Origin of the sequence: Maricaulis sp., from assembly GCF_015665295.1 — a bacterium.
Taxonomy (GTDB): domain Bacteria; phylum Pseudomonadota; class Alphaproteobacteria; order Caulobacterales; family Maricaulaceae; genus Maricaulis.
Map to the genome: position 1 here is coordinate 1 of NZ_JADFAJ010000043.1, position 54,111 is coordinate 54,111.

The 54,111-nt window shown below is 65.3% G+C and carries 58 protein-coding genes and 3 tRNA genes (1 of these 61 only partly in view); 31 read left to right on the forward strand and 30 right to left on the reverse strand.

The features are described 5' to 3' along the window. Window positions 1-99 precede the first annotated feature (99 nt). The 6 genes from trxA to tsaE all read right to left on the reverse strand — a co-directional run bounded on the left by trxA (window position 100) and on the right by tsaE (window position 9,369). Window positions 100-420 (reverse strand): thioredoxin TrxA, encoded by a 321-nt coding sequence (gene trxA, locus QZZ02_RS14620; protein ID WP_291845494.1) that lies wholly within the window; start codon window positions 418-420, stop codon window positions 100-102. Window positions 421-500: 80 nt separating this feature from the next. After that, complete coding sequence (gene addA, locus QZZ02_RS14625) at window positions 501-4,052, reverse strand: double-strand break repair helicase AddA (RefSeq protein WP_291845495.1); 3,552 nt, start codon at window positions 4,050-4,052, stop codon at window positions 501-503. Beyond that, window positions 4,049-7,099: a double-strand break repair protein AddB gene (addB, locus tag QZZ02_RS14630; protein WP_291845496.1), complete on the reverse strand. Its 3,051-nt coding sequence runs from the start codon at window positions 7,097-7,099 to the stop codon at window positions 4,049-4,051. The genes addA and addB overlap by 4 nt, the downstream gene beginning before the upstream one ends. After that, on the reverse strand, window positions 7,096-7,809 hold the full coding sequence (locus tag QZZ02_RS14635) for a nucleotidyltransferase family protein (RefSeq protein ID WP_291845497.1): 714 nt from the start codon (window positions 7,807-7,809) through the stop codon (window positions 7,096-7,098). The genes addB and QZZ02_RS14635 overlap by 4 nt, the downstream gene beginning before the upstream one ends. Further along, window positions 7,806-8,906, reverse strand: coding sequence for a phosphotransferase (locus tag QZZ02_RS14640; RefSeq protein WP_291845498.1), 1,101 nt, complete (start codon window positions 8,904-8,906; stop codon window positions 7,806-7,808). Before QZZ02_RS14640 ends, QZZ02_RS14635 begins: the two co-directional genes overlap by 4 nt. Further along, window positions 8,893-9,369: a tRNA (adenosine(37)-N6)-threonylcarbamoyltransferase complex ATPase subunit type 1 TsaE gene (tsaE, locus tag QZZ02_RS14645; protein ID WP_291845499.1), complete on the reverse strand. Its 477-nt coding sequence runs from the start codon at window positions 9,367-9,369 to the stop codon at window positions 8,893-8,895. Before tsaE ends, QZZ02_RS14640 begins: the two co-directional genes overlap by 14 nt. A 103-nt stretch (window positions 9,370-9,472) precedes the next feature. Here tsaE and QZZ02_RS14650 point away from each other — a divergent pair, with 103 nt between their 5' ends. Then, entirely contained in the window at window positions 9,473-9,793 is a 321-nt protein-coding gene (locus tag QZZ02_RS14650; RefSeq protein WP_291845501.1) for a 2Fe-2S iron-sulfur cluster-binding protein, read from the forward strand. A 48-nt stretch (window positions 9,794-9,841) separates the two neighbouring features. On the opposite strand, the gene QZZ02_RS14655 is transcribed toward QZZ02_RS14650, so the two are convergent. Then, entirely contained in the window at window positions 9,842-12,331 is a 2,490-nt protein-coding gene (locus QZZ02_RS14655) for a PAS domain-containing sensor histidine kinase (RefSeq protein WP_291845502.1), read from the reverse strand. A 269-nt stretch (window positions 12,332-12,600) separates the two neighbouring features. Continuing rightward, complete coding sequence (locus tag QZZ02_RS14660) at window positions 12,601-13,047, reverse strand: energy transducer TonB (RefSeq protein ID WP_291845503.1); 447 nt, start codon at window positions 13,045-13,047, stop codon at window positions 12,601-12,603. A 203-nt stretch (window positions 13,048-13,250) separates the two neighbouring features. Here QZZ02_RS14660 and QZZ02_RS14665 point away from each other — a divergent pair, with 203 nt between their 5' ends. Further along, complete coding sequence (locus tag QZZ02_RS14665; RefSeq protein ID WP_291845504.1) at window positions 13,251-15,290, forward strand: hypothetical protein; 2,040 nt, start codon at window positions 13,251-13,253, stop codon at window positions 15,288-15,290. A 105-nt stretch (window positions 15,291-15,395) separates the two neighbouring features. On the opposite strand, the gene QZZ02_RS14670 is transcribed toward QZZ02_RS14665, so the two are convergent. The 4 genes from QZZ02_RS14670 to QZZ02_RS14685 all read right to left on the reverse strand — a co-directional run bounded on the left by QZZ02_RS14670 (window position 15,396) and on the right by QZZ02_RS14685 (window position 18,484). Next, on the reverse strand, window positions 15,396-15,671 hold the full coding sequence (locus QZZ02_RS14670; RefSeq protein ID WP_291845506.1) for an HPr family phosphocarrier protein: 276 nt from the start codon (window positions 15,669-15,671) through the stop codon (window positions 15,396-15,398). After that, a complete protein-coding gene (locus tag QZZ02_RS14675) occupies window positions 15,668-16,075 on the reverse strand; it encodes a PTS sugar transporter subunit IIA (RefSeq protein ID WP_291845507.1) in 408 nt (135 codons plus the stop codon). Before QZZ02_RS14675 ends, QZZ02_RS14670 begins: the two co-directional genes overlap by 4 nt. Window positions 16,076-16,140: 65 nt before the next feature. Next, entirely contained in the window at window positions 16,141-17,760 is a 1,620-nt protein-coding gene (locus QZZ02_RS14680; protein WP_291845508.1) for a stimulus-sensing domain-containing protein, read from the reverse strand. A 13-nt stretch (window positions 17,761-17,773) separates the two neighbouring features. Continuing rightward, on the reverse strand, window positions 17,774-18,484 hold the full coding sequence (locus QZZ02_RS14685; RefSeq protein WP_291845509.1) for a response regulator transcription factor: 711 nt from the start codon (window positions 18,482-18,484) through the stop codon (window positions 17,774-17,776). A 168-nt stretch (window positions 18,485-18,652) separates the two neighbouring features. Between QZZ02_RS14685 and QZZ02_RS14690 the strand changes: the two genes are divergently transcribed. Genes QZZ02_RS14690 through QZZ02_RS14705 form a run of 4 tightly spaced genes read left to right on the forward strand, consistent with a single transcriptional unit; the run spans window position 18,653 to window position 22,069 of the window. After that, window positions 18,653-20,353, forward strand: coding sequence for a hypothetical protein (locus QZZ02_RS14690; protein ID WP_291845511.1), 1,701 nt, complete (start codon window positions 18,653-18,655; stop codon window positions 20,351-20,353). Between the two features lie 46 nt (window positions 20,354-20,399). Continuing rightward, the gene (locus QZZ02_RS14695; RefSeq protein ID WP_291845512.1) at window positions 20,400-20,972 is read left to right on the forward strand and encodes a DUF1214 domain-containing protein; all 573 of its coding nucleotides are present in this window, start codon (window positions 20,400-20,402) and stop codon (window positions 20,970-20,972) included. Then, on the forward strand, window positions 20,969-21,508 hold the full coding sequence (locus QZZ02_RS14700; protein ID WP_291845513.1) for a DUF1254 domain-containing protein: 540 nt from the start codon (window positions 20,969-20,971) through the stop codon (window positions 21,506-21,508). The genes QZZ02_RS14695 and QZZ02_RS14700 overlap by 4 nt, the downstream gene beginning before the upstream one ends. 57 nt (window positions 21,509-21,565) lie before the next feature. Further along, the gene (locus QZZ02_RS14705) at window positions 21,566-22,069 is read left to right on the forward strand and encodes a hypothetical protein (protein WP_291845514.1); all 504 of its coding nucleotides are present in this window, start codon (window positions 21,566-21,568) and stop codon (window positions 22,067-22,069) included. 485 nt (window positions 22,070-22,554) lie between these two features. Here the strand turns inward: QZZ02_RS14705 and QZZ02_RS14710 are convergent, their stop codons facing one another. Both QZZ02_RS14710 and QZZ02_RS14715 read right to left on the reverse strand, forming a co-directional pair. Then, a complete protein-coding gene (locus QZZ02_RS14710) occupies window positions 22,555-24,114 on the reverse strand; it encodes an SLC13 family permease (protein ID WP_291845515.1) in 1,560 nt (519 codons plus the stop codon). Between the two features lie 52 nt (window positions 24,115-24,166). After that, entirely contained in the window at window positions 24,167-24,364 is a 198-nt protein-coding gene (locus QZZ02_RS14715) for a zinc-finger domain-containing protein (protein WP_291845516.1), read from the reverse strand. A gap of 91 nt (window positions 24,365-24,455) precedes the next feature. On the opposite strand from QZZ02_RS14715, the gene QZZ02_RS14720 reads away from it, so the two are divergent. The 5 genes from QZZ02_RS14720 (at window position 24,456) to QZZ02_RS14740 (ending at window position 26,932) form a co-directional block, all read left to right on the forward strand. Beyond that, complete coding sequence (locus tag QZZ02_RS14720; RefSeq protein ID WP_291845518.1) at window positions 24,456-25,415, forward strand: ABC transporter ATP-binding protein; 960 nt, start codon at window positions 24,456-24,458, stop codon at window positions 25,413-25,415. A 138-nt stretch (window positions 25,416-25,553) separates the two neighbouring features. Then, on the forward strand, window positions 25,554-25,928 hold the full coding sequence (locus QZZ02_RS14725; protein ID WP_291845519.1) for a hypothetical protein: 375 nt from the start codon (window positions 25,554-25,556) through the stop codon (window positions 25,926-25,928). 117 nt (window positions 25,929-26,045) lie between these two features. After that, window positions 26,046-26,351: an autorepressor SdpR family transcription factor gene (locus QZZ02_RS14730; protein WP_291845520.1), complete on the forward strand. Its 306-nt coding sequence runs from the start codon at window positions 26,046-26,048 to the stop codon at window positions 26,349-26,351. Next, the gene (locus tag QZZ02_RS14735; RefSeq protein WP_291845521.1) at window positions 26,348-26,758 is read left to right on the forward strand and encodes a hypothetical protein; all 411 of its coding nucleotides are present in this window, start codon (window positions 26,348-26,350) and stop codon (window positions 26,756-26,758) included. The genes QZZ02_RS14730 and QZZ02_RS14735 overlap by 4 nt, the downstream gene beginning before the upstream one ends. Window positions 26,759-26,855: 97 nt before the next feature. Beyond that, window positions 26,856-26,932: transfer RNA gene (locus QZZ02_RS14740), tRNA-Arg, on the forward strand. A 507-nt stretch (window positions 26,933-27,439) separates the two neighbouring features. Here the strand turns inward: QZZ02_RS14740 and QZZ02_RS14745 are convergent. Beyond that, window positions 27,440-27,919, reverse strand: a complete 480-nt coding sequence (locus QZZ02_RS14745) for a nuclear transport factor 2 family protein (RefSeq protein WP_291845522.1) — start codon at window positions 27,917-27,919, stop codon at window positions 27,440-27,442. Between the two features lie 92 nt (window positions 27,920-28,011). Further along, the gene (locus QZZ02_RS14750; RefSeq protein ID WP_291845523.1) at window positions 28,012-28,194 is read right to left on the reverse strand and encodes a hypothetical protein; all 183 of its coding nucleotides are present in this window, start codon (window positions 28,192-28,194) and stop codon (window positions 28,012-28,014) included. A gap of 61 nt (window positions 28,195-28,255) precedes the next feature. Between QZZ02_RS14750 and QZZ02_RS14755 the strand changes: the two genes are divergently transcribed. Together QZZ02_RS14755 and QZZ02_RS14760 are read left to right on the forward strand one after the other, a co-directional pair. Then, window positions 28,256-29,164: a GNAT family N-acetyltransferase gene (locus QZZ02_RS14755; protein ID WP_291845525.1), complete on the forward strand. Its 909-nt coding sequence runs from the start codon at window positions 28,256-28,258 to the stop codon at window positions 29,162-29,164. Between the two features lie 50 nt (window positions 29,165-29,214). Then, window positions 29,215-29,769, forward strand: a complete 555-nt coding sequence (locus QZZ02_RS14760) for a molybdopterin-dependent oxidoreductase (protein ID WP_291845526.1) — start codon at window positions 29,215-29,217, stop codon at window positions 29,767-29,769. On the opposite strand, the gene QZZ02_RS14765 is transcribed toward QZZ02_RS14760, so the two are convergent. Further along, window positions 29,770-31,107 carry a S41 family peptidase gene (locus QZZ02_RS14765; protein ID WP_291845527.1) on the reverse strand — a complete coding sequence of 446 codons (1,338 nt, stop codon included), beginning with the start codon at window positions 31,105-31,107 and terminating at the stop codon, window positions 29,770-29,772. It abuts the gene before it with no gap. Between the two features lie 155 nt (window positions 31,108-31,262). Here QZZ02_RS14765 and QZZ02_RS14770 point away from each other — a divergent pair, with 155 nt between their 5' ends. After that, a complete protein-coding gene (locus QZZ02_RS14770; protein WP_366511548.1) occupies window positions 31,263-32,714 on the forward strand; it encodes a sodium:alanine symporter family protein in 1,452 nt (483 codons plus the stop codon). Window positions 32,715-32,773: 59 nt separating this feature from the next. Here QZZ02_RS14770 and QZZ02_RS14775 read toward each other — a convergent pair whose 3' ends face one another. Continuing rightward, entirely contained in the window at window positions 32,774-33,124 is a 351-nt protein-coding gene (locus QZZ02_RS14775) for a VanZ family protein (RefSeq protein ID WP_291845531.1), read from the reverse strand. 61 nt (window positions 33,125-33,185) lie between these two features. Between QZZ02_RS14775 and bioB the strand changes: the two genes are divergently transcribed. Together bioB and QZZ02_RS14785 are read left to right on the forward strand one after the other, a co-directional pair. Then, window positions 33,186-34,190, forward strand: a complete 1,005-nt coding sequence (gene bioB, locus QZZ02_RS14780) for a biotin synthase BioB (RefSeq protein WP_291845533.1) — start codon at window positions 33,186-33,188, stop codon at window positions 34,188-34,190. Window positions 34,191-34,204: 14 nt separating this feature from the next. Then, window positions 34,205-34,489, forward strand: a complete 285-nt coding sequence (locus QZZ02_RS14785; protein WP_366511549.1) for a 4a-hydroxytetrahydrobiopterin dehydratase — start codon at window positions 34,205-34,207, stop codon at window positions 34,487-34,489. Between the two features lie 13 nt (window positions 34,490-34,502). On the opposite strand, the gene QZZ02_RS14790 is transcribed toward QZZ02_RS14785, so the two are convergent. Together QZZ02_RS14790 and QZZ02_RS14795 are read right to left on the reverse strand one after the other, a co-directional pair. Beyond that, on the reverse strand, window positions 34,503-34,952 hold the full coding sequence (locus tag QZZ02_RS14790; RefSeq protein ID WP_291845537.1) for a hypothetical protein: 450 nt from the start codon (window positions 34,950-34,952) through the stop codon (window positions 34,503-34,505). A gap of 59 nt (window positions 34,953-35,011) precedes the next feature. Further along, on the reverse strand, window positions 35,012-35,623 hold the full coding sequence (locus QZZ02_RS14795) for a helix-turn-helix transcriptional regulator (protein WP_291845539.1): 612 nt from the start codon (window positions 35,621-35,623) through the stop codon (window positions 35,012-35,014). Window positions 35,624-35,850: 227 nt separating this feature from the next. Between QZZ02_RS14795 and QZZ02_RS14800 the strand changes: the two genes are divergently transcribed. After that, complete coding sequence (locus QZZ02_RS14800) at window positions 35,851-36,267, forward strand: response regulator (protein WP_291845540.1); 417 nt, start codon at window positions 35,851-35,853, stop codon at window positions 36,265-36,267. 190 nt (window positions 36,268-36,457) lie between these two features. On the opposite strand, the gene QZZ02_RS14805 is transcribed toward QZZ02_RS14800, so the two are convergent. Further along, window positions 36,458-36,533, reverse strand: a tRNA-Ala gene (locus QZZ02_RS14805). Between the two features lie 113 nt (window positions 36,534-36,646). Between QZZ02_RS14805 and QZZ02_RS14810 the strand changes: the two genes are divergently transcribed. The 6 genes from QZZ02_RS14810 to QZZ02_RS14835 all read left to right on the forward strand — a co-directional run bounded on the left by QZZ02_RS14810 (window position 36,647) and on the right by QZZ02_RS14835 (window position 39,852). Then, complete coding sequence (locus QZZ02_RS14810) at window positions 36,647-36,952, forward strand: YggT family protein (RefSeq protein ID WP_291845542.1); 306 nt, start codon at window positions 36,647-36,649, stop codon at window positions 36,950-36,952. A 3-nt stretch (window positions 36,953-36,955) separates the two neighbouring features. Next, on the forward strand, window positions 36,956-37,282 hold the full coding sequence (locus QZZ02_RS14815; RefSeq protein WP_291845543.1) for a DUF167 family protein: 327 nt from the start codon (window positions 36,956-36,958) through the stop codon (window positions 37,280-37,282). Next, the gene (folD, locus tag QZZ02_RS14820; protein ID WP_291845544.1) at window positions 37,263-38,159 is read left to right on the forward strand and encodes a bifunctional methylenetetrahydrofolate dehydrogenase/methenyltetrahydrofolate cyclohydrolase FolD; all 897 of its coding nucleotides are present in this window, start codon (window positions 37,263-37,265) and stop codon (window positions 38,157-38,159) included. The genes QZZ02_RS14815 and folD overlap by 20 nt, the downstream gene beginning before the upstream one ends. 70 nt (window positions 38,160-38,229) lie before the next feature. Continuing rightward, complete coding sequence (locus tag QZZ02_RS14825) at window positions 38,230-38,646, forward strand: response regulator (RefSeq protein WP_291845545.1); 417 nt, start codon at window positions 38,230-38,232, stop codon at window positions 38,644-38,646. 99 nt (window positions 38,647-38,745) lie between these two features. Further along, entirely contained in the window at window positions 38,746-39,537 is a 792-nt protein-coding gene (locus QZZ02_RS14830) for a TIGR00266 family protein (RefSeq protein ID WP_291845547.1), read from the forward strand. 117 nt (window positions 39,538-39,654) lie between these two features. Beyond that, entirely contained in the window at window positions 39,655-39,852 is a 198-nt protein-coding gene (locus QZZ02_RS14835) for a (2Fe-2S)-binding protein (protein WP_291845549.1), read from the forward strand. Between the two features lie 12 nt (window positions 39,853-39,864). On the opposite strand, the gene QZZ02_RS14840 is transcribed toward QZZ02_RS14835, so the two are convergent. After that, on the reverse strand, window positions 39,865-40,914 hold the full coding sequence (locus tag QZZ02_RS14840) for a hypothetical protein (protein ID WP_291845550.1): 1,050 nt from the start codon (window positions 40,912-40,914) through the stop codon (window positions 39,865-39,867). A gap of 138 nt (window positions 40,915-41,052) precedes the next feature. On the opposite strand from QZZ02_RS14840, the gene bfr reads away from it, so the two are divergent. The 3 genes from bfr (at window position 41,053) to QZZ02_RS14855 (ending at window position 44,263) form a co-directional block, all read left to right on the forward strand. Beyond that, window positions 41,053-41,532: a bacterioferritin gene (bfr, locus tag QZZ02_RS14845; protein ID WP_291845551.1), complete on the forward strand. Its 480-nt coding sequence runs from the start codon at window positions 41,053-41,055 to the stop codon at window positions 41,530-41,532. A 92-nt stretch (window positions 41,533-41,624) separates the two neighbouring features. Beyond that, window positions 41,625-42,347: a DUF305 domain-containing protein gene (locus QZZ02_RS14850; RefSeq protein WP_291845553.1), complete on the forward strand. Its 723-nt coding sequence runs from the start codon at window positions 41,625-41,627 to the stop codon at window positions 42,345-42,347. Further along, window positions 42,344-44,263, forward strand: a complete 1,920-nt coding sequence (locus tag QZZ02_RS14855) for a hypothetical protein (RefSeq protein ID WP_291845555.1) — start codon at window positions 42,344-42,346, stop codon at window positions 44,261-44,263. Before QZZ02_RS14850 ends, QZZ02_RS14855 begins: the two co-directional genes overlap by 4 nt. 65 nt (window positions 44,264-44,328) lie before the next feature. Here QZZ02_RS14855 and yghU read toward each other — a convergent pair whose 3' ends face one another. The 7 genes from yghU to hemC form a co-directional block, all read right to left on the reverse strand. Then, window positions 44,329-45,180 carry a glutathione-dependent disulfide-bond oxidoreductase gene (gene yghU / locus QZZ02_RS14860; protein ID WP_291845557.1) on the reverse strand — a complete coding sequence of 284 codons (852 nt, stop codon included), beginning with the start codon at window positions 45,178-45,180 and terminating at the stop codon, window positions 44,329-44,331. 300 nt (window positions 45,181-45,480) lie between these two features. Beyond that, window positions 45,481-45,556, reverse strand: a tRNA-Thr gene (locus QZZ02_RS14865). A 90-nt stretch (window positions 45,557-45,646) separates the two neighbouring features. Then, window positions 45,647-46,306, reverse strand: coding sequence for a uridine kinase (gene udk / locus QZZ02_RS14870; RefSeq protein ID WP_291845559.1), 660 nt, complete (start codon window positions 46,304-46,306; stop codon window positions 45,647-45,649). After that, window positions 46,303-47,769 (reverse strand): heme biosynthesis HemY N-terminal domain-containing protein, encoded by a 1,467-nt coding sequence (locus QZZ02_RS14875; RefSeq protein WP_291845561.1) that lies wholly within the window; start codon window positions 47,767-47,769, stop codon window positions 46,303-46,305. Before QZZ02_RS14875 ends, udk begins: the two co-directional genes overlap by 4 nt. Further along, window positions 47,766-49,010, reverse strand: a complete 1,245-nt coding sequence (locus QZZ02_RS14880; protein ID WP_291845563.1) for a hypothetical protein — start codon at window positions 49,008-49,010, stop codon at window positions 47,766-47,768. Before QZZ02_RS14880 ends, QZZ02_RS14875 begins: the two co-directional genes overlap by 4 nt. Window positions 49,011-49,043: 33 nt before the next feature. After that, window positions 49,044-49,781, reverse strand: a complete 738-nt coding sequence (locus QZZ02_RS14885; RefSeq protein ID WP_291845566.1) for a uroporphyrinogen-III synthase — start codon at window positions 49,779-49,781, stop codon at window positions 49,044-49,046. After that, the gene (gene hemC / locus QZZ02_RS14890) at window positions 49,778-50,743 is read right to left on the reverse strand and encodes a hydroxymethylbilane synthase (protein WP_291845567.1); all 966 of its coding nucleotides are present in this window, start codon (window positions 50,741-50,743) and stop codon (window positions 49,778-49,780) included. Before hemC ends, QZZ02_RS14885 begins: the two co-directional genes overlap by 4 nt. Window positions 50,744-50,780: 37 nt before the next feature. Between hemC and tsaD the strand changes: the two genes are divergently transcribed. Genes tsaD through QZZ02_RS14915 form a run of 5 tightly spaced genes read left to right on the forward strand, consistent with a single transcriptional unit; the run spans window position 50,781 to window position 53,863 of the window. Then, window positions 50,781-51,914 carry a tRNA (adenosine(37)-N6)-threonylcarbamoyltransferase complex transferase subunit TsaD gene (gene tsaD, locus QZZ02_RS14895; protein ID WP_291845569.1) on the forward strand — a complete coding sequence of 378 codons (1,134 nt, stop codon included), beginning with the start codon at window positions 50,781-50,783 and terminating at the stop codon, window positions 51,912-51,914. Further along, window positions 51,911-52,912 (forward strand): NAD(P)H-dependent glycerol-3-phosphate dehydrogenase, encoded by a 1,002-nt coding sequence (locus tag QZZ02_RS14900; protein WP_291845571.1) that lies wholly within the window; start codon window positions 51,911-51,913, stop codon window positions 52,910-52,912. The genes tsaD and QZZ02_RS14900 overlap by 4 nt, the downstream gene beginning before the upstream one ends. Then, complete coding sequence (locus QZZ02_RS14905) at window positions 52,912-53,205, forward strand: YciI family protein (protein ID WP_291845572.1); 294 nt, start codon at window positions 52,912-52,914, stop codon at window positions 53,203-53,205. Before QZZ02_RS14900 ends, QZZ02_RS14905 begins: the two co-directional genes overlap by 1 nt. Then, window positions 53,205-53,540: a Rieske 2Fe-2S domain-containing protein gene (locus tag QZZ02_RS14910; RefSeq protein WP_291845575.1), complete on the forward strand. Its 336-nt coding sequence runs from the start codon at window positions 53,205-53,207 to the stop codon at window positions 53,538-53,540. Before QZZ02_RS14905 ends, QZZ02_RS14910 begins: the two co-directional genes overlap by 1 nt. Further along, window positions 53,537-53,863, forward strand: coding sequence for a hypothetical protein (locus QZZ02_RS14915; protein WP_291845577.1), 327 nt, complete (start codon window positions 53,537-53,539; stop codon window positions 53,861-53,863). Before QZZ02_RS14910 ends, QZZ02_RS14915 begins: the two co-directional genes overlap by 4 nt. On the opposite strand, the gene QZZ02_RS14920 is transcribed toward QZZ02_RS14915, so the two are convergent. Beyond that, window positions 53,848-54,111: the 3' portion of a hypothetical protein gene (locus QZZ02_RS14920; protein ID WP_291845579.1), read on the reverse strand. The gene runs 192 nt beyond the window's last position; the window shows 264 of its 456 coding nt (coding positions 193-456); the start codon falls outside the window, past its right edge — the gene reads right to left on this strand; its stop codon occupies window positions 53,848-53,850. The two genes, QZZ02_RS14915 and QZZ02_RS14920, sit on opposite strands and share 16 nt — an antisense overlap.

A 54,111-nucleotide genomic window follows, 5' to 3' on the forward strand; every position in this document is an offset into this window, starting at 1 on the left:
TCCCCATCGCTCAAATCAAAACGGGCCATGATCCAACTCCTCCAAGAAGCTTGAATCACGGCCGGAGTGATTTGGGAATCCGGTTTATGGGTACAGTACCTAGAGCGTTTCCTGAACCCATTCGGCGATCTTGCCCTTGGCCATGGCACCGATCTTGGTCGCGACGACCTGGCCGTCCTTGAAGATCATCAGGGTCGGGATGCCGCGCACGCCGTACTTGCCCGGCGTCATCGGATGATCGTCGATATTCACCTTGGCGACCGTCAGCGCACCGGACATTTCTTCGGCAATTTCCTCGAGCGCCGGGGAGATTTGTTTGCACGGACCGCACCACTCTGCCCAGAAGTCCACGAGGACCGGGCCGGAGGCATTGATCACGTCATTCTCGAAGGATTCATCGCTGACCGCTTTGGTCGCCATGGGAAACTCCTTTGCTGGAACGAATCCGCGGGGGCGGACTCAACTGATGGCGCGTGAGGTAAGGAGGGCAGGCCCTCCCGTCAAGCCGCTCCCGCGTCGAACATGTCGTCGAGAACCGCGTCAGGAAGCGCCATCAATCGCGCCGCGTCGGTCCAGAGCAGCGCACAACGCACGGATTTTTCGGGATGAACCGCGCGCAGCAGGGCCCGATAGGTCGCCATCTGGCCGAGATAGACTTTCGCCACTGCAGCAACATCTGCGGGCGGCGGACGATTGGTCTTGTAGTCTATGATCAGGACTTCGTGATCGGTCACCACAAGCCGGTCAACCTGGCCGCGGATAATCGTGTTGGCTGCCAGGCCCGGCGCCTGACCGACCAGCGCAACCTCGGCCCGGCTTCCCGGCCCGAAGAGCGGCGCAAAGTCGGGATGGTCCAGAATTGCGAGGGTTTCGGTGACGATCTGCGCCTTGTCGGCCTCGGGAATATCCGGCTGCGCGGCGACAAACCTCCGCGCGACGGCGTCGCGCCGGTCGGCGGGAAGGTCGGGCAGGGTCTGCAGGAGCTTGTGGATCACATTGCCGCGCCGATAGCGATGGCCACCGGGATCGGCCAGCGGCGACAGGACGGCCGGCTCACTGTCCTCATCACTGACCAGGCTCGATGGTGCGGCGCTGAGTATCTGGCCTGTCTCCGCCCGCGCCGGCACCTCGGCCCAGTCCGGGATCGCGACCCGGGCAGCCCGGGCATCGCTGGCCAGACCCAGCCTCACCGGCGCGGGGCCAAATCGCAAGCCGTCCTCGGCCCCGTCGATGATCGCCGATACCGGCGAAGCGAAGCTTTCCCAGCCCTCGCCCTGCCAGGCCTCGGCGAGCTGGGCATACCAGCTGTCGTCGGAAATCTGCCCGAGGTCGCCTTGCCCCTGCCGCCATCCGCACACGATCAGCCGGTCGCGGGCCCGGGTGAGGGCGACGTAAAGCAGACGGCCATGCTCGGCGAGCAGCTTGTTCTGCGCGGTCGTTCGCAGACGCTCCACCACTGCCGGGTCCTCCGCCTTGCGCGGCGACCACAGAAGACCGCATTCATCATGCGAAAAGATGGGATCCATCTTGCCGGTCAGCGGACTGCGGGTGGTGTCGGGCAGGATGATAACGGGCCGTTCCAGCCCCTTGGAGGCATGCACCGTCATGACCTGGACCTCATTGCGATCCGGGCTCATCTCGCGCTTGATCTGGGTTTCCTCGCCGTCGATGCGGGCAATGAAACTGGCCAGCGCACCGCCGCTCTCGCGCTCATGCTGCAGGGCACGGGCGAGAAATTCCTGCAGCGGATCGCGAGCCTCTTCGCCCAGCCGAGCATACATGCGCGCCCAGCGCGTCTCACCGGTCGGCGTGCGGGCATTGAGGAAGCCGGCGAAGAGATCATAGAGGCGGGCCTTGTCGGCCTGGTTGCGCAGCTCGATCAGGGCCTGCCGGGCATCGGCAAAGCGCGCATCCTCGCTGGTGAAGAGCGCATTCCACAACGTGCCGCGGCGTTTCAGGTCGGTACGGGATCGGGCCAGATCATAGAGCGCCTGCTCATCGACACCGGGCAGGTCCGGATCAACCGGGTCGAACAGGGGCGAGCGCAACAATTCCGCCAGCGCCAGGTCATCGCCCGGCGTCATCGCGAAACGGCCCAGCGCCAGCATGTCCTTCACCGCGGTCTGTTCCCGCAGGACCATGCGGTCGGCCCCGGCGACCGGGACGCCCTTGAGCTTGAGCTGCCGGATCACTTCCTCGAAGAAGCCGCCGGTCCGGCGCCAGACGAGGATGGCGATATCGGACGGCCGGACCGGGCGCGCGACAAATCCTTCGGGCGCCTCCTCCCAGATCGCGTCGCCGCGCGTGATCATGTCGGCAATCTCGGTCGCCACCGTGGCAGCCAGCAAATCCCGGGATGTACCCCGGGCCCGCTGGTCGACCGGGTCAAAGATCGAGCCTTCCTCGACCCTTTCGGGTTTGGGGATCGCCGGCCAGATCTCGACACAACCCGGCATGCCCGACCGGGCCGCCCGGTGGCGCTGATAGCGCGCGAACGGCAGGGCCGTTGCGCCGGCGAGGAATTTGGTTTCCGGCGCCGGTATCCTGGCCGCAAAGGCCTGGTCGACAGCGGCCAGGATTTCCGGGGCAGAGCGGAAGGACACATCAAGCCCCGGTCGCTCGAAGGGCAGCTCCACCGCGGCCGCCGAAGCGGCCAGATGATCGCCTTCGGCCAGGAAACGGGCCGGTTCAGCGCCCTGGAAGGAATAGATCGACTGCTTCTCGTCGCCGACCACGAACAGGGTGCGCCCCAGATCCTGCGCGCCTTCGCCGGCAAAGAACTCCGCTGTCAGGCCGCGGATCATGTCCCATTGGCGCGGCGCCGTGTCCTGGGCCTCGTCGATCAGGGCGTGGGCCAGCATGCCGTCCAGCTTGTAGCCAACCCAGCCGGAGAACGGGTTCTCGGGCGCCAGCAACAGGCCCGCGAGACGCACGAGATCATCAAAGTCCAGGGCGCGAGCCTGCTGCAGCGCCGCGCCATAGGCCCGGATGAAACGATCGGCGACGACAAGCGCCACCGCACTGGCGCGGGCGAGCCTCGCGCGCTGGATCAGGTCACGCACGGTCTCCAGCCGCTCGGCCTCGGCTTCCAGCAGGTCGAGCACATGCGGGCAGGCCTTCTTGATCGCGGCCGTCGCCAGGCGGGCAATGCGCGAGCCCTTGCCCTTGTCCGTGAAGTACGCCGTCAGGAAGGTGTCAAAGGCCAGCGCCGGATCCGCGCTCGCAAGGGCGCGCTTCAGGATCTCGCCGCGCGTCACGTCGGTCTTTGACCCTTCGTCGCACAGGGCGTGCGCAGCGGCCTCGATTTCAGCGCGCGGGACCGCTGCCACAGCGTCCGACTTGAGCTGGTCCGGATGGGCACCCTGCGGCAGTTCGAGCACCGGCCAGAGCCGCTCAACCAGTACCTCAACCCCACCGGCCCTTTCGCAGGTCTCGCTGAAATCATGCCGGTTGCCGCGCGCCCAGCGCAGGATGGCGTCGATGGCCTCGGGACCGCCGGTCTCGATCAGAATGTTGACCTCGCCCGGTGTCAGGGCGGCCAGCACGGCCCGCCGGGCCGTCTCCATCGCCTTGCCGGCGGCTGCATCATCGAGCGTCTCGAAACCCGGCGGAGCACCGGCTTCCAGCGGGAAGCGGCGCAGCAGGTTCTCGCAAAAGGCGTGGATCGTCTGGATCTTCAGCCCGCCCGGCGTCTCCAGCGCCTGGGCGAAGAGCTTGCGGGCCCGGTTTGCATCGCCCGGCTTCAGCGGTCGGCCGAGAAGTTTGCTGAGGTCCTTGTCGAGCATCGCGTCGGGGGTCACCGACCAGTCGCCGAGACGCTTGAACAGACGATCCTTCATCTCGGCCGCGGCAGCCTTTGTATAAGTCACGCAGAGAATGGTCTCGGGCCTGTGGCCGGCGAGGAGCAGGTTGATCACCCGGTCAACGAGAACACGCGTCTTGCCGGAACCGGCATTGGCTTCCACGAAAACGCTGGCCTCGGGCCGGGCCGCGCGCTGCTGCGCCGCCGTCGCGGCCTGCTTGATCGCCGGGTCGAAACAGGCTTCGCTCATCGCTCGCCCTCCGACCCTTCGCCACCGGCGGAGGCCCACTCGCCGCGTCGCGCGAGATGGTCGAAATCCCCGTAATCATTCATGTACTGGACACGAATCTGGCTCTCATATGCGGTCGTTTCGAGATCGAAATGAGCAATCCAGCCGCTTAGGTCCTCGAGCGCCATCTGCGCAAATTCGCCGGCCTCCGGGTTCGCCTTGCCATCGATCCGGACTTCGCGCCCGCCATCAGCATTGCCGGGAAGGGCGATGTAGTAGAGGCCGGCGGGGTCGCCGGGCGCCATATCCTCAAAGGCACCGGCGCTCGCCATGGCGGCGGTCAGCGGCAATTGCGGATCAAAACCGGCCTTGATCGCCTTGGCCGAAGAATTGCCGCCGGTCTTGTAATCGATAATGTCGAGCCGGCCGTCCGGATGCCGGTCAAAGCGGTCGGAACGCCCGGTCAGCGTCCAGCTGCCAGCCGGCCCGTCCAGCGTCATTGCCCCCTTGATCTCCACCTGGTCGAGACGGATGCCGCGGGCGCGTCGTTCCCGCTCCCAAGCGACAAGCCAGCGCGCGGCTCGTTCGAAGCGGGCGCGTTCCAGCACGCGCTCGGCCGATGCGAAGCCGGCGGCAGCCAGGCGCGGCTCGACGGCCGCCAGAAGCTGCGCAACGGCATCGTCCGGCACATCGTCGCCCCATCGCGGGACCACCGCCTCGAGCGCGTCGTGCAGGGCCGAACCGCGCTCGCGGGGACCAGGTGGCATGTCGGCCGGATCGAGGCGGCGCAGGCCGAGCACATGGCGGGCATAGATCGAATAGGGATCGCGCACCCAGGTGCTGATCTCGGTGATCGACATGCGGCGTGGTCGAACCTCGACTGGCGGACAGGGCGATGGACGGGGCGCGGCCTGCGGCGCCTGCCCCGGATCATCGAGCGCGCGGGCGATGCCGACATAATCGGTCGCGGTGGCGAAGATCCGCCCGGCGGCATCGCCCAGTGCACCGCGCGCCAGGGTCTTGAGGCGCCAGAGCCAGCGTGAGGCCACGGTCGGCGCGCCTTCGGATTTCTCCGACCGCGTCATCACGACCTCCCGCGCTGCCGCCAGCTGGACGAAATCATGCGCGGCCAGCCCATAGCGACGCTCCGGCGCGCCCAGACCCACCGCACGCCGCATGCCCGCCGACAACCAGGGATCAGCCCCCGGGCCCGGCGGCCAGACGCCTTCATTGAGACCGGCGAGGATGACCCGGTCAGCGGTGATCAGGCGCGCTTCGAGCGGACCAAGGACCTGTAGTCGCGGGTGCACACCGACACGCGGCGCGACCCGCCGCGACCGGCACATTTCCGCAAAGGCTGCCGCATAATCCGTCAGGGTCATGACGGGAAGGCTGTCGCTTTCCTCGATCAGGGAGCGCAACAATCCGGCCGCCGCCTCGCCGCCTTCGCCGCTCCAGACACTGTCGGACCCGTGCGCACTGCCATCGCTGGCGAGGGCCTCGGCGGCAACGGCATGGGCCCGGGCCCAGTCACGGGCCGGCCGGCGCGCATCGGTCAGGAGACCGTCAAGCGCGCTCTCGAGGACGTCGAGAATGGCCAGGATGCCGGCCCTGTCTTCGGGGAAGAGCTTGACCCGTTCGCCATCGATACGCGCCCGGATCGACGCCAGGTCGTGCCCGGGCCGCGCGCCGCGCAGGGCTTCCGCCTCGAACTTGGCGAGCACGCCGTGGGCCTGGCCGCGACGCCCGCCGGCGCGAAACAGGGGCGAGCCCCATAATGCGGTCAGAGCGACCACGCCACCGCAATCAAGCGCCACATCAAGCAGCCGGGTCAGGAAGGCACCCGGCGGGGTTTCCGCCAGCGCCGCACCGCCTGAATCATCCAGCCGGACACCAAAGCGCGTCATTTCGGCCGAGACGCGTCGCGCCAGCATCCGGTCCGAGGTCACCAGGATCGCGGTCTCGCCCTCGGTCTCGAGGGTCTCGCGCAGCATCAGGGCACAGGCCCGCGCCTCGCTGATCTCGTCCGGTGTTTCCACCAGGCTCAGCCCGGCGAGGCCATCGGAGAAGAAATCCGCACCATACTGGTCTTGCAAGGTCGCGATCCGGGTCAGCCATTCATCCGTGGTATCGGCCGGACGCAGGGCTTCCGCGAGGATGCGTCGACGACGGGCTGCGGCACCGCTTTCGGACGCGCCAGGCCAGGCCGTGACCGAGTCCCGGTCCAGCCCCAACTCTTCCACGAAGGTCTTCATCGCCCATTGCGGGTGATCTTCGCTGACCGCCCCCCAGGCCTTGTCGTCCGCATCCCAGTCGAAGCCTGGCAGAACAACCGCGCCTTCGGGGAGATTGGCAATCACGCCCATCAATTTGCGGGCAGCGGGGATGGAACCGGTGGAACCGACCGCCAGCACCGGATGACCCGGCGCCTCGCGGCTCCAGCGCCCGACCAGCGCGTGCAGGACCCGGGAACGACGTGCGGCGCCATCGGACAGGCCCAGCTCGGCCAGGCGGGCCGGCCAGACACTCTGCACGATGTCGAGAAATTCGACCGCCTCGCGCCGGTCGGCGGGCAGATAGCTCGCGACCGCCTCATGCAGGGCCGACAGGTCGCTGACATCCTCGGTCGCCAGATCATCCAGCAGGGCCGCGAGGGAATCGGCCAGCGACAGGGCGCCGCCGACGCCGATCGGCCGACCGAGAGCGGTTTCCTTGGCGAGGATCAGGCGGGCCAGCTCATAGCGCCGGCGCTCCGGCGAGATGGCCGGCGCGGCAAGACCGGCCAGCTCACCCGGTTCGAACGGCGGATCATCGACATCGACATCGCCGATCGGCCGGATCAGCGGCAGGAGGGCGACACCGTTTCCGGCCAGTTCGGCAAAGACATCGCCCAACGCCTTGGCGGCGCGCCGGGTCGGCGTGAGGATGAGCAGGCGCGTCAGCGCGTCCGGATTGGCGGCCGCGTCAAACTCCTCGCGCAGGGTGGTGGCGATGGCGCGAAGGAAATCCGTTTGGGGCGGTATGGTGAAAAGGCTGGGCCCGGACGTATCGAACAGTCGCGCGCTCACCCGGTCAGCCGCGCTTCGGCCTCGGCGAGCGCCCCGGGATCGCCGACATGCATCCAGAACGACTGCAGGACGACGCCGTGCAGGCGCCCGGCTGCGGCCAGTTCACGCCAGACCTCCATCATCGAGAAGCGGCGGACCGTGCGCCCCTCGAGCGCGCGCGGATGCAGGATCTGGACACCGGCATAGGCATAGGGCGCCCGGTCCGCCTCGCCGCGAAACCGGACCTGTCCGTCGGGATCGAGGAAAGCGTCGCCCGGACCGTCAAAGCCCAGGGTCGCCGCCATCGGGGCAAGCAGGAGGAGCGCGTCCATGCGATCACCATCCCAGGCGGCGCGCAGACTGTCGAGCGAGGCGGCGCCCGCTTCTTCCCAGATCGCATCGATATTGGCGATGAAGACGGGATCCGGGCCGAGCTCGGGCAGGGCCTTGACCACACCGCCACCGGTTTCCAGCACTTCGTCGCGCTCATCGGACACGGTGATCGCCGGGCCCCCGGCCCGCCGCGCCAGATGCACTTCCATCCGGTCCGCGAAATGGTGGACATTGACCACGCAGCGTTCGATCCCGCCAGCGGCATAACGATCCAGCGCCCAGTCGAGCAAGGTCTTGCCACCCACCTCGACCAGCGCCTTGGGGCGGTCATTCGTGACCGGACGCATGCGCGTCCCCAGTCCGGCGGCAAGTGCCATGGCGTGGCGGATTTCAATCATTTGTGCGCTTCCGCGAAAACCTGCGGCGCGTTTGACTTCACCCACATGTGCAGGGGCATCAGGGCAGGATGCTGGAGATCGGCCACGAAATGGCGCGCCACCCGCGGCAAAAGCTCAAGATAACGCTGCTTGCCGTCGCGCACCGCGAGCCGCACGAAAATTCCCAGAATCTTGGCATTGCGCTGGGCGCCGAGCACCGCATAGGCCGCATCAAACCCGGCGGCATCGGTGATCCCGGCCTGTTCCACGAAGCGCGCTTTCAGTGGCACTGCCAGCTTGCGTTCCACATTGCGCCGCGCGTCCTCGATCAAGGAGACGAGATCATAGGCCGGATGACCGATCAGCGCGTCCTGGAAGTCCAGCAGGCCGATCTCGGCCTCGCCCTTCCGGTCCGGCAGATAGATCAGGTTCTCGGCATGGAAATCGCGCAGGACAAGTCCCGGCGCACAATGCTGCAGCCGCTCGAAGGCGCGGCCCCAGATCGCGTGCCAGTCGGCCCGGGCCGTCTCGTCCAGCTCGACACCGGCATGCCGTGTCAGGAACCAGTCCAGGAACAGGTCGGCCTCGGCCATCAGGGCCGTGTCGTCATAGGCCAGGAGCGGCCAGCTTTCGCCCTCGCGCTCGACTTGCGGCGGCAGGCTGGAGCGATAGATCGCGGCCAGCACGTCGACGGCCTTGGCATAGAGCGTGCCTTCGTGCAGATCGCCCGGCAGGAGCCTTGCGAACAGATCATCACCAAGATCTTCCAGGAGGAGGAAGCCCGCCGCTATATCGCTGGCGAGGACGCGCGGTGCCGAGAAGCCGCGCTCGCACAGTGCGTCAGCCAGGCCGGCGAAGGCAACCAGATTGGATCCGGCAAGCCGGGCCACGGCATTGTAGCCCAGGGCGGCCCGCTCGGACGGGCTTGCCTCGGGCGGGCAGACCGGCGCTTCTGATGCAGCCGGCGCATCCATCAGCATGGCCCGGTCGCCGCCCTTTTCAAGCCGGATATAGCGCCGGGTCGAGGCATCGCCGGGCAAGGGGTGCTGGTGCGCATCGCCCCATCCGGCCGATGTCAGGAAAGCGGCCATGGCCGCGTTTCGATCAGATGTCGTCAAGGCGTGTCTCCCACTGCCCGAACCCTGTTAAGCGCGCCTGACGCGGCCTGTCCATGGCCTCGCCAACGCTATCCTCAACCATTTCGAGATGCAGCTCCAGCCGGTCATCCGGAACCAGGCCAAACAGGCGGTCGGGCCATTCAACCAGCATGATGACATCCCCGAAGGCATCGTCGAAGCCCAGTTCGTCGAGCTCGGCCGGATCCTCGATCCGGTAGAGGTCGGCATGCCAGAGTTCACCGCCGCCGGTGTCATAGGTCTGGATCAGGGTGTAGGTCGGGCTGGGCGCGTCCTCGACGCCGCAAAGCGCCTTGATAACCGTCCGGGCGAGCGTGGTCTTGCCGGCGCCGAGATCACCGGTCAGGAAGACGGTGTCTCCCGCACGCAGGACGCCGGCAAGGCGGAGCGCCAAGGCTTGCGTCGCTGCCAGATCAGGCAAGGAAACAGTATTCGAATTCGCCATGGATTGCGCTTAGCGAAGCCCGTCGCGGACGGCAAGCGGTGAGGCTGAATCTTGACTCGACCGTGAACGCTGTTCATGTCCTTGGCATCCAACGGAGACTGGCATGCCGAAGATCACCTATATCGAGCACAATGGAACTGAACACGCCATCGAGGTCGCTACCGGGCTGACCGTGATGGAAGGCGCTGTTCGCAACCTGGTCCCGGGCATCGACGCCGATTGCGGTGGTGCCTGTGCCTGCGCAACCTGTCACGTCTATGTCGACCCGGCATGGGTCGAGAAGACCGGTTCGCGCGAAGCCATGGAAGAGTCGATGCTCGACTTCGCCGAAGCGGTGCAGGAGACCTCGCGCCTGTCGTGCCAGATCAAGGTCACTGACGAGCTCGACGGGCTGGTTGTGCGGATGCCGCAGAACCAGGGCTGATCCGGTCGGCGCCTGCAGGCGCCAACGCGTCCCGGGGTCATGATATCGCTATTCGACGCGCGCCCGGTCACCGGCCAGGCGTGTCGCCGGTCGGCTGGCAAAATCCAGCTCGGGCGGCACGGCTGAACTGCGCGGCTCGATCGGCAGATGGCAGGATACCAGGGTCCCCTGCCGGGGCTCGGACTGCAGCTCGACCCAGCCGCCGTGCAGCTCGGCAATTTCCTTGACCAGAGACAGGCCGAGCCCGGCCCCGCCGCGCTCGCCGCGCGAGAAACGGTCAAACACGCTGGCCTGTTTTTCCGGCGCAATACCCTCGCCATCATCCTTGACCCAAAGCGTCAGGTCCTCGCCATTGCGACGGGCGCCGATCGTGACGGCACCACCGGTCGCGACATGACGAATGGCGTTGGACAACAGATTCATCGAGACCTGTTTCAGACGATTGCGGTCCGCCCGCAGCAAGCCGAGCCCGTCCTCGATCGCGACATCCAGCTTGATGGCGTGATGGTCCGCCCGCGCCGCGACCAGCTCTGCCGCTTCGCGCGCCACCTCGCCGAGATCGACATCGCCAAGTTCCAGCTCAAGCTGGCCGGCATCGATCGCGGCCACGTCGAGAATGTCGTCGATCAGCTTGGCGAGATGAGCGGCGGCTGACTGGATCGCGGACATCGGCTCTTTCTGCCGGTCCGACAGCTCGCCGGCAAAACCCTGGGCCAGCATGTCGGCATAACCGCCGATCGTGGTCAGCGGCGTGCGCAGCTGATAGCTCACATGTTCGACAAATTCGGTCTTGATCCGCTCGGAGGTTTCCAGCGCCTCGGCCCGTTCACGCAGGGCTTCCTCGATGCGGCGGCTGTCGGTCACGTCATCCCAGCAGATCAGCGTCGCACCATCGGGCAGCGGACGGGTGAGATAGGTCAGCACGCGGCCGTCCGAACGACGCATCTCGCCAGTGACCTGTTTGCGCGCCTGCGGGCTGGGATCGGTGACGCGGGCCTTGATGTCGGTCCACACCCGGTCGTCGGTGAACAGGGCCGCGCAGGTCTCCGACACGGCATCGAAGTCGGGCTGTCCATCGAGCTCGTCAGCCTCGAAGCCCCACAGGTCCTCGAAAGCGGAATTGTTCAGCTGGAGACGGCCATTGGCGCCGAACACGGCAACCGCCTCGTGCAGCTTGTCGAGTGTGGCGCGCTGGACATTGATGAGTGTGTTGTAGCGGGCCCGCAGGGCCAGCTCGTCGGTCTTGTCCTCGAAAATCATCATCAGACCGCCCAGCGGGTGCCGCTGGCGGGCGATGCGCAGGGTGCGGCCGTCGGGCAGCGGCCACAGCTCGTCCGGCGTTTCCTCGTTCGGCGGCGCGTCATAGCGCGCCAGCTCCTCACTCTTCCAGGCGCCGAAATCAGCCTGCTCCGGCAGCAGGCGCTTCTCGCGCATCCGGTCAAGGAATTGCGCGTGGCCGGGACGGTCATTGAGCCAGGCATCGTCCAGCTTGAACAGGTTGGAGAAGGCCTTGTTGTGGAAGTTCAGACGCTTGGAGCGATCGAACACCACGACAGCCTCGGCCATGTGGTTCAGCGTGTCATCATGGGCCCGGCGGAAGCGGGCGAGGGCGGCCTTGGCCTCCTCGCCATCGGTCACATCGAGCGCAAAGCCGGCAGCGCCACCGGAGACCGGGAAGACCAGGAATCTGAGACCGCGGCGGGCGCCATCGACCACGACGACCCGCATCTCGTCGACCGGAGCGCCAGCGGCGGTCGCCCGTGCGGCAAGCTCGGTCATGGCCGTATCGAGCAGGGTCTGCCTGTCGAGTGTCGCATCAATCGTGCCACCCTCGACGGCCGTCACATAGGCCTGGTTGGCCCATTCGATACGGCCACCCGCATTCATGCGCCAGGCCGGAACCGGGGCCCGGCCGAGCATGTCGAGGAAGGCGAGCGGGTCCTTGGAAACCAGACGGCGGGCTTCCTCGATCCGGCCGCGGGCGCCGGATTCTTCCAGGCCGCGGATCGTCGCGTCCGACAGCCACACCACAAGCTGGGTGCCGGCCGCGCGACCATCAACTTCCAGGAAACGGCCACTGGGACCAAGAATGGTCAGGGAGAAGGGCTGGCCCTTCTGGGACAGGTCATGGAACCGGCGACGCAGCGTCGTCTCCTCGCCACCCGCCGACCGGGCTTCATAATCAGCCAGGCCTTCCATGAGGATACCGGCAGGATTGGGGCCATCACTGGCCTCGGCAAAGCGCAACAAAGAGGCGAGCGCGACGGAGGATCCGAAAATCCGCGGGGCGCCCCAGCTGGCGTCATTTTCGTCCAGGGGCGGTTGGTCCCAGACCAGCACCAGCCCCGGATGGGCGCCGAACACACTGTCGGCGCGGGCAATCTTGTCTTCCAGCTCGGCCAGTCGGCGGCGCCATATCACCTGGGCGCCGCGCGCGCCTGAGGTCAGGCGGAACGCCCAGAGACCGACAGCGAGCGCGAAAGCCACGGCGCCGACAGTGACGACAAGGGTCACGATCTGAAATGTCTGTCCGGTCATCAATGTCGCCCTGGGTGCGGACCGCCCCCATTGCCTGCGGCCCTCACGAATCACCATGATACCGGGCTGCGGACTCGCGGGCGATGCCCGGCCCGGTAAAAATCCTAATATCTTATATACCCGGTCACACCCGGCCGGGGAAAAATCCCGCCTTCAGGCCGGGCTTGTCGACGGGGATGCCTTGCTGACGCGCCGCATCGCCCGGCCCGGCGGGCAGTCTGGGCGACGCAAAAGCGCGCTGCCTCAGCTTGTGGATATTTGCGCCGCGCTCAGCGGATATGCACTTCGCCGGCGCGGAACTCGAACATGACCACGCAGTTTTCGAGCACATCGACACCCTCAAGCGGAGCAAATTGCCAGCTCGAGACCGCTCGTTCCGTGGCCCGGTTGAACGGTCCATCCGGGACGGCGCGATGAACGCGGGCCCGGTGCACGCTGCCGTCGGAATAAACGTGGAAACGGACCACGACCCAGCCCTGCCTCCCCCGATCCCAGGCCCGGGCCGGATAGTCAGGGATGCTTGCGGACATCGCCGCCAGGGTGGAGCCGCGGCAGTCCTCCGGCCCCATCATCCGCTCGACATTCGGTGGGACCGGCAATTCATCACGCGGCATGAATGGTCCGCGGCCCGCTTGCGGCAGGCCGGGCAGATCCAGCGAGGGCATGCCGCCACAGGCAGTCAGGACGAGGCAGAGAAAAGGGAAAAAGCAACGCATCCCGGCAAGCTAGCGGCTCGTCCTGCCGGGCGGAAGCCTGCTTTCAGCGAGCCAGGCCGGAACGGATGTTGAACATTTCGTAAAGAATGCCCTTGGCCCGTTCTATTTCCGGCATCAAACTTGTAGAGTTCACGGGAAATGGGTGAGGGCCTGCCGATTTGGGACAATCGGTCAGGCATTTGTTGTTAGAGGTGCGTCAAGCCATGTCTTTGTTACCGACCGCGCATGCCGGGCAGTCTTTCGGGGCCCGCCGGATCGATTTCTATACGGTGTCGGGTGAGGTTTCCGTCTCCGATGACGGCACCGGACGCGTAACCGACACCGACGGAATGAGCCATGATGTCCGCCTGCTTGAACGCTCGAACGCGCTGGCACCGGGGGATACGGCCAGTGTGCTTCGCGTCCAGGCCGGACCGAACCGTCGATCGCGACCCGCCGCCATCATCAACCATTCGCGCGGCACCTGGATGCGCGCCGCTCCGGATGCGACCGGTCTGCTGTCGCGCTCCGGTGTGACCCGCGGCTTCAATTGGTGGCTGTCCGTGCTCGCCCTGGCCCTGGTTGGAATCGCGGCCGTCTGGCCTGCAGTTCATGGTTTCCTGACCGAAGTGAATGGCGGGCTTATGGCCTCTGTTCCAGCCTTTGACGTCTTTGCCGAGATGAACGCCCTGATGCCGGCCCTTGCCGGCTGGCGCCTCGAAGCGGCCTTGCCGACAGGCCTGCTCGACACGATCGCCTCGCTGGGTTTTGTCCCGATGGGCCAGCTGACCGAATGGGGTTTGGCCGGTGCCGCCAGCCTGCTGGCCCTGCTGGCTTTCCTGGGACGCTCCTGGCGGCTGGTCTACATCCCGGCCCTGGCGCTGCTGGCGCTGGCCACCGGCACGATTCTCGCTTCCGCCCTTGCCACGCTGGCCGTGGTTGGCGGCAGCCTTGTGCTCTTCATGCTTGGCGGGCTGGTCAATCGCATCCGCGATGGCGGGCGCTTCAATGCCCGTGTCGCCCGCCTGGCTGAACACGCCCTTCGCAATCCGCCGCATGAGGGCGTGCGCCAGTCCAATGACGCCGCAGTGGCCGGTGTGACGGCGTCTGCCGCGATCGCGGCCGCGACCGCTGCGGCTCATGGCGAGAATGGTTTGGACGCGGAGAATGCGGTGGCTGCCACCGCCGAGACCGATGCTGCCGGTGATTCCGGTGATGCCGGCGATTTCGGTGACACCAGCGATGCCGGTGGCGCGCTCGAAACAGCCGCCACCGAAGCCGAAACCAGCGATGGCGAAATTGATCACGCCTCAGGCGAGGCCGAGGCGCCGTCGCAGGACGACCTCCTGCCAGCCGCCCCCACAGCCGCCGAGGACGAGCGGGCCGAACTGGCTGAAACCGCAGCAGCGGCCACCCTCGAGGACTCCGGTGAAACGGAAGCGGCGGCCGACACGGCCCCGAACGAGGGCGTCACGGACCAGGCCGCAAATGACGACGGCACCGCTCCCGGCAACGCGGCCGGCGAAGACGACGCAATCAAGGCTGCCGCCCGGGCACCGGGCGAAGGCGACGACACCGTCGCGAGCAGCGAGATCGCAAATGACCAGCAAGACGCGCCCGCCGAGCCTGCCATGGGCGCGACGCAGGATGTCGGGGCTCCGGAGACAGCTGCAAGCGCCGCAGAGCGCGAAGAAGAAACCGCCGAAGCGGCGGTCGCCGACGCGGGTGATGTCGCGGATGCCCGCGACCCGGCCGCCGCGGTGGAACTGGATGACGACCTGCCAAGTCTCGATGATGTGGCGGCCGCTGCCGCGTTGACAGCGGCGGAAACCGGAGAATCCGAGACGACGGCTGGCGCCGAACCGGCACCCCGCTCCGCAGTCGATCTCGACGATGAGCGAACCATGCCGGTTGCCCCGCCACCGCCAATGCCGGGCAATGATGCGCCCGATCCGGTGACCGAAACGACCGCCGAGCAAGGCCCGGAAGGCGTTGACCCGGGCGCCGCCGACAATGGTGGGGATGGCGGCGGGACAACGGACCCGTCCGCTGCTTTGCAAGCGGTCGAGACTCCGGGCGAGACTCCGGCCGACACTCCGGCCGACACTCCGGTCGGGATAACGGCAATGACGGCCGAAGACAGTGCTCCGATCGTCGACGATCCGATGATGGATATGGGTGATGATCCGATGATGTCTTCAGAGGGGCAGTCCGACTACGCGCCCGGCGCTCCGGAAGTGGATCTCGACCGGACCCCGGCCTGATCGGCCCGGCGTCCGCCTGAAAACCCGAACGAGAAAAGCCCGCCTCACCGGCGGGCTTTTTTATGCGGCTTGACCGCCAGACCGGCTGCCCACCCTTGCAGCAGGCTATTCGTCTTCGTGGAAACGCGCCTCGACCAGCTCGGTCAGCCTGTCGGCGGCCTGCTCGGCGTCCGGGCCCTCGGACTCGATGGCGATCACCGAGCCCTTGGCCGCAGCCAGCATCAACAATTCCATGATCGAATCGGCATTTACCGTCTCGCCATCGCGCGAAACATGGATCGTGGCATCAAATCCCTGGGCCAGTTCGACGAATTTCGCAGCCGCACGGGCGTGAAGGCCGCGCGCATTGCAGATTGTGACCTTGCGCGCGACTTTCGTCACTTGCCGGCACCTTCAAGCACATCGGATGCGATCGCGATATAGCGCTTGCCGGCGTCCTCGCCCATCCGCGAAAGGCTGTCGAGATCCGCTCGCGAGCGGGCTTCCGCCAGCTTGATCAGCATCGGCAGGTTCACGCCGGCGATCACTTCGACCTTGCCCGGTTCGAGCAGCGAGATGGCGAGATTGGAGGGGGTGCCGCCGAACATGTCGGTCAGGATCAGCACGCCCTCGCCGCGATCGGCATCCTCGATTGCCTGCTTGATGTCATCACGGCGCTTTTCCATGTCATCGTCCGGCCCAATGCATACAGCAAGGAACGCATCCATGGGGCCCACCACGTGCTCCGTGGCAGCGACAAATTCATCGGCCAAACGGCCATGACTGACGACGACGACTCCGATCATGCTGTCATCTAAACGCGGCTTGAGTTGGGGGGGAAGCGTCTTTTTGCAACGAGACGCTCAATTTGTCAGTCGGGCTCGGCCGCCGGCAGCTCGACAGTGAAGCGGGCACCGATCACCTCGCCTGCCTGGTTGCGGCGGTTCCGCGCCACCACGGTGCCACCGTGCGCCTTGACGATCTGCCGCGAGATCGCCAGCCCGAGGCCGGAATGCGTACCGAAGGCGGCGCCTTTCGGGCGGTCAGTATAGAAACGATCGAACACGGCCTCGAGATTGTCCTCGGGAATTCCCGGCCCCTGGTCGTCGACATGAATCTTGAGGCTGGGTCGCCCCTCCATCTGGCCGCGCCGCAGGGAGACCAGGATCTCGGCGCCGTCCGGCGAGAAGGTCAGCGCATTGTCGAGGAGGTTGCGGAAGACCTGGCCCAGCGGATCGCCCCGGCCGATGACGAGCGCAGAGCGAAGCTGGCGGTCGACGCGGATCGAGGCCGGCTTGTCGCCCGCCTCATTATACGACATGGCGAGATCACCGAGCAATTCGGCGAGATCGAAGCGACTGACATCCTCGCGCGCCAGTTCGGCGTCAACCCGGGACGCCCGGGAGATATCGGTGATCAACCGATCAAGACGACCAACATCAGCGCTGATCACCGCGAGAAGGCGGTCGCGCCGTTCGTCATCCTTCGCCTTGGGCAGGACTTCAACGGCGGAGCGGATCGATGTCAGCGGATTCTTGAGCTCATGGGCAACATCGGCCGCGAAGCGCTCGATGGCGTCGAGCCGGTCATAGAGCGCCTCGGTCATGTCCGACAGGGCGACGCCGAGCTCGCCAATCTCGTCATTGCGGCTGCGCAGGTCCGGCATGGTCACGCGTCGGCCACCGGCCCGGCGCGCCTCGCGCGCGGCCCGGGCCAGCCGCCGGATCGGCCGGGCGATGAAGACGGTCAGCGCCAGCGAGGACATGGCCGTCACCAGCGCCGCAATGATCATGAAAGGCAGGAGGGCGCGTCGTTCGGCCTCGATCAGCGTGTCGAGATCATAACTCTCGATTGTCACCACGCCGACGATGGCCCGCACCGGCTGGATCGGCAGTGAAACCGAGACGACCCGGCGACCATCGGCCTCGCGTCGGACTCCGCCCACGGTCCCGCCATTGATCACCTGTCGGACTTCATCCCGCAGGTTCCGGCCCATCGCCTCGCGCTCTTCCGATGACCGCAACAGATTGGCCAGGGCATCGAGAAGCTGTACCGGGAGCGAACGGGCACCGTCGGCGATCGGCGCACGCTGGGTGCCGGGCGGCGGCAATTGTGTGGTCTCGAACACATCCGCCAGCAGATGGCTGTCGGCGACAATGGCGGCGCCCTTGTCAAAGACGATGACGCGGGATTCCTCTGGCACATAGAGCTGGCGCAGGATGGCTCGGGCATCCTCATTGCGCAGGGCGGGCGCCGGCGCGCCGTCCGATGCGCCTTCGGCCAGCACATTGGCGATCAGCTCGCCCTGGGCCCGCAGGGAATCCAGCTTGGCATTGACCAGGCCGCGGCGGGTTTCCGTCAGCGCCAGCATGCCCACGACGAGCACGCCCAAGGCGACGAAATTCGCCATCAGGATCAGCTGGGCCAGACGCGAAGACGGGCGGGGCGCCAGACTGCGCAGCCGGGCACCGATACGCCGCAGACCCGTCATCGCGGAGCTGGTCTCAGTCTTCTTTATAGCGGTAACCCACGCCGTAGAGCGTCTCGATTGCGTCGAAACGCTTGTCGGATTCCCGGAATTTCTTTCGGATGCGCTTGATGTGGCTGTCGATCGTCCGGTCGTCGACATAGACCTGGTCGTCATAGGCCGCGTCCATCAGGTTGTCGCGGCTTTTCACATAGCCCGGACGGGTCGCCAGGGCCTGCAGGATCAGGAATTCCGTAACGGTCAGGCGAACCGGCTCGCCCTTCCAGGAACAGGCATGGCGGTTTGGATCGAGCAACAGGCTGCCACGTTCCAGCGGTTTGCTGTCGCCGGGCTCCAGGCCGATCGTGCCGACCGGATCACCGGACAGGCGGGCGCGGCGAAGCACGGCCTTGACCCGCTCGCCCAGAAGGCGCTGGGAGAAGGGCTTGGCGATATAGTCATCGGCACCGAGATTGAGTCCGAGCGCTTCGTCGAACTCGTCATCCTTGGAGGTCAGGAAGATGACCGGCAGGTTGGAGGACTGACGCAGGCGGCGCAGCAGTTCCAGACCGTCCATGCGCGGCATCTTGATGTCGAAAATCCCAAGGTCCGGCGGATCCTCGGTCAGGGCGGTCAGCGCGGAGGCCCCGTCATTATAGGTCCGCACATGATATCCCTCTCCTTCGAGAAAGATCGAAACCGATGTGATGATGTTTTCATCATCATCCACGAGTGCAATCGTTGCCATGCCATCTCCGCGCGTTGGCCTGAACAAATCGGGCCGGAATTGATCCGCGTGCAGGAACCATAGCCGCGGCCGGGCCGACACGCCAAGCTCCCTTGATGAATCAGGAGCATGGTTCACCCGGTTTTAAGCCTCTTTGTGCCATGAATAAGGCTCCAGGGGAGTTGGTGCATGTCCGGCGACGTCCATTACGAAGTCTTTTTCAAGAAAAACCGCAAGTCAGGCTGGGCCCTCAGCGAGGCGCGTGATGAGCGCGACCCAGCCATCCGCCTGGCCCATTCGCTGATCGCCAAGAACAAGGATGCCTCGGTCCGAGTCACCAAGGAAACCTTCGACAAGGAACACCGCAAATTCCGCTCCGTGCCGATTTTCGAAGGCGGCGCCGAGACCATGGGTGTCGAAAAGGAAAAGACCGGCGAGGCGCGCCTGCCCTGCCTCACCCCGGATGACCTGTCCAAGCCCCATGCCCGCGACACGATCCGCCGGGTGCTGACCGGCTGGCTGGAGCGGGTCCAGGCGATCCCGATGGAGCTCCTGCACCGCCCCGATCTGGTGGAAAGCCTGGAAGCTTCGGGGACGGAATTGCAGCACGCCGTCCAGAAGGTCGCCATCGCGTCGGCCAATGACAGCGATGCCGGCGTGCATGGCTATGTCAAACAGCTCAACGAGCTGGTCCAGAAATCGCTCAACCGGATCTATCAGGACGGCCGCAACAGCAAGCTGCCCGAATATCCCGAGAAGGCGAAATTCGCGGATATCGCCTCCGAAATCCACCAGAGCGACCGCCGTGCCTATTCGCTTCGCGCCGCCATGGCCGACCGGCTGCGCCATGAAAAGAAGTATGGCGACAAGCTGGAAGCCCTGCTCGACATGGGCGACAGCCTGCCCGAGGACGCCGAGGTCCGCAGCTTCGCACTTGATGAGGTCGATCACTATATCGCCGAGGTCATCGCCTTTGATGCCGGCCGCGAAGCCCTGCTTGGCAGCTGCAAGGATCTCGGCGAGACACTGGAACGCCTCGCCTGCCTGTTCGATGGCGACCATTCCGCCGATGCCCTCAGTCTGGCCCCCAGCGCCGCGAAGCGCCTTGCCCGCAAGATCCATGGCCGGGAATTTCCGGCCTGCCGCGCGATCATCGCGACCAATATCCTCAAGGGGCTTGAGCGCCCCAAGCGCCTGCGCCCAACAAGCGTCCGCGACGAGGTCCGCCTCGCCCGTGACCTGGCGAGCCGCCTCGTCATCTGCGCCGACAGCACCCTGCCGGCTGACGCGCTGATCAAGGCCTTCGCCTCGCGCTCGGCCCGCCTGTTGCAGCCGGAAATCATCGACGAATTGCTGCGCCATTCGCGCGGCGCCGACGAGGATCTCGACCGCCTGATCGCGCTTGAGGAAAACCTGGTCGGCGAGGCCAACAAGCAGAAGCTGGCCGGCTATATCCGCTCGACACTTGGTTCGAACCAGGCCGACGCCTGGTATGTCCGCGGCGATGCCAAGCCGCTGGAACGCCTGGCCAAACTGGCCGCCCAACAAGCCCGAATTCTCAAGGGATCATACCCGGCCCGCGACAAGCTGGAGCTGGCGGCCAGTTTCGACACGCTCGGCATGAAGATCGTCGACGACAGCAAGATCCTCAACCTGGTCGAAGCCGGCGACCGGCCGGCGCTCGACAAGGCGACCGGGCTCTTGCGCCTGGCAACCGGCGGCGCCCTGCCAATCGGCAATTGCTCGGCCGATGCCCAGGCTCGCGCCCTGCGCCATCTGAAATCCGCCGTCGGACTTTCCGAGGCCCAGGCCGAGGATGGTCGCGCCAAGCTGCGCCAGATCCAGGGCATGCTGCAGGAACTCACCCACATGCACGCCAAGGCCGCCTGACCAATTTGGCTTTGGCTGAGCCCGGCAATCTGTCTAGGCTTGCGGCATGACATTGCGCCATCTCATCACCTTCTTTCTCGGACTGATCGCCGGGGCCGTCATGGCGGTCGCACTGGCCTTCAGCCCCGGCGAGATTGGCGGCGTCCATAACGGGGCCTGGGTCAGCAATCCGAATATCGGCTCGCCCGACGCCAATCCGCTTGTTCGCTCACTGGTGGCCCGCCGCGGCCTGCTGGCCCTGAGCCGGGAGGAAGCGGTCTATTTCACTGCCACACGCGACAGTGAGGGACATAACCTCACCGAGCGATGTGCCTACGAGGTGGTCGGCGCGATGCCGCCGACGCGCTGGTGGTCGCTCACCATATATGACGAGGACAGCTTCCTGCCGCGCAACGGACGAAACCGCCATGCCGTCAGCCAGACGACGGCCCGCACCGATGCGAGCGGCCACGTCATCATCCCGGTGGGACAGGATGAAACCGGCGCAATCGTCACCAACAATGCCGGTCTCTTCTCCCTGACCCTGCGCCTCTATCATCCCGACCCCGTCGTGCTGGATGATCTGGACACCCTGACCTTCCCCCGGATTGACCGCATCAGCTGCGAGGGCGAGACATGACGCGGCGCGGCCTGCCCTTTTTGCCCTTTGTCCTCGGTCTCATCCTCGGTCTGGGCATCACCCTGACCGTCATGCCCGGCGTGATCATGTCGCGCGCCATGGATCGGATCGAAGCCCTCGGCGGTGCGACCGGGATGGTCCGTCATGCCCCGCCGGTCACGGCCGAAAACCAGACAATCGTCCGCGCCAGCCCGGATATTTTGTACTCGGTCTGCCTTTATGACCTGTCTGACGGCCCGCTGCGCATTGATGCGCCCTGGCCGGATGACGGGAATTATGCCTCGGTCAGTTTTTACGATGCCAACACGAATAACTTCGCGGCGGTGAGTGACCGGGATGTCGGAAGCGCAGCAACTTCGATCGCGCTCATCGAACGTTTCGAGTCTTATGTCCCGGAAGACGCGGACCTGAGCTTTGTGGCCCCGACCCGAACCGGTCTCATCCTCTATCGCCGCGTGATCGACGCGAACACAGATCTTGCGGCCGCCGAAGCCGAACGTCAGGGCTTCACCTGTTCGCAGCTGTCCGATCAGTAACTTGCCTCGCACGTACCGCTTGGCGAGGCTGACGCCCGAGTAAAGCTGGGGAGCCCCATGAAACAGACCATCCTCGCGGCATTTGCCGCATCTGCCGCCATTATCGCCCCCGCGACGGCGCAGACTGACGAGACCGCCGCCATCGAGGCCCGGATCGACGCGCTCTATGCGGTGATTTCCGGACCGGTCGGCGAGGCCCGCGATTTCGACGCCATGCGCGAGCTTTTCATGGAGGGCGCCGCGATGGGCGCCGTGGGCGCCGGCCAGAGCGGCAATGGTGCCGGCAGCGTGATCACGCTGGATGATTATATCGAGCGCTCCGGCCCCTGGCTGGTCGAAAACGGCTTCACCGAACGCGCCACCCGCACCGACATCACCCAATGGGGCGAGATCGCCTATGCCCGCTCGGCCTATGAAGGTGTCAACGGGGTCACCGGCGAGGTTTTCCTGATCGGGGTCAACTTCATCACCCTGTTCAAGATCGACGGCGCGTGGAAGATCGCCGCCATCCTGTGGCGGACTGAAAGCGAGGACTGGCCGGTCGAAGCAGCGTTTGATTGAACAGGACTCCCGTCTCATCCTACCCGGAGGCGCGCCGCGCCGTCCGGGACCGACGGGAGCCAAACCGCTCGCCGGATGGGTCGGCAAGTCCCGTCTGTCCGCCCCGCTCTTGCGGGGCTGCGGCGGGGAAAATGTGTTTGGGACGGTGAGGTGTGGCGCGCAGTGGCCGGCACGTCCTTTCCTCCCCACATCGTGGGGAAGAAAAGGGGGCGTTAATCCCGTTTGTGCCCTCCTTCCTTCTCCTCGGGCGGCGGTGGCCCGAAGGGTTGGATGAGGGGGATTTGTTCGGCCGCCACCGGGATTTACCCCTCACCCTGACCCTCTCCCGGGGGAGAGGGAAATGCGCTTGATCAAAAAAATGCACCAAACTTGTCCGCACCCCCTCGGCCATGCCCGATGATGCTCATGGTTTTCGGGACGGGAGGCACGAACCCGGTCACGTGTGCCCGGAAGGGTGCGGAGCCTGTCCGCGCCTCGGGAGTGGCTCAGCCCAGCAGGACCGACAATCCGGCGATGATCGCGATGGCGAGGAAATTGATGCGGACACCGGTTTTCATCATCTGCAGCTGGGTCACGGCGCCGGAGGCATAGACGATGGCGTTGGGAGCGGTCGCGACGGGCAGCATGAAGGCGGTCGAGGCGGCGATCGCGACCGGGACGACGAGATGCTCGGGCGGCACACCGGCTTCGACCGCGATCACGCCGAGCACGGGCAGGAAGGCGGTGGTGGTGGCGACATTGGAGGTCAGCTCGGTCAGGAAGACCACCAGCGTCACGAAGACCAGCAGGAGGAGCGGGACCGGCATGTCGGTGAGAAAGCCCATCTGTCCGCCCAGCCAGTCGGCCAGGCCTGTCGAGGACAGGGCCGCCGCGAGCGAAAGCCCGCCGCCGAACAGGATGACGACATTCCAGGGCAGGCGGGCAAGGCCTTCCCAGTTCATCAGCATCTCGCCCCTGCGCGCGCCACGATCGCCGGCCGGTACCAGGAAAGTCGCCAGCGCGCCCATGACCGCGATCTGTGTATTGCCGAGCGACAGGGTGACCGGCATGTCGAGCGCGTCAGCCAGCCAGGCGAGCAGCGGATTCCAGCCCCAATCCATGCCAGGTTGGCCGATCAGTTCGCCGGGCAGGACCCGGCCCATCCACAGGATGGCGACGGTGCCGAAAAGGAGGGCGACCCGCCATTCCGGACGGGTCATGCGGCCAAGGCCGGCGAGCTCGGTGCGGACCAGGTCCCTGGCGGCCCGGCTGTCGCCGTCGCCCTTCAGGTCGAAGGCAAGCCGCGTCAGCACGAACCAGGCGGCCGGGATCAGCAGGATGACGATCGGCAGACCGATGCCCATCCAGGTCGCGAAATCGATGGAAATCCCGAACTCGTTCTGCAGATAGCCGATGCCAATGAGATTGGTCGGCGTGCCCACCGGGGTCGCCATGCCGCCGATCGAAGCGGCGTAGGCGACACCCAGCGCCAGGGCCGGAGCAAAGAATTTCGAGCTGACGCCCTCACGCTCGACCTCTTTGGCCACGCGCAGGGCGATCGGGATCATCATCAGCGTGGTCGCGGTGTTGGAGATCCACATCGACAACAGGGCCGAGGCGATCATGAAGCCGGCAATCAGGGCTGCCGGTCGGCCGCCGAAGCCGCCGACAATATTGAGCGCGATCCGGGTGTGCAGGTTCCAGCGCTCGATCGACAGGGCGACGATGAAGCCGCCGAGCAACAGCATGACAATGGTGCTGGCATAGGGCGCCGTCGAGGCGCCCTGGCTGGCAATGCCGAGCAGCGGAAAAAGTGCCATCGGGATAAGGGCGGTGGCGGCAATCGGGATGGCTTCGGTCGCCCACCACACCGCCATCAGCACGGCCAGCGAGGCGAGCAGCCAGGCTTCCCGGCTCAACCCCTCGGGCAGCGGCAGGACCTGCAGGAGGACCGCCAGGGCGATCCCGAGGAAGAGCCCGATGATCTGGGACAGTGACTTGCCGCCGCTGTCGGGCGGGTTTTCGTTGTCTGGCGTGTCAATGTCTGGCGTGTCAGTGTCTGGCACAGAACGCCTCCCCAGCCGTCTGCTCTGAACTCCGAAGCCCTGGCGCGGTGCGTCAGGCCTTGGGGTCTTCGGCCGAACCGGCCCTCACGAAGCGGCGGTCGCAATAGGGGCATTCCACGAAGTCATCCTGGCCCATTTCCAGATAGACGCGCGGATGTCCCAGCGCCCCGCCGCCGCCATCGCAAGCCAAGCGATGCTGATCGGTGACGATGATTTCGGACGGCGGTATCGAATTGGCGGCGTCGGCCATGGACAAGCCCTCATGGACAGGATGAATGACGATCCCTAAGTGTGGGGCCTAGTTATGGCCTTTGGCCCTCATCCGTCAATTCCGAGGCGACATGTCCGACAGCTCCTCCCTCCCTGATTACGCGCTCGAAGCCATCGGCCTGAAGAAGACCTATCGCGGTTCCAAGCTCGCTGAGCCGAAAGTCGCGCTGAAGGGCATTGATCTGAAAGTGCCGCGCGGCTCGATCTTCGGCCTCCTGGGTCCCAACGGGGCCGGCAAGTCGACCTTCATCAACATCTTTGCCGGTCTGGTGAAAAAGACCGGCGGGACTGCCCGGACCTGGGGTATCGACATCGACCAGGACAGCCGCGCCGCGCGTGCCGCCATCGGGGTGGTGCCGCAGGAAATCAACATGGATGTCTTCTTCACGCCCCATGAGACGCTGGAACTGATGGCCGGCTTCTATGGCGTGCCCAAGGCCGAGCGGAAAACGGACGAGCTGCTCGAAGCGGTCGGCCTCACCGACAAGCGAAATGCCTATGTCCGCCAGCTTTCCGGCGGCATGAAGCGGCGCCTGCTGGTGGCCAAGGCCATGGTCCACACGCCACCCATCCTGGTGCTCGACGAACCGACCGCCGGGGTGGACATCGAACTGCGCCGCCAGCTCTGGGACTATGTGCGCGAGCTTCATGCACGCGGCACCACCATCGTCCTGACCACGCACTATCTCGAGGAGGCGCAGGAGTTGTGCGACCAGATCGCCATTATCGATCACGGTCAGGTCATTGCCTGCGAACCCAAGGAAACCCTCCTGAAACGCATGGATTCCAAGACGCTGGTGATCGAGCCAGCCGAGCCCCTGACTGCCGTGCCGGCTGAGTTGTCCGAATATGATGCGGAGATCCGGGCCGACGGGGCGCTGGCGATCACCTATCGATATGGACAGCAATCGGTCGCCGAGATGATCGAGAAATTCCGCGCCGCCGGGGGCCGTATCGAGGACTTGCGCACCGAGGAAGCCGATCTGGAGGATGTCTTCCTTGCGCTGACCTATAACCGTCAGGATGCCTGACCGGACGAAGCCTGTCAGCCGGGACGGGTGGCTGTGCGGTCCCGCCCGGCCTGCCCCTTTTTGGGCATGATTTCAGGGCAATCTGTCGGTGGCCAAAGGAGGGCCGGCAGTCACGAAATCAAACCCAGGGGGGTCATCATGCGCACTCACTTCATCCGCAGGTTCTTCGCCATTTCGGTGAGCGCGCCTTTGTTCGTTGCCCTTGCCTGGTTTTTCGGCATTTTCCTGCACCCGCAAGGTGAAACGGGCGCCGGCTTTGCCCTCATCCTGATTCTTGTCAGCGCCATCGCGTCGATCTGGCTCTATGGCTGGCTGATGCGCCCGGGCCGCAAGGTCCGGTTCCGCAATCGCGGGGTCGACGGATTCGATCGCGACTGGGGCGTCGGGCTGACCGGGTACTCCCAGGCCAAGGATGGCCGCCGCCGCCGTGACGATACAGACGGCGATGATCTTGGCGGACGCCGTAATTCCGGCGACATGGATGACGGGGCTGACGACATCGGTCTCGCCTGAGCCGGGCATTCAACCCACAAGCAGGCCACCCACAAACAGGGCGCTCCGGATCCCGTCCTGAGCGCATTTCCATCTCTGCCATTGACATTAGTTTGATGATTAGCTAATTATCTTTTCATGACGGATATCTTCAAAGCCCTGTCCGACCCGACCCGCCGGGAAGTCCTGCGAATCCTGAAGTCAGGACCACGCTCGGCGGGCGATCTGGCCGAGGCCTTTCCGGTCTCGAAACCAACCATGTCGGCGCATTTCAGCGTGTTGCGCACCGCAGGACTGGTCTCGACCCAAAAAACGGGCAAGTCGGTCATCTACCATCTCAATGTCTCCGTTCTCGAAGAGGCCCTGCTCGGCTTTGCCAGCGCGTTCGGCTTCGGCGAAAACCGGGCGTCCGGGCGTCCCGCGAAAGAAAAGGAATTGCCATGATCACCCGCTCGATCAAAGGATCGCTGGCCCTCGCCGCCATTCTCCTCATCACCGCTTACGGGCTGTCGCTTCTGGCCGGTTTCGACTGGGTCGGGCCGGAAATGCCGGACCGGGTGGTCCAGGCCCTGATCGGACTGGTTCTGGTCCTGTTTGGCAATGCGACCGGCAAGCGTCCGGCCGACGCCGATCCGGCCTGCGAGGGCAATCCCGGATTGATGGCCGCGCAGCGCTTCTTCGGATTGGCCCTGGTGATCGGTGGCCTTGTCCATGCCGGGGCCTGGCTCGTCGCGCCGCTCGACCTGGCCAGCACGCTGTCGATGGCGGCTGTGATTGCGGCCCTGATTGCCGGACTGGTCCGGGTCGCCTATGCCATTGTCGCCCGGCGCGAGACCCCGGATCAGGGCTGACGCCCTCTGCCGCCTGCAAGCGGCCCGCCTCGCTGAACCGCAGGCGCAAAGCCGCGTTGCGCACCGCAACCGCATCGGCTATGGGTTCGCGTTCAACGCACCCATAGCTCAGCTGGATAGAGCGCTGCCCTCCGAAGGCAGAGGTCAGAGGTTCGAATCCTCTTGGGTGCGCCATTTCCTTGATCTCACGGCAACTCGCTTCGCTCGCGCCTCCGATGGGGCGGCCTGGCCGGCCGGCGCGCAGTCGCGCTTGCGAACCCGTTGGGTTCGAAATGGCGCCTCTAAGGTGCGCCGTTTTTCCCTTGTTCCCGTTCCGCTCGACCCGAGCCGGATACCGTCTTCGGTGCCGGGGTCGATGCTCACATGGAACGCGCTCAGGGCTGCAGGGTGTGGATCTGATCCCGCGAGGTGCGCCATTTTTCCCTTGTTCCCGTTCCGCTCGACCCGCGCCGGATGCCGTCTTCGGTGCCGGGGTCGATGCTCACATGGAACGCGCTCAGGGCTGCGGGGTGTGAAGTCTCGCCTTCAAGTTGCCCGGTTTTCCTTGTTTCACGGCAGTCCAGGCGGCGGACGCCTCCATCCGGGCGGGCTGACCGCCCGGCGTGCGGCCGTGCTTGCGAACCCCGCGGGTTCGAACTGGCACCGCTGTCGGACGTCGGCCCTTGACTGCCCTGAGACTTGTTATTCCATACCGCTCGCATGGCGAGCCTGCCAGGTGTCGGCGTATTGCTGGAAAGCGATGGCCTGGCCGCCCTGGACGGTCCAGATGTGGACGAACTGGGCATCCATGGGCTCGCCCGTGGCCAGGAAGGTGCCGGTATAGCGGCCGGTGACGGCGACGCGATTGCCCTGGGCAATCATGCTGTCCGGCGTGGCGGAGAAGCCCTCCCATTCGGTCACCGCGCGACCGATGACGCCGCTCAGGACAGCATCCGGGCCGATATAGGGATTGTTGTCGGCATAGGGGTAATTCTCGGCCTCATTCCAGACGATTTCCGGATGGAGCAAGGCGGCAAAGGCGGGAACATCGCCGGCTGCGAATGCCGTGTAAATGGCTTCCGCAACCGCGGTCGATTCTGCGGCCGCCTGATCCGTTGAGGCAGGTGCCGGTGTGCAGGCGGCGATCGCAAGGACGGACAGCGCTGCCAGAATGTGTTTCATGATATTCTCCCCCAGAGATTTTCGGCGCTCAATCAAGCACGCACCGGTCCGGCTGTCGTGCGAAATCGGTGCATCATGGTGCTGTGACCGCGCTAGTGGAGGCACCACAGGCCGGTGCAAACCCCGAACACGAGCTGCATGGCCAGGTCAAGAAGGCCCGTAATCACCAGCAGCGGGACGCCGACATAGAGGAAGCAGAGCCAGACCGCCATCAGCGTCGGACGCGGTTCTGCGATGCGGTGCCCCATCACGGTCTGTGGTCGTTTGCCGAACATCACAGCCTCCCTTGCGCCATGCTTAACTCTCGTTAACCGGATTTCCCTAACGCTTCGTCTCATGCAGATCGATCTCGACATCCCTCGGCCGACCTGGGACCTGGCGCTGACGGCTCATCCCGCCGCGCTTCAGCAGGACTGGAGTTACGGCGAGGCCGTTGAGCGTCTGGGTGGACGGGTGATCCGGGCCGGCCTGGTCGAGGACGGGGTCCTCATCGCGCTTGCCCAGTTCACGGCTCGCAAGATTGGCGGGCTGGTAAGCATGGCTTTGTGCACACGCGGGCCCGTGTGGCTGGAGGCCGTGTCCGAGACGACCCGTGCCGCTTCTTATGCCGCGCTCAAGCGGGGTCTCGGTCAGGGCTGGCCGCGGGTCGTGATGTTCACGCCGGACGCCGAGACCGATGCCGGTGCGCGCAGGATGAGCCGGGTCATGACCGGGTATTCCACCGTGATCCTCGACCTGGACCAACCCCTCGAGGCCATCCGGGCTGGTCTGGAGCAGAAATGGCGCAATGCCCTCAACACGGCAGAAAAGCGGGGCGTTGAAGCGGTTCTGGGCGGCACCAAGCCGGCGCAGTACCGCTGGCTGCTCGACAGCGAGGAAGGCCAGCGCGCGGCCCGTGGGTATCGCGCCACACCGGCCGCGCTGGTCCCGGAATATGTCGCCGCGCGGCAGGACCGCGACAGCCTCATGGTCCTGCGGGTCGATGCCGGCAAGCAGAGGCAGGCGGCGATGCTGTTTCTCGTGCATGGATGCGCAGCGACCTACCAGATTGGCTGGCTGGACCATGAGGCTGCCCCGCGCGGCGCCCATAACCGCCTGCTCTGGGAGGCGGTCGTCCGCCTGCGCGAGCGCGGTGTCCGGCAGCTCGACCTGGGCGGCGTCAACACCGTGCATGGCGCCGGCATTGCCCGCTTCAAGATCGGCACAGGCGGACGGGTGACGACATTGGCCGGCACCTTCCTGTAGGCTGAGGCGCGCAAACCGATACTGCCATTACCACGCCCGGAGAGCTGGCCATGCCTTTCAAGTGGATGACCCCTTTCGCTGTGCTCGCCGTCATGGCCTGCCAGCCGACGCCGACTGCCGCGCCTCGCGGACCCGACCTCGTGACCGTCTTCGGAGCGATCACCCAAACGGATCGCGGCGCGCTCGACGCCACGGCCGAACCGCTGTTTGCCTCCTACGGCCTGACGTTCGAGCGCGCGCTCGGCCTCTCGGCGGACGAGCTGGCAAGGTTCGAAACGCTTGTCATGACGACCGATTTTCCCGCGGAAGGGCCGCTTCATGCCTTTGCCGGCCCACGCTTGCGCGACGTGCTCGGCTTTGCCGGAGGTGCCGCGCAGACCATCCGGGTGACGGCGCTGGACGGTTATCAGCGGGATATCCCGGCCGAGGCCTACATGCAGCACAACGCCATCCTGGCGCTTTACCAGGATGATCAGCCGCTGGGGATCGGGGGCCGCGGGCCGGCCATGCTGGTCTGGCCTCGCGGCACCGATCCGGCGCTTGACGCGATGAGCGATGACGACTGGGTCTTCGGGGTCTTCGCGATCGAGGTCCTGCCCGACTGATCAGTCGGTGCGGGCATTGCCCAGCACCCGGCCATCGCCGAGATGCAGGTCCAAGCGGCTGGCCGGTCCGGATCCGTCCACCACGAAGACAAAGCGGGCATTGTCGTCCCCGGCAAGCCGGAAACGATGGTCGCCGAGGGGTTGCAGGGCAGCGCCCGGCCGACCGTCCCGGCTGTACATCAGCCGGCCGTCCTCGATGGTGAAACCGCGAATGCCGTAGCTGCCGACATAGCGGGCCAGCTCCGCCTCGGAGAGGCTGACCGGCGCGGCATTGGCATTCAGCGCCTCAAGCGCCCAGCTCAGCGTGCGCCGGGCGCCTTCATCCACATCGCGCTCCAGCAGGGCGCCATAGGCATGGGCCAGCGCGGTATCGAGAGCCGTATCAGCGGAGGTTTCGATGTGCGGGGTGACGCCCGTGCCTTCCCAGTTTGTCCCGGTGATCGGATTGCGCGCCGAACCCGTCGACACGAAGATCGAGAAGCCGCTTTCGGTGAGGAAGGTCCCGCCGGGATTGCCGGCGCCGTAGGTTGTCTCCCCGATCAGCGTCGCCCGTTCAAGCGCCTGCAGGTGATAGGGAAAGGCCTCGCCGGCCGAGCCGGTGCGGGCGCTGGTCAGCACGTAGAGTGGCACGTCGGGTCGGTGACCGGCGGGGTGAGACGGCAGGGACCAGAGCTGGTTGGGATAGTCCAGGTCACGTGAGACGAAGGTATTGATCAGCGTATCGCCCCCCGGCTCGAGAAAATGGCTGATGAGATACTGCACCATCGAGGGGGCGCCGCCGCCATTCTGGCGCACGTCGAAGATCACGGCGTCAGTACCGGCGACGAATTCGAGGGCGGCGCGTGCGGTCTGTTCCGCCCCTTCGATAGGGGCAAACATGCGCAGGTCGATATAGCCGATATTGCCTGCCAGGATCTCCACCTTGGCAAAGCCGAAATTCTGCCGGCGCAAGGGCGCCCACCGGTCCGCCGGTCGCTCCCTGCGCTCGCCGGCCTGCGGGTCTCGCGGACCGGACATGGCTGCGGCGGCGGCCTCCGGGCCGATATAATTGACCCCGAAATGCCGGTCCTCTTCGGCCAACCGCGCGGTCAGCGCAGTGGCGAGCGCTTCATGGTCGGACAGCGCCGAGAACGCGCCATCGTCCTGTGCAGCCCGCAATCCGGCGGCAATCGCGGCCGCACGCTCGGCGTCGAAGAACTCGTCCTCGATAATCTGCGCCAGATCGTTGACCGCAACTTCCCGCGCAGACGCCGCGATCGGTGTTTGTGCTGTGGCGGGAAGAGAAAAGCCAGCGAGTGCAAGGCTGACAACCAGGCTCGTCAGGATGGATTTGATCATAACAATGCTCCGCATCTTCGCGTGCAAGCTTTGTGCAAACGCGCGGCGGCTCAACTTAATTCCTGCTCATGATGCTGACATCCAGGCGCAGAAAACCCTTTCCACACCCCGCGACAACTTCCTAATGTGCGCCCAGCAATCAAATGGGGAACGGCATGGACGTCATTTCTGGGTACGTCGATTTGGTCAACGGCTTCGTGTGGGGGCCGCCGATGTTGCTGCTTCTGCTCGGCACCGGCGTGTATTTGACCATCGGCTTGGGCTTCATGCCCCTGCGCAAGATCGGTTTCGCCTTCGGCGAGCTGATGAAGGGGCGCAAGGCGGAAGGCGAGGGGGATGTGACGCCTTTCCAGGCCTTGATGACGGCCCTGTCCTCAACCATCGGTACCGGCAATATCGCCGGTGTTGCGGTGGCCATCGCGATCGGTGGTCCCGGCGCCCTGTTCTGGATGTGGATGACCGCGCTGGTCGGCATGGCCACCAAGTTTTCCGAAGGCGTTCTCGCGGTTAAGTTCCGGGAAGTCGATGCGGATGGCCGGCGGGTCGGTGGACCGATGTATTACATCAAGAACGGCATGGGCAAGAAGTGGATCTGGCTGGGTGGCCTGTTTGCCTTCTTCGGTGTCATGGCAGGCCTGGGCACCGGCAATGCGATCCAGACCGCCGAGGTCGTTCGCACGGTCGGCGACACCTATGGCGTCGAATACTACATCACCGGTGGTGTGATCGCCCTCCTGGCCGGCATGGTCATCCTGGGCGGCATCAAGCGGATCGCCAGCGTGGCCGAGAAGGTCGTGCCGGCCATGGCGATCACCTATATCGCCCTCGGCCTGGTGGTTGTCATCATCAATATCGAGGCGGTTCCCGCCGCATTTGCCAGCATTTTTTCGCATGCTTTCGGCTTCGGTGCCGCGGCCGGCGGCTTTTCGGGCGCGCTCCTCATGCTGGCCATGCAACGCGGCGTGGCGCGTGGCATCTTCTCGAACGAGGCCGGTCAGGGATCGGCGCCGATCGCCCATGCTGCGGCCCAGAACAATGATCCGGTTGATCAGGGCATCATTGCCATGCTGGGCACCTTTATCGACACCATCATGGTGTGTTCGATCACGGGCCTGGCCATTCTCACCTCGGGCGTCATTCCGACCGAATGTGATGCCGGGCTGATCGCCATGGGCGGCAATGTTCCGGAAATCTGCGATACCGGCGCCCGCATCACAACGGCAGCCTTTGCCGACGCGCTGCCGGGCTTCGGCGATCACTTCGTGACCTGGGCCCTGGCCCTGTTCGCCTTCACCACCATTCTCGGCTGGTCCTACTATGGCGAGCGCTGTGCGGAGTATCTGTTGGGCGAGAAGATCATTCTTCCCTTCCGCCTGGCCTGGATCGCGATGATCCTGGGCGCCACCTTCCTGCTCTATGCCGGTGATAACGTCACCCAGCTGATGAACACGGTCTGGCTCACAACGGACACGCTGACCGGACTCATGGCTGCGCCGAACCTCATCGCGCTGCTCGTGCTTTCACCCTTGGTCTTCAAGATGACCAAGGCCTATTTCGACAAGCTGGAAAAGGGTGCCGAGACCAGTGGCGAGACATCGTCGAGCTGAATCGGCTGATCCGAACGGGAAAGGGCCCTGCCTTGGCAGGGCCCTTTTTGTTTGCACCGTCAGTGCCGCGGGTTGCGGCCGGCCAGCCGGGCCAGTCCGAGGCCGGCCAGAACGCCGATCGTATCGGCCACCAGGTCGGCCAGCGAAGCGGTGCGGCCGGCGTCGCCCTGCCCCTGCAGCCATTCGATGGCACCGCCATATCCGACCAGAATCAACAGCCCGACCCATCGGGGCAGTTCTGGCCAGGCGATGCGGGCGAGCACGGCAAGCACCAGAAAGGCGCCGAAATGCTCGACCTTGTCCGAACCGAACAGGCGCGGCGGCAAAGCGCTTCCCGGTTGCAGCGCGAGGTCGGTGATGAGCACAATGGCAACCACAAACAGGATGCGGGCAGCCCAGCGCAGTGTCATGTCTGGACGCGGCGCGCCGGTCTTCCTAGTTTCCGGTGACATTTTTCGGGACTGATCTTCCATGAGCCTTCTCAACGATATCGACCAACTGACGCAGGTCCGTACAGACTGGACCCGCGAAAGCGCGGGTGAAATCTATCGCGCGCCGTTCAATGATCTCATCTTCGCGGCGCAGTCCGTGCACAGGCGATGCCACCCGGCCAACCAGGTGCAGACCAGCCAGCTCCTGTCGATCAAGACGGGGGGCTGTGCAGAGGACTGCGGCTATTGCAACCAGTCGGCCCATTTCGACACCGGGCTGGCGGCCTCCAAGCTGATGCCGCTGGATGATGTCATGAGTGCGGCAAAAAAGGCCAAGGATGGCGGCGCGACGCGGTTCTGCATGGGCGCGGCCTGGCGCGAGCTGAAGCCGCGTGACGAGGACAAGGTCTGTGCCATGATCGAGGGCGTCAAATCGCTCGGCATGGAAACCTGTGTCACGCTCGGCATGCTGGGTGATGGCCAGGCGGAACGCCTGCGCGATGCCGGCCTCGACTATTACAACCACAATCTCGACACCGCACCGGAAGATTATGGCCGCGTCATCTCGACCCGGACCTATCAGGACCGTCTCGACACGCTGTCCCGCGTCCGCGGCGCCGGCATCCATGTCTGCACCGGCGGGATTGTCGGCATGGGCGAGGACGAGGCGGCGCGGATCGGCCTGCTCACCGAGCTCGCCTCGATGGACCCGCATCCCGAAAGCGTGCCGATCAACCATCTCGTTGCCGTGCCGGACACGCCGCTGGGCGACAGCAAGCCGCTCGACGGGATCGACTTTGTCCGCACCATCGCGACCGCCCGCATCCTGATGCCGCGTTCCATGGTCCGCCTGTCAGCCGGGCGCGAGGGCATGAGCCGCGAGCTGCAGGCGCTGTGCTTCCTGGCAGGCGCCAATTCGATTTTCGTCGGCGAGGAATTGCTGACCACGCCGAATCCGGAGCGGCATGAGGATTTTGACCTGTTCAAGGCGCTCGGCATCGAGCCGATGACCCTGGGCGCCACCGGTTCGGTTCCGGCGGAATAGGCAGGGGCAGAGCGATGACAATGGAACGGATCGGAGCCCAGGCTGCCTTGGCGAAGCTGTCAGGCTGGCAGGCCGTGGATGGCCGCGATGCCATTTGCAAGACCTTTGAGTTCGCCGATTTCAACCAGGCCTGGGGCTTCATGAGCCGTGTCGCGGTCAGGGCAGAGGCGATGAATCATCACCCTGAATGGTTCAATGTCTGGAACAAGGTCGATGTCACGCTTGCCACGCATGATGCCGGCGGGGTGACGGGTCTTGATCTGGAACTGGCCGGCTTCATGGATTCCATCGCCGGCTAGCGGTCAGGCCGGGTCAGTCGCCGTGGATGATGATCATGCCGATCAGGATGTCGGCGCCCTCCTGGCCCAGCGTCATGTCGGTTGCTTCCTGCAGTATCTGGGAAATCCGGTCGGCGTCCGGCACGTCGCCATAGCGGTAATGCATGCCGGTATAGATCGACAGGGCCGAGAGATAGGCGTTGCGCAGGCGCGGCATGTACATCTCGACGCGACGCCGCAACCGGGTATCGGAAATTTCCAGCCCGGCTTCGATCTGCATCAATCCCTGCGCCCGGTTATTGGACTGCACGGTCGCGGTCAGCGGCGGCAGCGGCATATAGGTATCCGACGAGGTGAGCGAGCGGTGGCGACTTTCGTCCGACGACTCTTCGGCCGGCGGTGAGGCCAGGGCCGGCGTGACCGGCAGGGCGATGGCCAGAAGCAGGCCGAGCAGTCCAGGCAGGAAAAGCGCGTATCGTGTCATCCCATCGTGATAGCAGGCGGCGGTAAAGGAAGCGTTCCTGCTGCATCGGGTGATGGCACTCAGTGGAGCGTGTGCAGGACCAGCGGCGTCTCGCGGTTTGCCAGCAGGTCGGCATAGGCGTCGGCATCAAGCGCCTTCATGGCGCAGTGCAGATACCAGCCGCCCTCGGCAGACCGGATTGGCGTCATGATGCCTTGCCAATGATTGTGATGCTGGTCGGTCTCGGTGATCCAGACCGCATCAATGGCCGTGATCTCGCCATCGAATATGCCGGATCCAATGGTGTCGAGCAAAAGGACCTCGCCGTTCCGGCTGGCGTCCTTGCGAACAGTCTGCCCGACTTCGATGCGGCGGAATTGCGGGTGTTCGCGAAATCCGCGCGACAGCGCGACATAGCGGACATTGTCGCCGGCCAGCTGGACGAGACAGATCACATGCGGGCTGAATTGTATGGCCGCCATCAGTCCGTCGAACAGGCTGCGATTGTTCGGGCGTTCCAGCAGGGCGCGGATAGCGCTGGTCACATCGTCGCGCGGCTCCGCCGTGCCGGCCTCGATCCGCGAGACCTGCGGCTGGCTGATACCGAGTTGATCGGCCAGGCTTTGTTGATTGATGCCCGTGCGCGCCCGATGGGCCCGCAATGCCTTGCCCCAGTCCAAAATCGTCCCCATCCGACCAAGCCTTTTCGGAATCAGATCTAAATCGGTGCGGCCGGCAGGCAAGGCAAAAATCCCGCCGGGTGTGAGCTGGAACACAGGCGCACCTCCGTCAATCGTGGCAACCTCAAGCTCAAACGCTGCACGCGACGGCGCCGGTCGCGGGAACGGGAACGGGAAAGGGAAAGGTCCGGGAACGATCTGGCAGTGGTCAGGCGGGTCCGGGGAGCAGGGGCGTCGGCATGAAGACCGTATTGCTGGTCGAGGACTGCGAGGATGATGTCGAACTGGTCCGGTCCGCTTTCGAGCGCTATTCCGGGGAAGTCCGGCTTGAGGTGGCCCGTTCCGGCGAGGCGGCGCTCGATCTGCTGCGGTGCCGCCAGGTTGGTGATCCGCCCAAGCTGCCGGTTTGCATCCTGCTCGACATGTGCATGAGCCCGGGCGACGGGATCTGGTTGCTGCGCGGACTCGATGACACGCCCGGCCTGCGCAATATCCCCGTCATGGTGATGAGCGAGACCGGCGACATGCTGGGTCCGGCACGGGCGTTCGGGAGTGTGGTCGGCGCCGTCGAGAAACCGGCCCGTCAACAGGATTTCCGCAAACTCGTCCAAGACCTCGCCCGCCTCGCCGGCGCCATGCCGCAGCTCATTGGGTGAGTGCGGCTGCCTGCGGCCAGATCGCCCGGCCGGCCAAGCGCGCCGAGCAGGCTGCGGCGTGATCAAGGTGAAAGGGAACCCGGCACGCGAGCCCCGAACCCGCAGGGTTCGCAAGCGCGACCGCGCGCCGGCCGGTCAGGCCGCCCCGTCGGAGGCGTCCGCGAAGCGGACTGCCGTGAGATCGGGAAGATGGTGGAGCCGAGGGGAATCGAACCCCTGACCTCGTCATTGCGAACGACGCGCTCTCCCAACTGAGCTACGGCCCCGAACCAAGCAGGCAGGTACTTTTCCGGTGCTGCACTGTCAAGCATCCACATCTGGACCTATCCGGACGGCTCGCGCTACACAGGACCAAACGCGGAACGCAAGCGAGAGCGCAATGAACCAGTCCCTCGGACAAGCCCTGATCACCTATTTCGTCGATCCAATTCTCTTTCTCTTCTACATCGTCATCATCCTCGGAATCATCCTGAGCTGGCTTGTGAATTTCAACGTCGTGAACACCAGCAACCAGCTGGTGAGCATGATCTGGCGGTTGACGCATTCCCTGACCGAACCGGTCCTGCGCCCGATCCGGCGCGTCCTGCCGCCGATCGGCGGGATGGATTTCTCGCCACTCGTCCTGCTCCTGGCGCTGATGTTCATCCGTGGCTGGCTGCTGCCGCGGATCTATGTGGCTCTCTGACGGGTGTTCGACCGGGTTCCGGGCGGGCTGCTGCTGCGGGTCCGGTTGACCCCGGGCGCGTCCCGGGACGGTCTGGATGCCTGGCAAGGTGATGCCGCAGGGCAGGTTCATCTGGCGGCGCGTGTGCGCGCCGTGCCCGAGAAGGGCAAGGCGAATACAGCCCTTGTTGCGCTGCTGGCCAAGCAATTGGCTATTCCCAAGCGCGATATCGATGTGATACGCGGCGCGACATCGCGCCTGAAGACCGTTCGGCTCACCGCTGATGAAGTGGTTCAGGCCCGGATCGTCGCGCAGCTGGAGGCCTTTTCGGATGAGCGCAAACCTGATTGACGGCAAGGCTGTCGCCGCCGAGATCGATGCCCGGGCCGGCGAAGCCGGTGCCGAACTTGCCCAATCCCTTGGCCGTGCCCCCTGCCTGGCAGTGGTGCTGATCGGTGAGGATCCGGCCAGCGATGTTTATGTCCGCAACAAGGTTCGCCGCACCGAGGCTGCCGGGCTGACCTCGATCGAGATCCGCCGACCGGCCGATATCAGCGAAGCCGACGTCGTCCGGATCGTCGAGCGCCTCAATCAGGATGACAGTGTCGACGGCATCCTGGTCCAGATGCCCTTGCCGGCTCATATCAATGCCAATCGGGTCATCCGCCACATCGACCCCGACAAGGATGTCGACGGGCTGACAGAAATCAGCGCCGGGCGCCTTGTCCTTGGCCAGCCGGGCCTGCGTCCCTGCACGCCTGCCGGCTGTGTGTTGCTGGCGGAACGCGCGCTGGGTGAGCTGTCGGGCAAGTCCGTTGTCGTGATCGGCCGGTCGATCCTGGTGGGCAAGCCTGCCGCCCTGCTCTTCCTGGAAAAGAACGCGACCGTCACCATCGCGCATTCGCGCACCGCCGACCTGCAGGCCCTGTGCCGCACCGCCGACATTCTGGTCCCTGCCGTCGGGCGACCGGAAATGGTGCGTGGCGACTGGGTCAAGCCGGGCGCCTGTGTGCTGGATGTCGGCATCAACCGGATCGAAGCGCCGGAGCGCGGCGAGGGCAAGACGCGGCTCGTTGGCGATGCCGCATTTGATGAAATTGTCGGTCATGCCGGCTGGATTACCCCGGTTCCAGGCGGAATCGGGCCCATGACCATTGCGATGTTGCTACGGAATACCGTTATTGCGGCGGCACTTAGGGCGAAACTAGCCATGCCCGACAACTTCTGATCCAACTTGCCTGGCTTTGTAAACGGTTCGATAACGCAACCTGCATAGAATATGAGTCAGGGAGAGATTCATGAGCAACCACGCGCTGCGCGTTCTGCATGTTGAAGACGATTTCGCTGACGCGATGCTGGTACAGCACGCCGTTTGCGAAGCGGGTGATCTGGACATTGAATTCGAGGTGGCGCGCACCCTGAAAGACGCCAAGCGCTGTCTCGCCCGGTCGGAATACGACCTCATCCTGCTGGACCTGCGCCTGCCGGACTCGATCCATCCGACCGATACGCTCGAGACGGCCCAGGCATGTGCCGGTGACACACCGCTGATGATCCTGTCCGGCTCGATGATCATTGACGAGGATCACCTGCCCGACAGTATCGCCCGCATGGACAAGAATTCCAGCTTCCGCAATCACAAGGGCGAAATGCCCCTGCATATCGCCCACATGATCCGCGAAGCTGCCGAATCCGCCGACATTCAGACGATCTGACCGTTCGTCCGAGGCGGGGCAGGGTCTGCTCTCTTTCCGCTTGTACATGCGGCGACCGCCGTTACCCTTGCGCCACCATTCAGCGACAGGGAGAGCGCAATGAGCCAGGCGGACGTGATCGATTTCGAGATCGGCGGGGAAGACATCCAGTATGTCGAGATCGAGCTGGATCCGGGTGAAAGCGTGGTGTCCGAAGCCGGCGCGATGATGTTCAAGGCGCCGAGCATCTCCATGGAAGCGGTGTTCGGCGACGGATCCCAGAAGAACAAGGGTGTCTGGGGCGCGCTGGCAGGGGCCGGCAAACGGCTTCTGACGGGCGAGAGCCTGTTCATGACCGTCTTCACCCATGGCGGACAGGGCAAGGCCAAGGTGGCCTTTGCGGCGCCTTATCCCGGAACGATCATTCCGGTCCACCTGCCCGATCTCGGCGGCGAGCTGATCTGCCAGAAGGACAGCTTCCTGGCTGCAGCGAAAGGGGTTTCGGTCGGCATTGCGCTGCAGAAGCGCATCATGACAGGCCTGTTCGGCGGCGAGGGCTTCATCATGCAACGCCTCGAAGGCACGGGCTGGGTTTTCGTGCATGCGGGCGGAACCCTCATCGAGCGCGAGCTGGCTGCCGGCGAGGAACTCCATGTCGATACCGGCTGCGTCGTGGCCTATACGCCAAGTGTCGATTTCGAGATCGAGCGGGCTGGCAATATCAAGTCGATGATCTTTGGTGGCGAGGGCGTCTTCTTCGCCCGCCTGCGAGGTCCGGGGAAAGTGTGGATCCAGTCCATGCCCTTCTCGCGGCTCGCCGGTCGAATCCTGGCCAATGTTCCGGTTGCCGGTTCCGGCCAGGGCGAGGGCTCGGTCCTCGGCCCGCTCGGATCGATCATGCGCGGCAATTGAGCGCCTGAAACAAGGCGCGCGCCGGGCGGGCGACCGTCCGGCGCATCAATTATACAGTTGACAGTCATTCGCATTCGCGGGAGGTTTGCGAAAGATTATCAGGAAGCGACGTCCCGCATGTTTGTCTGCATCTGCAACGCACTCCGTGATCGCGAGCTGGAAGCCGCCGCTGCAGAGCCATCCGTTCGGACTGCGGCCTGCGTCTTCAAGCGCTGCGATGCCAAGCCGAAATGCGGCCGTTGCCTGCCCGATATTGCCGGCATGATCGCCGCGACCCGCCTGCAAACGGACGAGCTGGCTGCCGCGGCGGAGTAGGCGCGGTTGGGTCTACTTGCTGGCGATTGGCTGAATCATCGATGACGCCTGCAAGACCAGTGTTGTGCTGCCGGTGCTGGATGACGGCGAATAGGTTCCCACAAATATCTGCCAAGTCTCGCCTGATCCGATCGAGAGTTCGAGTCCGGCATTGAAGCCGACGGCGCCATCATCATTGCACAACCAGCGGCCGTCAGGCGCGCGTGCGAAGATGACCGTATCCAGTCCACCCTCCGTGTAGAGGTCGACCCGGTTACCGACCTGGGCGGTCAGGGCCATCACCGGGCTGGGCTCGACATAGCCGGTACAGCTCGTATCGCCGCGCAGATTGATCCGTTCGCCAGGTGACAGAATATGGTTCCAGCGGACAGGCGCATTCATTGCCTGCCAGATGTCGACGGTTCCAAGGGCAGGCCGTGCATCAATCCGGACGCGGTCGCTGAGCGTGATATTCGAGGAGGGTGAAACCTGTCGCAGGGTGCGGCCCTGACTGCCGCCCATGCTGTGCTCGGAGATCGTCAGCTCACCACTGACAAGCTGATCGGGTTCGTCGCGGACCAGCCAGATCCGGTAGCTGCCACTGCCTGGCGCGCCGAATGTCGTCTGGGGCGATGTTGGCGCCCGGCCTTGTCGAGCGCAGGAAATCTCGCCGGACGGGGTCTCGACCAACAGCGACGCGGCATTGCCGCTCGCCGAGAGGAAGAGCGGCAGGCCGGACGCGACATAGGTCATGGTGAGTTGCGGAATGTCTGACACAAATCCACGACATCCACGTTCGAGGCTCGCCGCTTCCACCGATGTCCGGCCGCGGACACGAACCCGTTGCGGGTCAGGCTCAAAGCGTTCCGGAAGGTCGATCCGGGCCGTCCTGAAGCGCTCGGGAGGCAGCGAGACGGGCGTGTCAGCGGACGGTTCCGGCCGCGGCGCGCGCGGCCGCGCTTCCCGCTCTGGCACAATCACCGCATCCGGATCGGGTTGATAGGTTCGGATGACATCCTGGGCCGATGCGAGGGGCACCGGTCCGACAAGCAGAACCAGACAGGCAGCAAGGCGTTGTTTCATGGCAATAATCCTCCCCGTCAATGCAGCCAAGTCAACGGCTTTTCCGTCATCGCGACCGATTGCCAGTCGCAAAGATTGGGCTTGGACAACCAGCGGACATGCCTAGACTGGCCACCAAATCAGAACGGGAGACATGCCATGAAGGGCGACGCCAAGGTCATCGACTATCTCAACGGTGCGCTCCGGCTCGAGCTGGCCGCCGTGAACCAGTATTTCCTGCATGCGCGCATGTTCAAGGATTGGGGCTTCGCGAAGATCGCCAAGGTCGAGTATGAAGAGTCAATCGACGAGATGAAGCATGCCGACATGCTGATCGAGCGCATTCTCTTCCTCGAGGGTCTGCCGAACGTCCAGGACCTCGCCAAGATCTATATCGGCGAAACACTCAAGGAATGTCTGGAGTGTGACCTCAAGGTCGAGCAGCGCGCCCATCCTTTCTACAAGGAGGCCATCGCCTATTGCGAGCAGGCCGGCGACTATGTCTCGCGCAAGATCTTCACCGATATTCTCGACAGCGAGGAGGAGCATATCGACTTCCTCGAGACCCAGCTGGGCCTGATCGCGAAGATCGGCGAGGAGCGCTATATGCAGTCGCAAATGTCGCCCGGAGACGGCTAGGCTCCGGCCTGGCCCGCGACACACGGCATTCCCAGCGCGCGCAGGCATGTTTACAATCCTCGCACGCCGGATTGTCCGGCGCCGGGGAAATCATGATTCGACTCGCTGTTCCTGCCGCGCTTGCCGCCTGCCTGTCCGCCGCGGCAGCGCTCGCCGCAGACCCGCCCATCTTCCAGCCGGGCGCTCCGGGCTCGCCGTCACGGGCCCTCTCGCCGGAACAATCGGTGGGACTGGCCGGCAGCGGCTATTCGACCGCCGATGTCGCCTTCATGCAGCACATGATCGTCCATCACGGACAGGCGGTCGAAATGGGCGCTTTGATTGCCGGGCGTACCGACAATCGCGATATCGCGCTGATGGGCGACCGTATCGCCCGTTCGCAGGCCTCCGAGATTGACATGATGCAGGCCTGGCTGGTCCGGCGCGGTCGGTCGACCCAAATGCAGCATCCCGTGGATGAAGGCCAAGACAGGCCGCCGGCTCCGTCCGGGCATGCGATGGCGCATCACGGGTCGCACCAGGCCCTGTCGGACGTTCCCCTCATGCCGGGCATGCTGTCGCCGGCGCAGATGGGCGCGCTGGCAGCGTCGTCAGGGGACGGCTTCGACCGGCTCTATCTTACCGGCATGATCCACCACCATCAGGGCGCCATCGACATGGTTGATCGCCTTCTGGCCGATCCGGGCAATGGCGAGGATCCGCAACTTTCTGAATTCCTGTCATCCATCATCGCAGACCAATCGGCCGAGATCGCGCGCATGCGTGGCATTCTCGCCGGCGTCCAGATTCACGACGTCCGAGGGGGACATCCATGAGAACGACCGTCAAATCCGTGGTTTCGCTGGCGGCCCTGGGCGCCGCGCTCGCCGCCTGCTCGCCGCAGGCCGAACCCGTGGCCGAAGGACCACCTTCGCGCGCCGACCTGGCGCCCGGCCTGTTCGACGCCGGCTCGGTTATCTGGAATCTCGAGCGGACCGCCTCAGTGCCACCGCCGGACGGGTTTTTCGACCTGGATACGGCCATGATCGCGCTCTCCGTCCCGGCGGTCACCGCTGACGAAGCGGGAGACGCTGTCACAGCGGCCGATGACGCTGAAGAAGAGCCCCCCCAGGATGACGCGGCCGTTGAAGCGGCTGAATCCGGCGAGGCGCCGGCCGACGAGCAGGAGGGCCGCGGCCCGGGCCTGCTGTCCTTCGCCAATTCCGATCTCGCCTTTACGGGTGATCGTGTCATCGTTGGCGGATTTCACGGATTCAATGTTTTCGACGCCGCCAATCCGGACGACCCGCAACACATCCTCTCGGTTGTCTGCCCCGGTGGACAGGGCGATGTGTCGGTGCATGGCGACCTGGTCTTCTTCTCGACAGAACAGAATCGCGGCCGCCTCGACTGCGGCAATGGCGGGGTGGATGCGGCGTCCAGCCCGGAACGCTTTCTGGGGGTCCGGATTTTCGACATCAGCGACCTCGACGCACCGCGCCAGGTCGCGGCCGTGCAGACCTGCCGCGGGTCACACACCCACACCTTCGTGCCGCACCCGAGCGATGACCGAACGGCCTACATCTATGTCCAGGGCACCAGCAGTGTCCGTCCGGCCAGCGAGCTGGCCGGCTGCAGCGGCGGTGAGCCGGACGAGAATCCCGAGACCGCGCTCTACAGCATTGATGTGATCGAGGTCCCGCTGGATGCGCCGGAACAGGCGGCCATTGTCAGCCGTCCGCGCATTTTCACCGATTATGCGACCGGCGAGATCGCCGGCCTGTGGGCGGGCGGCGCGATGGAAGACGGCGCCCAGACGGCTGCGTCAACCGTGTCCTGCCACGATATCACGGTCTATCCGGAAATGAATCTTGCGGGCGGCGCCTGTGGCGGGAACGGGATCCTTCTGGATATTTCCGACCCGGTGAATCCGCGCCGGATATCCGATCTCGCCGACCCGAACATGGCCTATTGGCACTCGGCCACCTTCTCGAATGACGCCTCGAAGCTCCTGTTCACCGACGAATGGGGTGGCGGGCTGGGTGCGCGTTGCCAGGCGGATGATCCAGCCGACTGGGGGGCAGACCTGATCGCCGACATCGTCGACGGCGAGCTGCAGCTCCGCGGCTTCTTCAAGATCCCGGGCGAACAGTCCGCGATCGAGAATTGCGTCGCCCACAACGGCAATATCATTCCCGTTCCGGGCCGCGATATCATGGTCCAGGGCTGGTATAGCGGAGGCCTGTCGATCATCGACTTCACCGACAGCAACAACCCGTTCGAGATTGCCTTCTTCGACCAGGGCCCGCTTGGCCCGGACGCCCTGCGGGTCGCGGGCTATTGGGCTGCCTACTGGCACAATGGCCGTATCTGGGCGCCGGAACTCGTACGCGGCATGGATGTTTTCCGTCTGCAGGCCAGCGAGCATCTGACCGCCAACGAGATCGCGGCAGCGGAGCTGATCCGCTTCGACGAAGCGAACACGCAGACCCAATTGCACATCACCTGGCCCGATGAACCGGTTGTGGCGCTCGCCCTGCTGGACCAGGTCGCGCGTGGCGGGGCAATGGATGCCGTTGTGCTGGGCGGTGTCCGTGACGCTGTGCAGGGCTGGTCGGACGGCAATGCCGACGCGAATGCCATGGCCGCCGCGCTCGCGAGTGTGACCGATGCATCAAGCCGGCCCGGCCTGTCATCCGCCGATGCGGGCCGGTTGTCCGATCTGGGCGCGATGCTGGAGCGTGTTCACTAGACCGCAAACAGAATGGGGCGGGCTGGATGATGCCCAACCCGCCCCGTCGGCATGCGAGGTTCTGCTCAGCCCTTGGCGTCCAGGTCGGCAGCGCTGTGGCGCTCAGGCACCTGGTTGGCGTCCTCGCCCCAGACACGGTTCACCTTGATGCCGCGCCTGACGGCCGGACGGTCGGCGATTTCCGCGGCCCAACGCTGGACGTGGCTGTAATCCTGCACCGACAGGAACTCGCCGGCTTCGTAGAGGACGCCACGGGCAAGCGCGCCATACCAGGCCCAGACCGCCATGTCGGCAATCGAGTACTCGGCGCCGGCCAGGTAGGGGCGATCTGCCAGGGTCCGGTCGAGCACATCCATCTGGCGTTTCACCTCCATGGCGAACCGATCGATCGGATATTCCCATTTCTCCGGCGCATAAGCGTAGAAATGGCCGAATCCGCCGCCCAGATAGGGCGCGGAGCCCATCTGCCAGAACAGCCAGTTCAGCGCCTCGGTGCGACCGGCATGATCGGACGGGAGGAAGGCGTCGAACTTCTCGGCCAGATACAGGAGGATCGCGCCGGACTCAAAAACACGGGTCGGAATCTCGGTGCTGCGGTCCAGCAGGGCCGGAATTTTGGAGTTTGGGTTGATCGAGACGAAGCCGCTCGAGAACTGGTCGCCCTCGGTGATCCGGATCAGCCAGGCATCATATTCGGCCTCGCTGTGGCCCAGCGCCAGCAGCTCTTCCAGCATGATCGTGACCTTCACGCCATTGGGCGTGGCCAGTGAATAAAGCTGGAGCGGATGCTTGCCGACTGGCAGCGCCTTGTCATGGGTGGAGCCGGACACCGGTCGATTGATGTTGGCGAAGCGACCACCGCTCTCGCTGTCCCAGGTCCACACTTTCGGCGGCACATATGCGCTGGTCTCGGTCATGAAGACACCCTCTTTGCTTGGCCGGAATGTAGGGTGCCGTGTGCGCAGCACAAGACACGGACATGTCCAATGATCAATCATGGCGTCCCGGATCCGCAAACATGATCGTGCCTCGGTGGCGGATGGCCCTCCCGCAGGAGGCCTTCAGGCATTGCCTTGTCGTCCGACACGTGAGGTGGCGCAAACGGGGTCAATGACGTCGACGCCGAGAGCCCTGAGCCCATTCCGTGCCGATAACGCCTCCGGTACCGCCAGCCGGATCGGGCCTGGGTCGAGCGGAGCGGGAATGATGAAAGCAAGTGGTGCCGCTTAGGTGACTCGAACACCTGACCTACGCATTACGAATGCGTTGCTCTACCAGCTGAGCTAAAGCGGCCCACATGAGGCCTCCCGTCCTTCACCGGTCGAGAGGCGGCGGAAACTAACCGCGAAAGCGACTGTCGGCAAGCCTTTCGTCATCGCAAATTCAGCAACTCAAATCCCGTTCGCGAAGTCGTTCAATGACCGGTTCGGCGAGGCAGTCGAAATCCGGCGGGCCCATATTCGTGATGATGATATCGGCGAGCGGCTTTTGTGGTTCCACGTGCAGCATGTGCATGGGTTCAACGATCGAGTCGAACTGCCGTTTGACCGATTCCGGCGTCCGCCCGCGCTCGGCGACATCGCGCCTCAGGCGCCGTTCAAACCGTACAGGCCGGGTGGCGGAGACATAGATGATCAGGTCAAACAGTTCGGCCAGCTCGGGTGAGGCGACCGCGTGCAGGCCTTCGACAATGATCACTGGCGCCGGGTCGCAATGACGCGTTGCGGCTTTGCGGGAATGGGTTGCGAAATCATATTGCGGGATGTCGACACCATGCCCTGCCTTCAGCGACAAGAGATGCTGCACGAGCAGATCGTGTTGCTTGGAGGCCGGTTCGTCGAAATTGAACGTCGACGGATCGAAGTTCTCCAACTGCTTGGCGTCGAGGTAATAATCATCTTCCTTGATGACATAGGCGCCGGGTATGGCATCGGCGATGGCGTAGGCGAGGCGCGTCTTGCCGGACGCCGATCCGCCGACTATCGCGACCAGGGTCACGTCCGTACCGTTCACCGTCTTCCCGCCCATTTTCGTCCCGGTCACCGTCGGCGCCCGCTGTCAGCCTCGTCCTCGTCCGTCACGCCCGGATCATCGGGCATGCGAACTGGCGTGTCAGCGAAGCTGGTTGTTCGTGAGCCGGCGGCCCTGACCGGGCGGGGGGCGTCGAGCAAGGCGGTTTCGGGGACGGCCCCGGCAGCGCGTTCATAGCGCTCATAACGTGGGTGGGTCAGGCGGTTCTCGTCGCCGTACACATAGACCATGCGTTTCCAGTCGTCCGGCGTATAGGCGAACAAGCGACCTTCCGGATCAATATCGGACCAGTCGGCATCGGCGCCGGCATGGGAGGCGCGGGTCATCCAGCGCCGGGCCAGCTCGTCCTTGCCATCAAGCCTTGCCAGGCGGGCAGACAGGGCGCACAGGCGTGACGAGGGCTGACCATCTTCCATCAAGGGGTCAAGCAGCGACCGCGCGGTCGGGGCATCGCCCTCCTCCAGCGCGGCCTGGATCAGGATCAGGCGGCTCTCGCGGTGTTCGGGATTAAGCTCGGCCAATGCCTTGAGTCGCTCCAGGCGCTTGGCCTTGGTGTCGGACTTGCGCAGATCCTGGAATGCCCGGGCAAGCGCCGGGTGCGGCGCTGATGCCCAGGACGCCTCCAGAACTTCCGACGCGCGTTTGTGGCGACGGCCATCGGCGAGCAGGCGCGCTGCCAAGGCTGCCGCCGGCGCGAAGCCCGGCGCTGCACGATGGGCCGAGACCGCAAGTTCCCGGGCGTTTTCAGAGTCGGTGCCTTCGGTTTCCAGCGCGGCGGCCGTGAGCAGGACGGCGCGGCGGCGACGGGCAATGTCAGGCGCAACATGTTTGCGGCGCTCGCCTTCGGCCAGCGTGGTCAGCGCGTCCTGCCAGCGCGCCTTGGCGACCTGGGCATCGAACAGGGCATCGAAGGCCCAGCGGGCGCCCCTGGCCTGCTGGAAGGCGTCGGTCGCGTGCTCGATCGTGGCGCCCAGATCACCGCGTTCACTGGACAATTGGGTCAGGCCGCGGCGGGCAACGACGCGGGTGCGCTGATCCTCCAGAAGGGCCTCATAGTGGGTTTGCGCGCCATCGAGATTGCCGGCTGCCTCGGCAGCGCGCGCTGCGAGCAGGCGTGACAGGGCCGGGCGATCGAGCAGCGCGTCGGCGCGCGCGGCCTGTCGCACGGCGGCCTCGCCATCGCCGGCGGCCGAAGCAATCAGCGCCTTCTCGAGCGCGTCATAGCCTTGTTCACGCCGGCGGCGGCCGATGAAACCCTTCACCTTGTCCGGCGAGGTCCACAACAGATAGATGCCCCACCATACAACCAGCATGAGGAAGGCGAACAGGATCACGCCGCCTGCGGCCACGACAAAGGGCATTTCGGTCTGCACGCCAAGAAATTCGAAGGAGGCGTGTCCGGGGTTGAGCGCCAGGAAGGCCCCCAGTGCGGCAGTCAGCAGCGCAAAGACAACGGCCAGGATGAGGCGAATCATGTCGGGTCGCCTCCCTGTTCTGCAGCCTCGGCTGCCAGCGCGTCGCGCAGCGACTGCAGGCGCCGGTTGAGATCGAGCCTGGCCCGGGCCTGGAACAACCAGTCTCGACAGGTTTCAAGCGCCTCACCTTCAAGCCGCTCCGCAATCGTGACGGCGCCGACAAGATCATTCTCAGCCAGTCGGCGCTCGGCCAGGGCCGTCATGGCGAGAGGCCCGGTGTCACCATCGCTCCCGTCCGTGCGTCGGACTTCGATCAGGCCAAAGAAAACCCGGCCGGGTCCGGCCGCTTCGCGGATTTCATCACCGGGAAATTCAGCTGTGAGTTCCGACAGCGTCGGCACGCCGGCGCGGGAATAATCCGCCATCGCGGCAAGATCGGTCTGACCACGCCAGAGCCGGGCGAGCGCAGCGCGCTCGGCTTCAAATCCGTCGCCGGTCCCGGCAATCTCTCGCAGCGCGGTCAGGGCAAGCGCCCGAGCCGCCAGCTGGCGTGAGGCCTGACCGGTGTCGGCGGGCTGACTGGATGCTGTTTGCGTGGCCGCATTGGCCTGATCGCTGGCCGTCTGCGCGAGGCCGCGCACCGCCTCGACCTCGGCCTGAAGGCCGGCCAGGTCCTGTTGCAGTCGCATAATGGCCGGGTCGGGTCCGGACGGCACGGCAAGCGTGTCGACCGATGTTTCGATGGCGATGATACGATCCGTCAGCGCTTGCAGGATCTGCGGGTCAATGGCGCTCGCTCCCTGCGCGGATTCGAGCGTCGCGAGCCGGGATTCCAATCCTGTGGGGTCGAATGTCGCGGGTGCGATTTCGGGCGCAGCCTCAAGTTCATCGAGGCGCGCCTCGATCACGGACAAATCGACGGGCTCCCCTGCAGGGGCCGCAGGCTCCTGCGCCTCCAGCGCCAGTAATCTTCGCTCCAGCGATCCAAGCTCGCCGGCAATGCCGGCGGCGGGGTCGTCGGCCTCCAGAGCAGCCAGTCGGGTTTCGAGACCGGTGAGTTCGCTGGTCAGCGCTGCGCGTTCGGCTGCAGCCCCGACATCCGGCGTTTGCGCGGCAGGCACATAGCGCGAGGCCGCGAATCCGATAACGCCCCCGGCAACCGAGGCCAGCAGGAAGACGAGAATATGGCCCAGCGCCCCGCCGCGTTTGCGGGCAGGCTTGGCCGCCGCGCGGCTTTCATCAGCCGGCTCGAACTCGGCATCGACGGGTTCGGGATCGAGAGTGTCGTTGGGATCAGCCATGACGGCCCATGATTCGTGCGAATTTGGGCCAGCTTAGGACGCGTGGCCTGCCGAAGCCAGTTCCGATGAATCATCGAGCAGCGCCAGAAGGGCGTCTTCATTCGGCGAGGCGGCTGCAACAAGGGCGCGGAAACCGGCGCCCTCGAGCGGTGCCAGGGAATTGCTGGAAATTCCGAGTGCCGTGACCGAGCCGAGCCAGTGATGCAGTCCGAATTTGCGCAACAGGTCGAGGAAGGTCTTGGCGCCGCGTGCCGAGTGGATCAGCACCGAGACCGGGGCGCCGGAAATGATGGCGGCAATCGCCTCTTCGCCGAGCGCATCGACCGCGACGGCCCCGTAGCCAATCGCATCGCGCACCTTGAAGCCGTCCGGCTTCAGCGCGCCCGACAGGTCACCGGAGACATGGATGCCGCGGACATGCAGAAGCGAGCCCTTCTCGGGATTGAGCTTGCGTCGGATGAGCGCGGCCAGCGAATGAACGTCGCCCCGCGCAGAATGAACTTTCTTGAAGCCGATATCGCGCGCCGCCTGGGCGGTTGTATCGGCGACGGCGAATACCGGCAGGTCGCGTTCCGTTCTGCGCGGGCCCCAGGCACGAACGCCATTGGCGGAGGTGAAGACGAGCGCCTGGACGCCGTCCAGGCTGGCATCGATCCGGGCGCGGAAGTTGATGTCGAGAACGGGCGATATGATGGGGTCGATCCCCATCCGCCGCAGCCCGGATGCAGTCCGTTCGGCTCCGGGCCAGCCCCGTGTGACCAGGACTGTCACGCGCCCACCAGGGCGGCGGCCAGACCGTCGCCAGCTGCCTTGCGTACGGCGCGACCGAGGGCAAGGCCGGCCTCGCGGGCGCTTTCGGGTGTCGCGGTGGTCATGTCGAATCGAATCTGCTTCCGCCAGCACTGCTGGCCATCAGGAGTCAAAACTTCACCGGTGAAGTCCATGGATACCTTATTCACATGGGCCGCGATCGGCGTTCTGCAAGAGCCGTCGAGTTCGGCCAGGAAGGCCCGCTCGGCAGTGACGGCCAGTTCCGTGGCGCTGTGATGCAGGGCGGCGAGATAGCCGGCGGCCTCTGTGTCCCCGTCACGAATGGCCACGCCGACGGCGCCCTGCGCAGCGGCGGGCAGCATCTCGTCAGCTTCCAGCGGATCGCGACGCGCCTCCGCTCGGCCCAGCCGGTTGAGGCCGGCAAGGGCCAGAAAGGTCGCGTAGACCTCGCCTTCGGCCAGCTTGCCGAGGCGGGTGTCGACATTGCCGCGCAGCGGTATGACAGTGAGGTCAGGACGCTTGTGGAGCAATTGCGCCTGCCGCCGCAGGCTGGCGGTTCCGATCGTGATACCCTCGGGCAGATCAGCCAGACGCGTCTCGCCGCCGCGGGCGATGAGCATGTCGCGCGGATCCTCGCGCTCGAGGAGCGCGCCAAGGACCAGCCCGGCCGGCAGGACGGTCGGAACATCCTTCATCGAGTGGACGGCGAAAGCAGCTCGCCCATCAAGCTGGGCCTCGTCGATTTCCTTGGTGAAAAGCCCCTTGCCGCCAGCTTCGATCAGGGTCCTGTCCTGGATCATGTCGCCCGTGGAAACGAGGCCCAGGATCGGGAAATGCGACTCGACAGCCTCGCCGGCCAGGCCGCATAGCGCAGCCAGTCGAGCCTGGACATCGCGGGCCTGCACAAGGGCGAGTGGTGAGCGGCGGGTGGCAATGGCGAGCGGTCTGGACGGCGGCTTCACGTTGCAATCATCCTGGTCTTGGGGCTAGTGGACAGTCATGGACTTAGCGCCCCCTTCCCCCCAAGCGCAAGCGTGCGCGCTGACCGTGCTCGGTCTCGAATCGAGCTGCGACGAGACGGCGGCCGCCATCCTGCGTCGCGCGCCGGACGGCCGGATCGAGGTTCTCGCTGACCGCGTGCTCGGCCAGACTGAAGCCCACGCACCCTTTGGCGGTGTCGTGCCTGAGATCGCGGCGCGCGCTCACGCCGAAGCCATGGATGGTCTGGTGATCGAGGCGCTGGCCGAGGCTGGCCTGGGTATCGCCGATCTGGACGGAATCGCGGCGACCTCCGGGCCGGGTCTGATCGGTGGTGTCATGGCGGCGCTGATGACGGCCAAGGGGCTGGCGCTGGGCGCCGGAAAGCCGCTGATCGCGGTCAATCACCTGGAAGGCCATGCGCTCTCGCCGCGGATCTCCGATCCGCTTGCCTTTCCCTATCTGTTGCTGCTGGTCTCCGGCGGCCACACCCAATTGCTGATTGCCGAGGATGTCGGTGTCTATCACCGGCTCGGCTCGACCCTCGATGATGCTGCGGGCGAGGCGTTCGACAAGACGGCCAAGGTCATGGGGCTGGGCTTCCCCGGCGGGCCAGCGCTGGAACGCATTGCGGCAACAGGCGATGCCACCCGCTTCGGTCTCCCTGTGCCCCTCAAGGGCAAGCCGGGCTGCGATTTCTCGTTCGCCGGCCTCAAGACGGCGGCACGGCAGATCTGGGACACGCTGGAAAATCCCACTGATCAGGACAAGGCCGATCTGGCTGCCAGCATGCAGGCCGCGATCGCCCGCGCGCTTGCGCGGCGGACGCGACGGGCCCTGACAGTTTTCGCCGAGCGCTACCCGGACACGCCCCGACCCATGTCGCTGGTCGTCGCCGGCGGTGTCGCTGCCAACAAGGCCGTTCGCGGGGCGCTCGAGGCGGAAGCGGAGGCGGCGGGTTTCCGTCTGATCGCGCCGCCGATGAAATGGTGTACCGACAATGCGGCGATGATCGCCCTTGTCGGCATTGAAAAGCTGGCGCGTGGACAGGTGGACGGGCTTGATGCGCCGGCACGGGCGCGCTGGCCTCTGGACGGCGCATCGGCCAAGGCCGACCCGGCCATCGGCTCCGGACGAAAGGGACCCAAGGCATGAGCGATTATCAGAGCATTGGCGTGATCGGCGCCGGCGCCTGGGGTACGGCCCTGGCGCAAACGGCGGCCAAGGCCGGGCGCGATGTGACCCTTTGGTCCTTCGAGCAGGATGTCACCGATGCGGTGAACAGCAAGCACGAAAACACGATCTACCTGCCGGATGTGAAGCTGTCCGAGGCGATCGAGGCGACCACCTCGATCTCCGATCTTGATGCCTGTGACGCAATCCTGGCCGTCGCGCCGGCCCAGCATCTGCGCCGGGTGCTGGAAGGCTTCCTGCCCTATGCCCGGCCCGGCCTGCCGATCGTGTTGTGCGCCAAGGGGATCGAACAGTCCTCCCTGTCCATGATGACCCAGGTGCTCCGGGAAACCATACCGGCGGCCATACCTGCCGTTCTGTCTGGCCCGAGCTTTGCCATCGATACCGCCCAGGGACTGCCGACCGCGGTGACCTTGGCCTGTGCCGACGAGGTGGTCGGCAATCGCCTGATCGAGGCGCTCGGCACCAACCGGTTCCGGCCCTATCTCGCCACCGACCTCGTCGGAGCGGAGATTGGCGGCGCTGTGAAGAATGTGCTCGCCATCGGCTGCGGGATATCCGAGGGCAAGGGCCTGGGCAAGTCGGCCCACGCGGCCCTGATCTCGCGCGGCTTTGCCGAGATGACCCGGCTGGCGATGGCGCTGGGTGCCCAGCGCGAGACCCTGGCCGGGCTGTGCGGTCTGGGCGATCTGGTACTCACCTGTTCCTCGCCGCAATCGCGCAACATGTCGTGCGGCCTGGCGCTGGGGCGCGGCGTCTCGCTGGACGACATCATGGCCTCGCGCCGGGCGGTGACCGAAGGCGTGGCCAGCGCACCGGCGGTCGTCGAACTGGCCCGCCGTCACGGCGTGGAAATGCCGATCTGTGAGGCGGTCAATGAAATCCTTGCCGGCCGGGCCAGCGTTGATGACGCCATCGAGACCCTGCTCGCACGTCCCTTCACGCTGGAGACCGCCTGATGCTCTTTCTGGTCCACACCCGGGACAAGCCCGATGCCCTCGCCATACGCATGGCCAATCGCGACGCCCATATCGCCTGGCTGAAGGCCGCTGGGGCCAGCGTCAAGGCCGCCGGCCCCTGGCTCGATGAGAGTGGCGACATGGCGGGATCATTGCTGATCATCGAGGCCGAGGACCGCGCTGCCCTTGATGTCTGGCTGGCCGGGGACCCCTACCAGGCAGCAAGCCTTTTCGAACGGGTCGAAGTCGCGCCCTATCGCTGGGCCATCAATCCGCCGGTCGAGGCGGGCTGATGCGGCCCAAACCGCCACCCGGCACCGTGCTCGCGCGTCTCGATGATCTGCCTGATCCCGGCGCCCGGGCTTCGGGCTGGGAAGGCGGCGCGGTCGTGTTGATCCGTCGCGGCGCCATCGTCACGGCCTTCACCAATCTCTGCCCGCATGCCGGCCTGCCGCTCTGCCTGCCCGACGGGCGCGGCCTGTTGCACAAGGGCGAGACGCTGGTTTGTCCGGTTCATGGTGCCAGCTTTGATGTGACGAGCGGCGATTGTACCGGCGGCCCGGCGGCCGGTGACCACCTGATTGCGGTTCCGGTCGAGCTTGTCGGTTCGGAGATACGCGCGCTGTGACCGGCAATCTTCTGACCGACCTGCCTGATGCCAGCCGCGCCGAGATCACGCAAATCCTCGCCAAAGGCCGTAACTTGCGTATCGAGCGGATCGTCTCGAAAGGCCAGGCCTCTCCGGACGCCTTCTGGTATGACCAGAGCGAGCATGAATGGGTGGCCCTGCTGAGCGGATCCGCCCAACTCGAGCTTCAGGACCCGGACGAGTGCCTGACGCTGGGGCCCGGGGACCATGTCCTGATCGCCGCCCATCGCCGCCACCGGGTCGCCGCAACGGCCGCCGGTGCAGAAACCGTATGGCTGGCGGTCTTTTATTCCGCCGGTTGAGTCGCAGACGGCAGATTGGTGATTGCCTCGACGAGGGCGCGACCGGTCGCATCGTCTTTCACGACCGTACAAAACGTGCCGTCAGTTGTGCGGTGATAGATGACCGCGTCCGTCGTGTGCGAGTGCTGCTGGCCGGCCGCGCTGTAGAAGGCCGCATTCGCGGCGTCCAGAGCGGTCTTCGTCGGCTGGTCGATGTCAGCAATGGAAATCACGAGGTCGCCGGTCTCGCCATCCAGCGACCAGGAGCC

What these genes read in the sequence shown, in the direction of transcription:
- trxA (WP_291845494.1), bottom strand. Translation starts at nt 420, where the DNA reads ATGGCGACCAAAGCGGTCAGCGATGAATCCTTCGAGAATGACGTGATC.
- addA (WP_291845495.1), bottom strand. Translation starts at nt 4,052, where the DNA reads ATGAGCGAAGCCTGTTTCGACCCGGCGATCAAGCAGGCCGCGACGGCG.
- QZZ02_RS14635 (WP_291845497.1), bottom strand. Translation starts at nt 7,809, where the DNA reads ATGATTGAAATCCGCCACGCCATGGCACTTGCCGCCGGACTGGGGACG.
- tsaE (WP_291845499.1), bottom strand. Translation starts at nt 9,369, where the DNA reads ATGGCGAATTCGAATACTGTTTCCTTGCCTGATCTGGCAGCGACGCAA.
- QZZ02_RS14650 (WP_291845501.1), top strand. Translation starts at nt 9,473, where the DNA reads ATGCCGAAGATCACCTATATCGAGCACAATGGAACTGAACACGCCATC.
- QZZ02_RS14655 (WP_291845502.1), bottom strand. Translation starts at nt 12,331, where the DNA reads ATGACCGGACAGACATTTCAGATCGTGACCCTTGTCGTCACTGTCGGC.
- QZZ02_RS14660 (WP_291845503.1), bottom strand. Translation starts at nt 13,047, where the DNA reads ATGCGTTGCTTTTTCCCTTTTCTCTGCCTCGTCCTGACTGCCTGTGGC.
- QZZ02_RS14665 (WP_291845504.1), top strand. Translation starts at nt 13,251, where the DNA reads ATGTCTTTGTTACCGACCGCGCATGCCGGGCAGTCTTTCGGGGCCCGC.
- QZZ02_RS14675 (WP_291845507.1), bottom strand. Translation starts at nt 16,075, where the DNA reads ATGATCGGAGTCGTCGTCGTCAGTCATGGCCGTTTGGCCGATGAATTT.
- QZZ02_RS14680 (WP_291845508.1), bottom strand. Translation starts at nt 17,760, where the DNA reads ATGACGGGTCTGCGGCGTATCGGTGCCCGGCTGCGCAGTCTGGCGCCC.
- QZZ02_RS14685 (WP_291845509.1), bottom strand. Translation starts at nt 18,484, where the DNA reads ATGGCAACGATTGCACTCGTGGATGATGATGAAAACATCATCACATCG.
- QZZ02_RS14690 (WP_291845511.1), top strand. Translation starts at nt 18,653, where the DNA reads ATGTCCGGCGACGTCCATTACGAAGTCTTTTTCAAGAAAAACCGCAAG.
- QZZ02_RS14695 (WP_291845512.1), top strand. Translation starts at nt 20,400, where the DNA reads ATGACATTGCGCCATCTCATCACCTTCTTTCTCGGACTGATCGCCGGG.
- QZZ02_RS14700 (WP_291845513.1), top strand. Translation starts at nt 20,969, where the DNA reads ATGACGCGGCGCGGCCTGCCCTTTTTGCCCTTTGTCCTCGGTCTCATC.
- QZZ02_RS14705 (WP_291845514.1), top strand. Translation starts at nt 21,566, where the DNA reads ATGAAACAGACCATCCTCGCGGCATTTGCCGCATCTGCCGCCATTATC.
- QZZ02_RS14715 (WP_291845516.1), bottom strand. Translation starts at nt 24,364, where the DNA reads ATGGCCGACGCCGCCAATTCGATACCGCCGTCCGAAATCATCGTCACC.
- QZZ02_RS14720 (WP_291845518.1), top strand. Translation starts at nt 24,456, where the DNA reads ATGTCCGACAGCTCCTCCCTCCCTGATTACGCGCTCGAAGCCATCGGC.
- QZZ02_RS14725 (WP_291845519.1), top strand. Translation starts at nt 25,554, where the DNA reads ATGCGCACTCACTTCATCCGCAGGTTCTTCGCCATTTCGGTGAGCGCG.
- QZZ02_RS14730 (WP_291845520.1), top strand. Translation starts at nt 26,046, where the DNA reads ATGACGGATATCTTCAAAGCCCTGTCCGACCCGACCCGCCGGGAAGTC.
- QZZ02_RS14735 (WP_291845521.1), top strand. Translation starts at nt 26,348, where the DNA reads ATGATCACCCGCTCGATCAAAGGATCGCTGGCCCTCGCCGCCATTCTC.
- QZZ02_RS14745 (WP_291845522.1), bottom strand. Translation starts at nt 27,919, where the DNA reads ATGAAACACATTCTGGCAGCGCTGTCCGTCCTTGCGATCGCCGCCTGC.
- QZZ02_RS14750 (WP_291845523.1), bottom strand. Translation starts at nt 28,194, where the DNA reads ATGTTCGGCAAACGACCACAGACCGTGATGGGGCACCGCATCGCAGAA.
- QZZ02_RS14755 (WP_291845525.1), top strand. Translation starts at nt 28,256, where the DNA reads ATGCAGATCGATCTCGACATCCCTCGGCCGACCTGGGACCTGGCGCTG.
- QZZ02_RS14760 (WP_291845526.1), top strand. Translation starts at nt 29,215, where the DNA reads ATGCCTTTCAAGTGGATGACCCCTTTCGCTGTGCTCGCCGTCATGGCC.
- QZZ02_RS14765 (WP_291845527.1), bottom strand. Translation starts at nt 31,107, where the DNA reads ATGATCAAATCCATCCTGACGAGCCTGGTTGTCAGCCTTGCACTCGCT.
- QZZ02_RS14770 (WP_366511548.1), top strand. Translation starts at nt 31,263, where the DNA reads ATGGACGTCATTTCTGGGTACGTCGATTTGGTCAACGGCTTCGTGTGG.
- QZZ02_RS14775 (WP_291845531.1), bottom strand. Translation starts at nt 33,124, where the DNA reads ATGACACTGCGCTGGGCTGCCCGCATCCTGTTTGTGGTTGCCATTGTG.
- bioB (WP_291845533.1), top strand. Translation starts at nt 33,186, where the DNA reads ATGAGCCTTCTCAACGATATCGACCAACTGACGCAGGTCCGTACAGAC.
- QZZ02_RS14785 (WP_366511549.1), top strand. Translation starts at nt 34,205, where the DNA reads ATGACAATGGAACGGATCGGAGCCCAGGCTGCCTTGGCGAAGCTGTCA.
- QZZ02_RS14790 (WP_291845537.1), bottom strand. Translation starts at nt 34,952, where the DNA reads ATGACACGATACGCGCTTTTCCTGCCTGGACTGCTCGGCCTGCTTCTG.
- QZZ02_RS14795 (WP_291845539.1), bottom strand. Translation starts at nt 35,623, where the DNA reads ATGGGGACGATTTTGGACTGGGGCAAGGCATTGCGGGCCCATCGGGCG.
- QZZ02_RS14800 (WP_291845540.1), top strand. Translation starts at nt 35,851, where the DNA reads ATGAAGACCGTATTGCTGGTCGAGGACTGCGAGGATGATGTCGAACTG.
- QZZ02_RS14810 (WP_291845542.1), top strand. Translation starts at nt 36,647, where the DNA reads ATGAACCAGTCCCTCGGACAAGCCCTGATCACCTATTTCGTCGATCCA.
- folD (WP_291845544.1), top strand. Translation starts at nt 37,263, where the DNA reads ATGAGCGCAAACCTGATTGACGGCAAGGCTGTCGCCGCCGAGATCGAT.
- QZZ02_RS14825 (WP_291845545.1), top strand. Translation starts at nt 38,230, where the DNA reads ATGAGCAACCACGCGCTGCGCGTTCTGCATGTTGAAGACGATTTCGCT.
- QZZ02_RS14830 (WP_291845547.1), top strand. Translation starts at nt 38,746, where the DNA reads ATGAGCCAGGCGGACGTGATCGATTTCGAGATCGGCGGGGAAGACATC.
- QZZ02_RS14835 (WP_291845549.1), top strand. Translation starts at nt 39,655, where the DNA reads ATGTTTGTCTGCATCTGCAACGCACTCCGTGATCGCGAGCTGGAAGCC.
- QZZ02_RS14840 (WP_291845550.1), bottom strand. Translation starts at nt 40,914, where the DNA reads ATGAAACAACGCCTTGCTGCCTGTCTGGTTCTGCTTGTCGGACCGGTG.
- bfr (WP_291845551.1), top strand. Translation starts at nt 41,053, where the DNA reads ATGAAGGGCGACGCCAAGGTCATCGACTATCTCAACGGTGCGCTCCGG.
- QZZ02_RS14850 (WP_291845553.1), top strand. Translation starts at nt 41,625, where the DNA reads ATGATTCGACTCGCTGTTCCTGCCGCGCTTGCCGCCTGCCTGTCCGCC.
- QZZ02_RS14855 (WP_291845555.1), top strand. Translation starts at nt 42,344, where the DNA reads ATGAGAACGACCGTCAAATCCGTGGTTTCGCTGGCGGCCCTGGGCGCC.
- yghU (WP_291845557.1), bottom strand. Translation starts at nt 45,180, where the DNA reads ATGACCGAGACCAGCGCATATGTGCCGCCGAAAGTGTGGACCTGGGAC.
- QZZ02_RS14875 (WP_291845561.1), bottom strand. Translation starts at nt 47,769, where the DNA reads ATGATTCGCCTCATCCTGGCCGTTGTCTTTGCGCTGCTGACTGCCGCA.
- QZZ02_RS14880 (WP_291845563.1), bottom strand. Translation starts at nt 49,010, where the DNA reads ATGGCTGATCCCAACGACACTCTCGATCCCGAACCCGTCGATGCCGAG.
- tsaD (WP_291845569.1), top strand. Translation starts at nt 50,781, where the DNA reads ATGGACTTAGCGCCCCCTTCCCCCCAAGCGCAAGCGTGCGCGCTGACC.
- QZZ02_RS14900 (WP_291845571.1), top strand. Translation starts at nt 51,911, where the DNA reads ATGAGCGATTATCAGAGCATTGGCGTGATCGGCGCCGGCGCCTGGGGT.
- QZZ02_RS14905 (WP_291845572.1), top strand. Translation starts at nt 52,912, where the DNA reads ATGCTCTTTCTGGTCCACACCCGGGACAAGCCCGATGCCCTCGCCATA.
- QZZ02_RS14910 (WP_291845575.1), top strand. Translation starts at nt 53,205, where the DNA reads ATGCGGCCCAAACCGCCACCCGGCACCGTGCTCGCGCGTCTCGATGAT.